This window comes from Bradyrhizobium sp. LeoB3 (genome assembly GCF_055456055.1).
This window is the reverse complement of record NZ_JBVBEF010000065.1, coordinates 1-45,585: the sequence shown is the minus strand read 5'-3', so window position 1 is coordinate 45,585 and position 45,585 is coordinate 1. Positions and strand designations below refer to the sequence as shown.

Annotated in this window: 35 protein-coding genes; 24 read left to right on the top strand and 11 right to left on the bottom strand. The window is 61.3% G+C overall.

Annotated elements, in window-relative coordinates:
• The 6 genes from ACZXDY_RS31370 to ACZXDY_RS31345 all read left to right on the top strand — a co-directional run.
• Positions 1-300: response regulator (locus tag ACZXDY_RS31370; protein ID WP_464348172.1), on the top strand; the 300-nt coding region annotated here is incomplete at its 5' end.
• Positions 301-519: 219 nt separating this feature from the next.
• The gene (locus ACZXDY_RS31365) at positions 520-1,719 is read left to right on the top strand and encodes an adenylate/guanylate cyclase domain-containing protein (RefSeq protein WP_464348171.1); all 1,200 of its coding nucleotides are present in this window, start codon (positions 520-522) and stop codon (positions 1,717-1,719) included.
• A gap of 69 nt (positions 1,720-1,788) precedes the next feature.
• A complete protein-coding gene (locus tag ACZXDY_RS31360; protein WP_464348170.1) occupies positions 1,789-2,496 on the top strand; it encodes an ABC transporter substrate-binding protein in 708 nt (235 codons plus the stop codon).
• Between the two features lie 307 nt (positions 2,497-2,803).
• Positions 2,804-2,980 carry a hypothetical protein gene (locus ACZXDY_RS31355; protein ID WP_165421322.1) on the top strand — a complete coding sequence of 59 codons (177 nt, stop codon included), beginning with the start codon at positions 2,804-2,806 and terminating at the stop codon, positions 2,978-2,980.
• 558 nt (positions 2,981-3,538) lie between these two features.
• A complete protein-coding gene (locus ACZXDY_RS31350) occupies positions 3,539-4,426 on the top strand; it encodes a hypothetical protein (RefSeq protein ID WP_464348169.1) in 888 nt (295 codons plus the stop codon).
• Entirely contained in the window at positions 4,423-9,285 is a 4,863-nt protein-coding gene (locus tag ACZXDY_RS31345; RefSeq protein WP_464348168.1) for a DUF4082 domain-containing protein, read from the top strand. The genes ACZXDY_RS31350 and ACZXDY_RS31345 overlap by 4 nt, the downstream gene beginning before the upstream one ends.
• A 9-nt stretch (positions 9,286-9,294) precedes the next feature.
• Here the strand turns inward: ACZXDY_RS31345 and ACZXDY_RS31340 are convergent, their stop codons facing one another.
• The 3 genes from ACZXDY_RS31340 to ACZXDY_RS31330 form a co-directional block, all read right to left on the bottom strand.
• On the bottom strand, positions 9,295-10,608 hold the full coding sequence (locus ACZXDY_RS31340) for a DUF5107 domain-containing protein (RefSeq protein ID WP_464348167.1): 1,314 nt from the start codon (positions 10,606-10,608) through the stop codon (positions 9,295-9,297).
• A 166-nt stretch (positions 10,609-10,774) separates the two neighbouring features.
• Complete coding sequence (locus ACZXDY_RS31335; RefSeq protein ID WP_464348166.1) at positions 10,775-14,110, bottom strand: adenylate/guanylate cyclase domain-containing protein; 3,336 nt, start codon at positions 14,108-14,110, stop codon at positions 10,775-10,777.
• Positions 14,111-14,506: 396 nt separating this feature from the next.
• On the bottom strand, positions 14,507-15,349 hold the full coding sequence (locus ACZXDY_RS31330) for an alpha/beta fold hydrolase (protein WP_028168490.1): 843 nt from the start codon (positions 15,347-15,349) through the stop codon (positions 14,507-14,509).
• A 300-nt stretch (positions 15,350-15,649) separates the two neighbouring features.
• On the opposite strand from ACZXDY_RS31330, the gene ACZXDY_RS31325 reads away from it, so the two are divergent.
• On the top strand, positions 15,650-17,260 hold the full coding sequence (locus tag ACZXDY_RS31325) for a B12-binding domain-containing radical SAM protein (RefSeq protein WP_464348165.1): 1,611 nt from the start codon (positions 15,650-15,652) through the stop codon (positions 17,258-17,260).
• Positions 17,261-17,702: 442 nt separating this feature from the next.
• Positions 17,703-18,995: a patatin-like phospholipase family protein gene (locus ACZXDY_RS31320; RefSeq protein ID WP_464348164.1), complete on the top strand. Its 1,293-nt coding sequence runs from the start codon at positions 17,703-17,705 to the stop codon at positions 18,993-18,995.
• 68 nt (positions 18,996-19,063) lie between these two features.
• On the opposite strand, the gene ACZXDY_RS31315 is transcribed toward ACZXDY_RS31320, so the two are convergent.
• The 3 genes from ACZXDY_RS31315 to ACZXDY_RS31305 form a co-directional block, all read right to left on the bottom strand.
• Complete coding sequence (locus tag ACZXDY_RS31315; RefSeq protein ID WP_464348163.1) at positions 19,064-22,423, bottom strand: AAA family ATPase; 3,360 nt, start codon at positions 22,421-22,423, stop codon at positions 19,064-19,066.
• A 187-nt stretch (positions 22,424-22,610) separates the two neighbouring features.
• Positions 22,611-22,736, bottom strand: a complete 126-nt coding sequence (locus tag ACZXDY_RS31310) for a hypothetical protein (RefSeq protein WP_433994565.1) — start codon at positions 22,734-22,736, stop codon at positions 22,611-22,613.
• A gap of 13 nt (positions 22,737-22,749) precedes the next feature.
• On the bottom strand, positions 22,750-23,079 hold the full coding sequence (locus ACZXDY_RS31305) for a hypothetical protein (RefSeq protein WP_464348162.1): 330 nt from the start codon (positions 23,077-23,079) through the stop codon (positions 22,750-22,752).
• A 1,202-nt stretch (positions 23,080-24,281) separates the two neighbouring features.
• Here ACZXDY_RS31305 and ACZXDY_RS31300 point away from each other — a divergent pair.
• The 6 genes from ACZXDY_RS31300 (at position 24,282) to ACZXDY_RS31275 (ending at position 31,312) form a co-directional block, all read left to right on the top strand.
• Positions 24,282-25,379: a helix-turn-helix domain-containing protein gene (locus ACZXDY_RS31300; RefSeq protein WP_464348161.1), complete on the top strand. Its 1,098-nt coding sequence runs from the start codon at positions 24,282-24,284 to the stop codon at positions 25,377-25,379.
• A gap of 92 nt (positions 25,380-25,471) precedes the next feature.
• Positions 25,472-28,843, top strand: coding sequence for an autotransporter outer membrane beta-barrel domain-containing protein (locus ACZXDY_RS31295; RefSeq protein ID WP_464348160.1), 3,372 nt, complete (start codon positions 25,472-25,474; stop codon positions 28,841-28,843).
• Positions 28,844-28,966: 123 nt separating this feature from the next.
• Positions 28,967-29,323 (top strand): Mth938-like domain-containing protein, encoded by a 357-nt coding sequence (locus ACZXDY_RS31290; RefSeq protein WP_130226548.1) that lies wholly within the window; start codon positions 28,967-28,969, stop codon positions 29,321-29,323.
• A 381-nt stretch (positions 29,324-29,704) separates the two neighbouring features.
• Complete coding sequence (locus ACZXDY_RS31285; RefSeq protein ID WP_464348159.1) at positions 29,705-30,034, top strand: hypothetical protein; 330 nt, start codon at positions 29,705-29,707, stop codon at positions 30,032-30,034.
• 205 nt (positions 30,035-30,239) lie between these two features.
• Positions 30,240-30,530: a hypothetical protein gene (locus ACZXDY_RS31280; RefSeq protein ID WP_464348158.1), complete on the top strand. Its 291-nt coding sequence runs from the start codon at positions 30,240-30,242 to the stop codon at positions 30,528-30,530.
• Between the two features lie 392 nt (positions 30,531-30,922).
• Positions 30,923-31,312 (top strand): nuclear transport factor 2 family protein, encoded by a 390-nt coding sequence (locus ACZXDY_RS31275; protein WP_208829418.1) that lies wholly within the window; start codon positions 30,923-30,925, stop codon positions 31,310-31,312.
• A 111-nt stretch (positions 31,313-31,423) separates the two neighbouring features.
• Here the strand turns inward: ACZXDY_RS31275 and ACZXDY_RS31270 are convergent, their stop codons facing one another.
• Positions 31,424-32,221 carry an N-formylglutamate amidohydrolase gene (locus tag ACZXDY_RS31270; protein WP_464348157.1) on the bottom strand — a complete coding sequence of 266 codons (798 nt, stop codon included), beginning with the start codon at positions 32,219-32,221 and terminating at the stop codon, positions 31,424-31,426.
• A 103-nt stretch (positions 32,222-32,324) separates the two neighbouring features.
• On the opposite strand from ACZXDY_RS31270, the gene ACZXDY_RS31265 reads away from it, so the two are divergent.
• The 3 genes from ACZXDY_RS31265 to ACZXDY_RS31255 are packed head-to-tail and all read left to right on the top strand — an operon-like array spanning position 32,325 to position 34,461.
• The gene (locus tag ACZXDY_RS31265; protein WP_464348156.1) at positions 32,325-33,221 is read left to right on the top strand and encodes a transglutaminase family protein; all 897 of its coding nucleotides are present in this window, start codon (positions 32,325-32,327) and stop codon (positions 33,219-33,221) included.
• Positions 33,221-34,030, top strand: coding sequence for a transglutaminase-like domain-containing protein (locus tag ACZXDY_RS31260; protein WP_464348175.1), 810 nt, complete (start codon positions 33,221-33,223; stop codon positions 34,028-34,030). Before ACZXDY_RS31265 ends, ACZXDY_RS31260 begins: the two co-directional genes overlap by 1 nt.
• A 32-nt stretch (positions 34,031-34,062) precedes the next feature.
• A complete protein-coding gene (locus ACZXDY_RS31255) occupies positions 34,063-34,461 on the top strand; it encodes a gamma-glutamylcyclotransferase family protein (RefSeq protein ID WP_464348155.1) in 399 nt (132 codons plus the stop codon).
• Between the two features lie 6 nt (positions 34,462-34,467).
• Here the strand turns inward: ACZXDY_RS31255 and ACZXDY_RS31250 are convergent, their stop codons facing one another.
• A complete protein-coding gene (locus ACZXDY_RS31250; RefSeq protein WP_464348154.1) occupies positions 34,468-35,022 on the bottom strand; it encodes a chlorite dismutase family protein in 555 nt (184 codons plus the stop codon).
• A 169-nt stretch (positions 35,023-35,191) separates the two neighbouring features.
• Between ACZXDY_RS31250 and dnaG the strand changes: the two genes are divergently transcribed.
• Positions 35,192-37,183, top strand: coding sequence for a DNA primase (dnaG, locus tag ACZXDY_RS31245; protein ID WP_464348153.1), 1,992 nt, complete (start codon positions 35,192-35,194; stop codon positions 37,181-37,183).
• Between the two features lie 356 nt (positions 37,184-37,539).
• A complete protein-coding gene (gene rpoD, locus ACZXDY_RS31240) occupies positions 37,540-39,672 on the top strand; it encodes an RNA polymerase sigma factor RpoD (protein ID WP_028168456.1) in 2,133 nt (710 codons plus the stop codon).
• A gap of 128 nt (positions 39,673-39,800) precedes the next feature.
• Here the strand turns inward: rpoD and ACZXDY_RS31235 are convergent, their stop codons facing one another.
• Positions 39,801-40,604: a DUF5677 domain-containing protein gene (locus ACZXDY_RS31235; RefSeq protein ID WP_464348174.1), complete on the bottom strand. Its 804-nt coding sequence runs from the start codon at positions 40,602-40,604 to the stop codon at positions 39,801-39,803.
• A 515-nt stretch (positions 40,605-41,119) separates the two neighbouring features.
• On the opposite strand from ACZXDY_RS31235, the gene ACZXDY_RS31230 reads away from it, so the two are divergent.
• From ACZXDY_RS31230 to ACZXDY_RS31220, 3 genes are read left to right on the top strand one after another with little or no spacing between them, the layout of a single operon-like run.
• Positions 41,120-41,491 carry a DCC1-like thiol-disulfide oxidoreductase family protein gene (locus ACZXDY_RS31230; RefSeq protein ID WP_464348173.1) on the top strand — a complete coding sequence of 124 codons (372 nt, stop codon included), beginning with the start codon at positions 41,120-41,122 and terminating at the stop codon, positions 41,489-41,491.
• Complete coding sequence (locus ACZXDY_RS31225; RefSeq protein WP_464348152.1) at positions 41,492-41,758, top strand: DUF4160 domain-containing protein; 267 nt, start codon at positions 41,492-41,494, stop codon at positions 41,756-41,758.
• Positions 41,751-42,017: a DUF2442 domain-containing protein gene (locus ACZXDY_RS31220; protein ID WP_130226539.1), complete on the top strand. Its 267-nt coding sequence runs from the start codon at positions 41,751-41,753 to the stop codon at positions 42,015-42,017. The genes ACZXDY_RS31225 and ACZXDY_RS31220 overlap by 8 nt, the downstream gene beginning before the upstream one ends.
• Positions 42,018-42,139: 122 nt before the next feature.
• Here ACZXDY_RS31220 and ACZXDY_RS31215 read toward each other — a convergent pair whose 3' ends face one another.
• Positions 42,140-42,376: a hypothetical protein gene (locus tag ACZXDY_RS31215; protein ID WP_028168455.1), complete on the bottom strand. Its 237-nt coding sequence runs from the start codon at positions 42,374-42,376 to the stop codon at positions 42,140-42,142.
• Between the two features lie 722 nt (positions 42,377-43,098).
• On the opposite strand from ACZXDY_RS31215, the gene ACZXDY_RS31210 reads away from it, so the two are divergent.
• A complete protein-coding gene (locus ACZXDY_RS31210) occupies positions 43,099-43,563 on the top strand; it encodes a hypothetical protein (protein WP_464348151.1) in 465 nt (154 codons plus the stop codon).
• Positions 43,564-43,681: 118 nt separating this feature from the next.
• Here the strand turns inward: ACZXDY_RS31210 and ACZXDY_RS31205 are convergent, their stop codons facing one another.
• Entirely contained in the window at positions 43,682-44,050 is a 369-nt protein-coding gene (locus ACZXDY_RS31205; RefSeq protein WP_464348150.1) for a hypothetical protein, read from the bottom strand.
• A 224-nt stretch (positions 44,051-44,274) separates the two neighbouring features.
• Here ACZXDY_RS31205 and ACZXDY_RS31200 point away from each other — a divergent pair, with 224 nt between their 5' ends.
• Entirely contained in the window at positions 44,275-45,081 is an 807-nt protein-coding gene (locus ACZXDY_RS31200; RefSeq protein WP_464348149.1) for a lytic murein transglycosylase, read from the top strand.
• The last annotated feature ends 504 nt before the right edge of the window (positions 45,082-45,585 follow it).

The window sequence follows — 45,585 nt, the reverse complement described above, 5'->3', positions numbered from 1 at the left end:
ACCAGCTCGGGCTATCAGGTTCGTTGCGCTCGGAATGGCGCGGAAGCCCTTTGGATGCTCCAGAGCGAGGAATTTGACCTCCTGCTAAGTGACATCGTGATGCCAAACGGGATCAACGGCATAGAGGTTGCCCGCGAAGCGAGGCGATTGAACAAGCGCATCAAGGTCCTGCTGGCCTCGGGCTACGCGGGCGACGCGCTGGACCGCCATCAGGCGGTAGGCGAATTTCCGATTATCGACAAACCGTTCCGCATGTCAGAATTGGCGGCGCGCTTGCGGTCAATCCTGCACGAAGCTTGAGTTGCTCTCGCGCCGTTGCTTCCGGATCGGCAACGGTCCGCTACGGGGGCAGAACCGGCGCTTCTGCGCTACGCCTGCGGCCTCCCGCGCCGGACAGGGCGGCAACTCCCCAACAACCCGACGCGCGCAAGCAAATTGCGGCGGACTTCGTTGACGCCGCCGGGCGGGGATACGACATATCCTCTACTGTCGATCCAGGTCACCACCGAGGAACAAGCTATGAACCCGCCGCCAAACATTGATCCCGGCACCGCGTATTCCGACGACGACGTTGTGCGCTGGCTGACCAACGACACGCGCGATGAGCGCTTCATCGATAATATTTTCGCCGAGATGTGTATGCACCTTCAGCGCGCGGGCATTCCCGTCAAGCGAGCGTCGCTTCATATCCTGATCCACCATCCTCAGTGGCTCGGCGCCCGGATGATGTGGGTCGACGGAATGCGTGAGGCCAAGATTGAGAGAGTCGATTACGATGTCATAGGGCGATCCGAATACATCGGCAGTCCGGCAAACGAAATTCGCGATGGTGCCCTCGAGGTACGCGAAAATCTCGAACGTGATCCTTCGCTCGGCCGTAAGCACGCCATCTATGATGAGATGCGGGCCAAAGGCCTGACCGACTATGTGGCCTGGCCGCTGTATCATACGCTCGGCAAACGGCACATCGTGACCTTCGCAACCGACCGGGTCGGAGGTTTCGACGACGCGCATATCGCCAGCCTCCTAAAACTGTTACCGATTCTGGCGCTGGTCAGCGAAATTCGTGTCAAGAACCGGCTGGCGCGAACGCTGCTTGAAACCTATGTCGGGTCGCACGCCGGCGAACTGATTTTGGCCGGCGCCACCAGGCGCGGCAGCGGGACGACGGTACGCGCCGCCATCATGATCTGCGATCTGCGTGATTTCACCAGGATCTCCGATAACTGGCCGCGCGATGATGTCATCGATCTTCTGAACGGGTATTTTGACGCGATGTCGGAGCCGATTGCGCGACATGGCGGGGAAATACTGAAATTCATCGGCGACGGTCTGCTCGCCATCTTTCCGCTCAGCCAGCCGTCGGCCTGCGCAAATCTGTTGCACGCCGTCTCCGAAGCCCGTCAGGCGGTGATTGCCCTGAACGAAAAGAATGGCGAAACCGGTCGTGAACCGCTGAATTACGGTATCGGCGTCCATGTCGGCGACGTCATGTACGGCAATATCGGGTCGCGTACCCGCCTCGACTTCACCGTTATCGGTCCCGCGGTTAACATGGCGTCGCGTCTCGAAACCCTGACCAAACAATTGGGTCGAAAGGTGCTGCTGTCCCGCGCGTTCGCCGACTTCGTCAAAAGCGATTTCGATCTCGAACGTGTCGGCGAGTATCCGGTGCGAGGCTTCAGCGAGCCAATCGAGCTGTTTGCCTATCATGGCTGAATACAGAGCTATCGCCAGGCGCAAGTCGGTCCGCCTGCCCTTGAGTTTAGCGCAGCAAAGGTCATAGCCGTGTCAACCTTGAGAGTGGGAGCAGCGCTTCCCGATCCGCCATTCGAGTTCTTGACGAGCGATGGCCCGGCGGGATTCGACATTGCGCTGGTGCAGCGCATCGCCGGGATGCTCGGCCGCGAATGGCGGCTGGTCCCGTACACGGGCTCCGATTTCAACGGCATCTTCGCCGGTCTGGATGCCGGCAGATACGACTGCGTCGCCTCTGGCACCACCATCACGCCGGGGCGGGAGGCAAAGGCCGATTTCTGCACGCCCTATGCGATTTCAGGCCAGTCACTTGTCGTCGATGTCATCCGCAATCCGGGTGTACATGGCATCGCCGATCTCAAAGGTCTGGTCGTCGGAGTGCAGCAGGGGAATACCAGCCAGCCAGTTGCTGAGAAACTGGTCGCGGAGAATCGTGCTGCGCGGGTGCGCGTCTATGCTTATCACGAGATCGAGCAAGCGCTCGACGATCTGACAAGCGGAGGCTGCGACGCCTTCATGAAACTCGCACCCGTCACGGCTTGGTTCGTGCGCGGCCGGCCGAGGCTTGGGGTCGTTCAGACCGGCATCACTGTCGAGCGCCTTGGCATCTGTGTCCGCAAAGGAGACATCGCGCTGCGCGATGCGATTGGCGGTGCGCAGGCCGCGCTTGCGGCCGACGGCACATTGGCCTCGCTGGTCAAACAGTGGCTTGGAGCCGGGGCGATGCTGCCATCATGAATATCGCCACATGCTCTCCGCTCGGCCGAGGCTCCCCGCGTGTGCACGGCATAGGCGTCATGAACGTCGCGATCCACTGGAACTGGTGAGCTAGTTCACAATGCCCGAGATCATTGAGTGTTAGATAGGTTTCATGCGGAGCCTGACTATGCGCGCCATCATCGTATTTGCTATTCTTTTCGTCATCGTGGCTGCAACGCACCACGGTGCTTATCGACCGTATCCAACTGCTCCAATGCCTGCAGTCAATGTTCCTTGACCGGACTAGCCTGGGTTCGTAAAACATGGCTCTTGAAGAGGAGTTGTAATGGCGAAGAAAAAGAAAGCCACGCGCGTGTTATGGTCGAAGGACGACCTGAAGACGCTCAAGACCATGGCGAAAGAGAAGCGTGGTCGAGACAAAATCGCAAAGTCTCTCAAGAGGTCACCCGCAGCGGTGACCGTGAAAGCGTCTGCCCTCGGCATTTCACTGAGCACCAAGTAGCTTGACACTCCTGCTTGCGAGGCTCGCGATGGGAAATGCTTGGCCGATTCCGTCTCCGCGCGGTTCGGCCCATATCTTTAGATAGATAGCTTCATCGCGTCGAGGCAAGGCGTTCGCGTTAGCGCGCATCCGCCTTGCCTCCGCAATGCGCGTCGCTTCGGTCGCAACCAGCACGATCTGGATTCCGCATGCGAGACCCGTCACGCGTGACGGTGTTGTCTCGCGCGTCGAGCGGATCGGCCGGCATCGAACTGATTAATCCAAAAGACGCACTGGTTCGCGCAGCAATGAGTTGCGCGACCATGCAGCGCATGCCGCCAAGCAGGCGGCGCTATGCAATTCGCATGCGGGCGCTTTGCCTGCTCCATTCAGGCGCAAATTGAATATCTCCTGATTTGAAATCCATTTGTGCCGAGAAGAGAAGTTCGGCTGGATTCAACCCATTAGAAAATCACGACTATCCACTGTCAGTTTGACGAACATCGACATCGGGTTGTTCAGCAAGGCTGGGGTGCGACAGAACAGCAAATTGAATTAAACGGAGATTAATATTTTAATTTGAGGGAATTAAATATTTTAGGGCGGTGTCATTGCATGAGGTCGTTATACGAAGATTTTGGTCTGGGCCGCATCGCTCTCGGAGTGCAGACGTGGCCACGTACGGTTCTGCGAAGGAATGTCCGAGTTTCAGCTTCAGACGAAGACGAGTCGCTGTCGCTGCTCGCCGCGCGGAATTTGCAGGAAGGTCTGGGTTTGAGCGCCTCAGGTGCCGCGGCGTCGGCATCCGCTGCAACATTGGACGCCGGATTTGCAGCGTTGACGACAGAAGTCCGAACGCCAGCCTCCGCGGCGGCCGAACCAGCGCCGCCAAATCCTGTGGTCATCCTTGGTCACGTGCCTTCGACTGCGACCCCCAACATTTTCGGATCTTCCACACCTCCAGCAGTCGCGCAGGTTTGCGGCTGCGGCTACTTCATTGCTCCAACACAATTGCTCGATCAGAGAGCAGCCAATGCGGCGTCGGCGCAGTTGCACGGCAGCCGCGTGTCTGGCGGAGCAGATTTCGTGTTGACCGGCCGCGCCGGGGTCATGGGCGCCTCGACCAGTGTCTCCATGTCCTTGGAGAACGTTGCGCCGCTCGCAAATTGGAATGCACTACCAGGCGGAGGGGCGAACTGGCGCACGCTGCCGGGAGGCGGCGAGACTGGTATCGGTACGGGGAAAGGTGAAATCGGAATTCTATCAGGCTCGGTGACGACTGCAGAGCTTTCTCCTGCGGCGCGGCAGGCCAACACAAGTACGTCGCCCAACGCACTCGCGGCCGCCGCGACTTCCACGAACCCAATCGTGCTCGAGAACCAGAAGACGGGAAATCCGCAAAGCGAATGGGATATCGAGGGTGCTGGCAGCTCGAATATCGAAGGTTTGCCACCGATATCAGCGTGAATCGTGGCAACCAGATCGATTTCAAGATCAATACGGATTCATCGAACTATCGGATCGACATCTACCGCCTCGGCTATTACGGCGGCATGGGTGCGCGAAAGGTCCACACCATCCAACACACCGGTGTGCAGAACCAGCCAGCGCCGCTGCGTGACGACACGACCGGCCTGGTCGATGCCGGCAACTGGTCTGTTTCGGCTTCCTGGGAGGTTCCTGAGGATGCCGTGTCAGGCGTCTACATCGCAAAGCTCGTACGCGAGGACGGCGTTGAGGGCGCCAATCACATCCCGTTCATCGTCAGGGATGACAGCAGCACCAGCGACGTCATCTTTCAGACCTCTGACACGACCTGGCAGGCCTATAACGGCTGGGGCGGAGCGAATTTCTATGGCGGCAACGGCCCTGCCACAGGTCAAGGTGCGGGACGCGCCTACGCGGTGAGCTACAACCGGCCGATTGCCACCCGCGGCAGCGTTGGAAGCTTTGCAGGTCCGCAGGACTATCTGTTCGGCGCTGAATACGCGGCGATCTACTGGCTGGAGCAGAACGGCTACGACGTCTCCTACATGTCGGGCATTGACGCGGACCGTTACGGCAGTCTGCTTCTCAATCACAAGCTCTATCTGGACGTTGGTCACGACGAGTATTGGTCGGGGCAACAGCGCGCCAATGTCGAGGCGGCCCGCGATGCCGGTGTCAATCTGGCGTTCTGGAGCGGCAACGAGATGTATTGGCGCACGCGCTGGGGCAACAGCATCAGCAGCGACGGCACGGCCTACCGCACCTTGATCTCCTACAAGGAAACCTGGTCACCGGACGCATCGATCGATCCAAGCGACGAGTGGACCGGGACGTTCCGTGATCCCCGCCTCAGCCCGCCGGCGCTCGGCGGAGGAAGCCCGGAAAATGCATTGATCGGACAGATGTTCCAGGTCGATGACGTCGGCCAAGGCAGCGGCCTGCAGGCAATCACAATTCCCTACGACGCCAATCTGCGCTTCTGGCGCTACACCAGCGTTGCGAATCTTCAGCCGGGGCAGACAGCGACGCTGACCAGGAACTATCTCGGCTATGAGTGGGACGAAGCGGTCGACAATGGATTCGATCCCGCGGGCCTGGTCCGGCTCTCGTCGACGACGGTTCCGGTCAACAGCTACTTACTCGATTACGGCAACACGACGGGAAGCGCCATCTCGACCCATAACCTGACGCTCTACCGCGCGGCAAGCAAGGCATTGGTCTTCGCCGCCGGAACGGTCTACTGGGCGTGGGGTTTGAGCGACAATCACGACCTGACGCCAACGCCCACTGACTCGCGCGTGCAACAGTCGATGGTCAACCTGTTCGCCGACATGGGTATTCAGCCGGGAACGCTGCAGCCGGATTTGGTCGCCTCCACCGGCTCCACGGATCAGACCGCGCCGACCTCGAGCGTCAACGCGCTGGCAAACATCAGAGCCGGAGACGTGGTCACGATTTTCGGCACGGCATCGGATGTCGGCGGCGGCGTGATCGCCGGCGTGGAAGTATCGACGGACGGGGGCTTGAGCTGGCATCCGGCGATTGGTGACGAGACATGGTCCTATAGCTGGTCTCCGCAGGTCGCCGGGACCTACACCATCATGTCGCGCGCGGTGGACGACAGCATCAATCTCGAAACGCCTTCCGTGGGTCGCACGGTGACCGTCGCGGCTACGACTTACGTCTCGCTGTTTCCGGGCTCGGCTACCCCCGACACCGTCAACACCACCGATGCAAGCGCCGTCGAACTGGGCGTGAGATTCCAGACGTCGGTTGCCGGCACCGTGAGCGGCATCCGCTTCTACAAGGGCAGCCAGGATACCGGCACCCACACCGGCCAGCTCTGGAGCAGCACCGGCACCTTGCTGGCAACGGCCACATTCACAAACGAAACCGCCAGCGGCTGGCAGAGCGTGACCTTCTCCAACCCGATTTCGCTGACGCCCGGAGCCACCTACATCGCCTCCTATCATACGGATGTGGGCCATTACTCCGCCAGCGTGAACTACTTCTTGAGCAATGTGACGAGCGGTCCGCTGACCGCTCTCGGGAGTGGCAATGGCGTCTACACCTACAGCAGCAATATCGCGTTCCCGACGAGCACGTTCGCGGCGACGAATTTCTGGGTTGACGTCATGTTCAATCCTTCGGTCACCAACAGCGCGCCGATAGCCGCCAATGACGACGGACCGATTGCGACCCGCGATTTGGCCCTGACGATCGCGGCGTCGTCCCTGACCGGGAACGACAGTGATCCCGATGGGGATGCGGTCAGCGTCATCGCCGTGAGTGCAGCAACGCACGGCGCCGTCGTGCTCAACGCGCAGCCCAATCCGCAGAACAACACCATCACCTTTACACCCGATGCCGGCTACACCGGTCCGGCGAGCTTCACCTACACGATCTCCGATGGGCGCGGCGGTACGGCATCGGCCACCGTCAGCTTCACCGTGGCACCGCCAGGACAGGCTCCCGTCAGCCTGTTCAGCGCGTCAAGCACACCGGCTTTGACCGACCTCAATGACGGATCCCAGATCCAAGTCGGGATGAAGTTCACGTCCTCGGTCGCCGGGCAGATCACGGCGCTCAGATTCTATCGCAGCGCGAGCGACACCGGCATCAACACCCTCGATCTCTGGTCGTCAACAGGCACTCGTCTCGCCACCGCCACCTTTACCAACACCTCAGCCAGCGGTTGGCAGACCGTCACGCTGTCATCAGCGGTTTCGATCGCCGCCAACACCACCTATGTTGCTTCCTATCACACCACCGGCGCCTATGTTGCGACCAACAACTACTTCACCGCGGCCGTTACCAACGGTCCTTTGACCGCGCTGTCCAGCGTCGCTGCCGGCGGCAATGGTGTCTACTCCTATGGCGGTACCAGCACCTCCGGCATCTTCCCGACCAGCTCCTACAACGCCGCCAACTATTGGGTCGATGTCGTGTTTGCGCCGTCCGGCGGCGCCAGCAATCAGCCGCCGGTTGCCAACAACGACAGCGGCTACAACGCCACGCAGAATACGGCTCTGACCATTGCCGCATCGGCCCTGCTTGCCAATGACGCCGATCCGAATGGCGACCCGCTGACCATCACCGGTGTGAGCGGCGCCGTCAACGGCACCGTCAGCTTCAACGCCCAGACCAATGTCATCACCTTCACGCCGACCGCCGGCTACACCGGGCCCGCGTCCTTCAGCTACGCGATCGCCGACGGGCAGGGTGGCACGGCCACTGCAACGGTCGGTCTGACAGTGAATCCGGTAGCCAACCAGCCGCCGGTTGCCAACAACGACAGCGGCTACAACGCCGCGCAGAATACGGCTCTGACCATTGCCGCATCGGCCCTGCTTGCCAATGACACCGATCCGAATGGCGACCCGCTGACCATCACGGGTGTGAGCGGCGCCGTCAACGGCACCGTCAGCTTCAACGCCCAGACCAATGTCATAACCTTCACGCCGAACGCCGGCTACACCGGGCTCGCGTCCTTCAGCTACGCCATCTCCGATGGGCGCGGCGGCACCGCGACTGCAACAGCCAATTTGACAGTGATCGCGCCGTCGGTGAGCTTGTTCTCAGGCTCCGACACACCAGCGATTCTCGCCGATTCCGACACGGCCCAGGTCAATCTGGGGGTGCAGTTCACGTCCTCTGCGGCCGGCACCATCAACGGCATCAAATATTACAAAAGCGCCGGTGACACCGGCACCCACACAGGTTCGTTGTGGAGCAGCACCGGCACGCTGCTGGCGACCGCCACGTTCACGAACGAGACCAGCAGTGGATGGCAGACGGTGACCTTCAGCAATCCCGTCTCGATCACCGCCGGAACCACCTATGTGGCAAGCTTTCACAGCAACGGCCGCTACGCGTCGACCAGCAACTACTTCACGTCTTCACGTGTCAATGGCCCGCTCACCGCATCCGGCAGCAATAACGGCGTCTACACCTATGGCGCGGACAACCTGTTCCCGACCAGCACCTTCGGTGCCACCAACTACTGGGTGGACGTGCTGTTCAGTCCGGCGAGCGGCGCCGCCAATCAGGCGCCGGTCGCGGCCAACGACTCCGGCTTCAGCGCCACTCAGAACTCGCCGATCTCGATTGCAGCCTCCGCGTTGCTTGCCAACGACAGCGATCCGGATGGCGATGCGCTGACGATCACGGGCGTCAGCAACGGCGTCAACGGCACCGCAAGCTTCAACGCCCAGACCAACACCACCACCTTCACACCCAACCCCGGCTATACGGGACCGGCGTCGTTCAGTTACGCCGTCTCCGACGGCCAGGGCGGGACAGCGACCGCATCCGCGTCCCTGACCGTCAACCCAGCATCCGCGAGCATCATAAGCCTGTTCGGCTCCAATCCGACACCGAGCGTGGTGTCAGTCAATGATCCGCAGTCGGTGGAGCTCGGGTTCAAATTCCAATCGTCCAGCGCCGGCGACATCACCGGGTTGCGCTTCTACAAGGGCCCATCGAATACCGGCACCCATACCGCGAATATCTGGAGCAGCACCGGCACCCTGCTTGCCACCGCCACCTTCACCAATGAGACGGCCAGCGGCTGGCAGCAGGTCAACTTCGCTGCGCCGGTCACGATCACTGCAGGGACAACGTATGTTGCGTCCTATCACACCTCAGGAAACTACTCCGCCGATCCCGGCATGTTCAGCTCGGCGGTCAGCAACGGGCCGCTGACCGCACCATCATCGGCTTCGATCGGAGGCAATGGCGTGTATGCGTATGGATCGGGCAGCCTGTTCCCGACCAGCACCTACAATGCGACCAGTTACGGCGTCGATGTGCTGTTCCGTCCACAACTCGCGGCATGAGGAAAGAAATCAATTCATTGTTGCCTCGGCTGCGATCAGTTCTTTTCCATCCGTGGTCCTGATCGTCAGCTTCACCTGTTCGCCGCTGCTGCCGTCAGGGATCGTTGCCGAAATGCGATTTCCATGTTTCGGATCGGCCTTCACGATGTCGTCGAACAGTGCCGTGTCGCCGCGTTTCAACGTTACGCGGAGCGGGGCGGCCGGTTCGATGCTGAAGAACTGAACCGTGACGCTAGACCCCTTGGCCGAAAGATTGATCAGGATATTCTCGTTCGCATGCGTCACGTTGCGCATGCCGACCGTCGGACTGTAGGTTTCCGGAATCGAGACTTCACCCAGCGCGGGAAAGTCAGCGCTATGGAAAAATTGGTCTGACACGCCTGCCCATAGTTCGACATACGGTCGCCACTCATTCGGCTCCTCGCGGGGATCGGTTTCGCCAGTGAACGAGGGAAATCCCCACGTCCACATTTTCAAGCCCGGCGTCAGCCTGTTGTCCGCGATGCGGATAATTCCCTCTTCGTTGTCATGGTTGATCACGCCCCAGAAATTCCCGCCCTGCATATCGGGCGCCGCGTAGGCGATGCCCATCGTCGGCCAGTTCTTGAAGAAGCGCAGGTTTTCGAAGCGCCGCCTGCCCATCCCCGCGCTCTCGTCGCCATCTGCCAGATTGGCCGACCAGGCGGGCGTGCGATAAGTTCGGATCGGCGCGATGATTTCGGCGCCGGCGGTCGCTTTAGGGTTTTTCGGATCCGATCCCGGAGCGAGCGTCGTGCATGTCCAGTACTCGTACCGGATCGCCTTGTCGTGCCGATTTTTGAGCACCACGCGCGTATCGAGCGCGGTCCGGTCGGCTTTCAGTGTGACATAGTATGTGGCTTCGATCCCGGTTGAACTCCTGAATTTGCCAGGTCGCGCGGAATAGTCGAAATTGTCTTTAAGCGACATCGCGAGCGTCACTTCGCCCGTGCTCTCCTTGACCACCTCAAAGGCCCACGGCTTCAGCCACGTCTTGCCGTGCTCGGCATCCGGGAATGTCGGGAAGATGCCGCCATACACCATCAGCCAGTCGTAGTAGAAATTTCCGGCCTTGATCCCGTAGGGTACGCCGACATCCGTGCGATAGAGTTGTTCGTGGCCAGTCGGCTTGTAGATGATGGAAATAATGCGCCCGCCGAATTCGGGCACGAGTGTTACCTTCAGATATCGATTCTCGAGCACGCGCGCCCTGAACGTGCGGTCGACGATCATGTTCTTGTCGAGCGACCCGCTGAGAAATCCGTCCTCCGCATCGGTCGCATACTTGACGGTACTCCACGTCATCGCCGTCTCTCTGAGAGACACGCTATCTGGCACCGGCGAGGCCGCACGCACGACGTGAAACGCACAGAGCGCCGAAAGTGCTGCTATTCCGAAACAAGAAAGAGCACGCAAGGGAACCCCGACCGGCATCTACGTCGCCTTTGAATGAGCCGAAATGGCAGGCTGACTAATGCGCATGCTCGAGCAGCCCTTCGGCTTCCTTGATTTCGGGGAGATCTTGCCACCCCGCGTCGAATTCAGCGAGGACGGGAGCGAGCACCGAGGATACCGCCTCGGGCCGGCCATTTGTATTGTGCAGGCGCGCAAGTCCAAGTGCGCTGCGTAGCTCGAACGTCCTTGCCTGTTGGTGTCGGGCGATTTCCAGGGCTCTGTTGAAGGCATCTTCGGCACTGGAGAGGTTCGCAGCGTCATGACGCAACAACAGCTCACCTTGGACGCGATGCAGTTCGGCATCAAGCCAATGCTGGCCGGATTGTTGCGCCCACCCGATCAATTCCCTCACGGTTTCCAACCCGGCCTCGGGTTGGCCCGCCTCTGCATCCGCCACGGCAACATGCATTCCCCAAAACGGCTCACAGAGGTAGCAGTCATTCTCGTGCAGCAACGTCCAGCCTCGGCGCATTTCCGTGAGCCCAACCATTCGCTCGCCCGCCCGCCACTTTGCCAGGCCGTTCAGGTAGGTGCCCGCGGCCACATACAACGGCATCGTATGGTCGCGCGCCAGACCCAAGGCCAGGATCGTCTCTGTTTGCTCCAACATGCCCCCGCATAGCCCGTCGAAAACCGCCCGATGAACGAGCGCATTGGCTTGAGCAAGCGCTCGCTTTTCTCCTGAGCCACTCACTGCTTCTGCAGCGAGCCGGCGCGCGCGATCGATCGCTCCAAGCGGCCAAAGCACCAGGGCAAGAAACCTCATGATAACGAACGGCAGATCGAGCGCGGACGCCCTGAACGTCGCGGGATCCGGCTCGGCACCATAGATCGCGAGTGCCTGCTCAAGATGCGTTCGCGCGTTCAAGTACTCGCCGGCGAACCAGCAGGTCACCCCGCTGGTCCAGTGTGCGACAATGGTGGCTATCGGCGACTCCGGTCGCCGGTCGGCGACACCAATGATTGCATCCGCCAACTCCCGCATCGGCGCGATCTCGCCGTGAGTGAGGCATGCATTGAACAAGCCCGAATGGATCGGCGCGAGTTCGACCGGATCATTGGTATCAGCCGCGAACTGTCGGGCGCGCGTCCAAGCGGCCACCGTCTCGGGAGCGCTGTGCCCGAGGCTGCCTCGCAACGCGCGGCCATATGCGATTTGAAGATGGAGCCTGCTCAGCATCCGATCAGGCTCTTGAGGCAGTTCATCGGCAATGGCAACGGCCTTGCCCAGATGTGCAATCGCCTCGGAATAGGCCGAGCGTTTCAGCGCCTGCTGGCCAGCCTTTCGCCACCACTCAAGGGCTGTCCCGCTCAACCCCGCTTGGGTGAAGTGATATGCCACGACTTCCGGCTCGGTCTCGGCCATGCCCGGAAACTGATCGCGAAGGACATCGCCAATATGCTTATGCAGCAGTTGCCGGCGGCTCTTGAGCAAGCTCTCGTAAGCCGCTTCCTGGACCAGTGCATGCTTGAAGCTGTAGCTCGCGTCGGGTGGCGTCCCGCGGCGCGACAGAAGTTCGGCCTGTTCGAGCTGCGCCAGCGCCGCGCTCAGCGTCAGCTCATCCCGCCCCGCTACACATCGCAGCAGCGTGTATGAGAAGTCGCGGCCAATGGCTGCGCCGATCTGTGCAACCTCTTTGACCGGCGCCAGCCGGTCAAGCCGCGCCATGAGCGAGTCGTGCAGCGTCGCGGGAATGGCGAGCGGCGGTAGCGGATTATCGATGCGATAGCGCCCGGCTTCTTCCACGAGCAGCCCGGACTCCAGCACCATCTTGGTCAATTCCTCAACGAAGAGCGGGATGCCATCCGTCTTGTTGATGATCTGGGTCATCATTTCGCACGGCACCTGTCGGCCGACAGCCACCTGCTCGACCAGTGCGCGCGTGTCCTGCCGGTCAAGCCGATCGAGCCGCAGCAGGCTGACATTGGCAAGGCCCGCCCAAGGCGGCTCGAACTCGGGCCGAAATGTCATGAGCACGAGGATCGGCAGTCCTCTGATCCGATCGACCGCGAGGTCGTACAGTTCGAGCGTCGTGGCATCAGCCCAATGCATATCCTCGCAGACAATCAGCACAGGTTGCTGCCGTGCCAGGCCCTCAAGCTGGTCGAGGAGCGCGGCGAATGTCTGTCGCCGTTGCTGCGCTGGAGTGAGGCCGAGCGGCGGATAGCGCTCGCCGGTTGCGATGGAAAGAAGCGCGGCAATAAGCGGCGTCACGCTCGCCACCTGCCGTGTTCCGAGCGCCAGCATAGCCTCAAGCTTGTCGAGCGTTTGCCCGGGCGTGTCTTGTGACGTGATGCCGGCCGCGCGCTCGAGCTGAGCGATGAAGGGATGAAGCGCACTGTTGGTATGGTAAGGCGAGCACTGATAGCGCACCCGGCGGTGCGAGCCCAGCGCAAGGCTCTCGGCCAGCGTCGCCACAAGGCGCGATTTGCCGATTCCGGCCTCGCCGGAAATCAACACCACTTGACCCTGGCCCTGCCACGCCAGTTGCTGGCGCGAGAGCACGAATTCGATTTCTGCCTTGCGGCCGACAAAGCCGATCGAGCGCGCGGTGCGCACCGCCTCGAAGCGGCTCTCCGATGCGGCTGCACCTTCGACCGCCCAGACCGCGATCGGATCGGAGATACCCTTCACCTCGCGGTCGCCGACATTGCGAAAAGTGAAGAGGTCACCGAGCAGCCGGCGCGTTGAAGCGGACACCACAACCACTCCCGGCTCCGCCAGGCTCTGGAGCCGGGCAGCGAGATTCGGTGTATCGCCGACCATCGCCTGCTCCTCCGACGCACCTCCGCTGATGAGGTCGCCGACCACGACGAGCCCGGTCGAGATCGCGATCCGCACGTCGACCCGTTCTTCGACGCGCGTTTCGAGCTTTCCCATTGCGGCGGTGATGTCGAGGCCGGCTCGCACTGCGCGCTCCGCGTCATCCTCGTGTGCGCGGGGATAGCCGAAATAGGCGAGGATTCCATCGCCAACAAACCTGGCGATCATGCCGTCATAGGCGGCGATGACCCTCGCGCAGGCAGCCCGGTAGGCTCTGATCACCTCCCACATGTCCTCGGGATCGAGGCGTGCCGAGAGCGCGGTCGAGCCCACCAGGTCGCAGAACATAACGGTGAGATGGCGTCTCTCGGCGCCATGCTGACGCGCGGACTCGGTGATGAGTTCGGCTTGATCGAGTTCGGCAATCGCACGGAGCATTTTACGGCGATGGCCGAGCAGGACTCCGAGCCTGTCGAAGTCCTCATCCTTCAGATCGGGAAGAATGCCAATATCGATCCCATTCTCGGCAAAACGCTTCGCGTATTGCCCAAGCCCAAGCTTATCAAGCCAGTCTGCAATCTGCTGCATTGGCACCACCCACCGTCTGGTTGGCGGTTAGCCGAGCTGAATTACCATGCTCCGACCACGATCTGCCTGCCGACTGATCCCGTCAAGTTTGATAGGAACGAAATGTGAGATCGCTGACAATAGGACCGAATTTTCTCTTGCCGAGGTAGAAAGAAAAACTGCCAGCGCGCCCCAGGTGAGGGAGGAGGCCGGTCAGCGGGCTCAATCATATCTGTTAGTAGGTCTCGGCCCATTGGCTAAAGGTTCATGAGCGCAGGTGTGCTGAATGGGCGAACCTGAATCGGCTATGCGCAGCATCGTCGCGACCTTTCGAGAATTGGAGGGAACCTCCAGCTCAGTCCAATATCGTTGGAATGGACCGTCCCACCTCGGCGCCTGCGATCGGCGCCACCGCCATCAGGTCTTCGCAATGAACTCCTCAAGGTCATCAAAGAACCGCTGCTCAAACCCCAGCATGCGATGGGGGTGATGGCCGCACTGTTTATATTGGACCACTTCAAGATGGGGGTTGGTCGCCAGCAGACTGCCGGCGTGTTCATCCGAAAATGCTCCTCCGAACCGTTCTTCGCCTCGGACGAGCTTTGCCGGGCACAGGAACGGTCGCTCGGTCGATATCGATGACAACGCCTCTTTCAAGCAGTCATCACGGAGACAACGCGGGTCGAGGCGCTGTATCGCGGAAGCATGGCTGAGCAAATGCCGAGCCGATATGTGGTCCTTGACCACACCTCCCAAGCGGTCTGGCCCATTCGAAAGAAACTCGACATAGGTTGTGAACGGCGGAGGCTCCTGCTGCCATTTCGTCAGCCGCAACAGCAAGAGTGAGAACAACTTCGAGAATATCGAATTGCTCCATTCCTCCAGACGCCCCAGGAACCACGGCGGGTCCTCAAGGAACACGGCTCGGATGTTCGGATTGGTTTGGCTGAGCACACCGGCCACGCATGCGCCCAGCGAATGCCCAACGACGATTGCCGGACGACCAATGGCCGCCAGAGCAGTCTCGGCATCGGAAACATAACCCGCAAGGTTGTAGTTCGGCGCGCGATCAGAGTAGCCGTGACCGCGAAAATCGAGCGTCCAAACGCAATATCGATTGGTCAATCGTTGCTTGGTTTCATCCCACGTATCGCGACTTACGCTTGCCCCATGCAGAAACAGGACAGGCACCGCATCCATCGGGCCATCGACTGATGCGGCAAGTCGTACATCGCCGTTCGCCAAGGTAAGGTCGGTCATGCATTATGCTCCGCGATGCGGATCGTGGACGGCAGATTGCCGCAGGAGAGTGCGAGTTCCAAAATTGGGTCTCAAGAGCTGCTGTATCATTCCTGCGCGAACACAAAAATCGCTCAATTGCGTGCCATTTCTGCCACGTCCTTGGAAAAAGGACCGTACCAATTGCTGGCTCCGGAGCTGGTTGTTGCACCCGTAAGAATCATCAGCTTAGCTCTAGTACGCCCCTGCCGGGGTTAGGTTCGTTTCGTAAGGGAATGGACCGAGACATGGGCTATCTTAGGACACGCCATCTTAGGACACATGGACACGCAGCCCCCGTGCAACGTCCTTATGCTCTATCCGCGCTTCGTTGCGGACTCGTTCTGGAGCTTTGGCGAATCCTGCAAGTTGATGGGCGTTCGCCGCCCCGCAGCTCCCCTAGGCCTGATTTCCGTCGCCGCGATGTTGCCGGTCCACTGGACGGTGCGCCTGGTCGACTGCAATACGGCATCGCTCACGGACGATGATCTTGCCTGGGCTGACGTCGTCTTCACGGGCGGCATGTTGCCGCAACAGGCTGACACGCTGCGGCTGATCGAGCTTTGTCGCTCACAGGACAAGCCGGTGGCCGTCGGTGGCCCCGACCCGACGTCCAGTCCGCACATCTATGCCGCAGCCGACTTTCAGGTGCTCGGCGAGGCCGAGGGTGTTATTGGCGAGTTCATTGCGGCTTGGGAGAGCGGTGCCCGGTCGGGTGTGTTCACAGCGCCCAAGTTCCAGGCCGACGTCACCAAGACGCCGGTGCCGCGCTTCGACCTGCTCAATTTTGAAGACTATCTTTATCTCGGTGTGCAGTATTCGCGCGGGTGCCCCTTCACCTGCGAGTTTTGCGATATCATCGAACTGTACGGACGGGTGCCGCGGACCAAGACGACCCCGCAGATGCTTGCCGAGCTCGATGCGCTCTACGAGATGGGATATCGCGGCCATCTCGACTTCGTCGACGATAACTTCATCGGCAACAAGAAGTCGCTCAAGCTGTTTCTTCCGGAACTCGCGGCCTGGCAACGCGCGCACGATTATCCGTTCGAGTTCTCGACGGAAGCCTCGATTAATCTGGCCGATGATCGGGAACTCCTGGAGATGATGGCCGCGGCCAACTTCTTCGGCATTTTTGTCGGCATCGAAAGCCCGGACCCGGCGACGCTGGCCGCGACCAAGAAGAAACAGAACACAAGGCGCGATATCGCGGAGAGCATTCACAGGATATACGGCGCCGGGATGCTCGTCACCGCGGGCTTCATCGTGGGCTTCGATAGCGAGAAAGTCTCGATCGCGGACGCCATGGTCGACTTCATCGAGGAGGCCGCCATCCCCGTCTGCATGGTTGGCCTGCTCTATGCCTTGCCGAACACGCAGCTCACGCGTCGTCTTGCCCGCGAGGGGCGGCTGCACCCCAATCACGATATGGGGCCAACCATTGGCGGCGATCAGTGCACCGACGGCATCAATTTCGATCCGACGCGCCCGTTGCGCGACATCCTGATGGACTACAGACAGATTTTGGAGAGCGTCTATCATCCTGCCGCATATGCCAGCCGTGTCGACCGGTTGATGACGATGCTCGACCGTTCGAAGCAACGTCAGGAACTGCCCGTCGGTGACGTCCGTGCCAAGGTGCGGGCGCTGGAGACCGTGCATCGCGTGGTCACCGCCATTCCCGAAGCGCACGATCCGTTTTGGCGAACCTTCCTCAACAGCGCCAAGCGAGACTCGTCCTCGGCGCGGATCGCGGTGGCCATGATTGCGGCCTACGCGCATCTTGGGCCTTTTTCGCGCCAGGTCATCAGCGCCATCGATCGTCGTCTGGCCATTTTGGATGGGCCACCAAATTCGACGGCTAACATCGCGATGGCTGCGAACAGAGCCTAACGCCAACGGGAAATGGCGTGATATTTTCGAATGACACGTTCTAGTTTTGGTTGTGTCAAGCGAAAAACGCAGGTAGTTTTACCAGAACATTTTGTAGCGGGTTCACCAGACATTGAGGTGCCCATCTGTTTCAGTTTCGAGCCAACAGCGGAAGCCGCTATTGGATTATAGGTACTGCGTACTACGATAAATATCTTGCGTGAACCGGTTCACAGATGGATGGGCCAGAGCGCGATACGCTAATCGCGGCTCCTGCCCGACGTGCGCCAGTGCGATCAGCATATTCGAGAAAGCGTCGAACATCGACGTCCCCCGCTCCGTCGCACACATTGGTGTTTCGCAATTCTGGATCTATGAGCCTATCCAAGAACGACTAGTCTTTTCACGCAATTCAGGAATTTGATCGGAGAATAGCCACACGATAAATTAGATGGAGGAACCAATGGTGAAGAGAGCGATAGCGCTCGGCGGTGGCGGTCCGGCAGCAGGGCTGCACATTGGGGTTCTGGAAGCTCTTGCCGACGCAGATATAACCTTTGATGTGTGGGCATTGTCCTGCATCGGCGCTTGGGTTGGGATCGTCTATAATCAGTTTGATCGAGTTGCGAATAAAGATAGGGCGGAAAAGACCTATCAATTCTTCAAGAATGGCGTGTTTCGGGACGATGAAAGCTATAGGCGCTTTCCCATAAACACCGTGTTCGGTCCGGATTGGGAGAGCATTGGCAAGGCGGTGACCAACTTCGTCACAGATCCCAATACCTACAAGGATTTATGGAGCCCATCCAGCATCATGAATGCCTACAGGGAGTCCATGTCGCTCTGGTTCGATCGACAGCCTGGCACGGACGGCGGAAAGAAGCTCGCGAACCTGGACAGCGGAGACATCAACGGATGGATTCTCAATCAGGTGCTGGCACCTAATCCTTTCGTTCGTTATCTCACGTCCATGATGTATCTGTCCCATGTCACTGGCCTTTCCAGGATCAACTATCCGCACAGCCAGTTCATGAAGAGCATCAATTTCGAGGCGCTGAAAAAGCCTGGAACGCCATGCATATTTCACAACGCCTGGAATCTTGACGCGCATAAGCTCGCGTTGTTTTCCAACCGTCCAATGACCCAGAAAGCCGACGAGAAGGAGTACAAGGGGCCTATCAGCGCATCCAGCCTATGTGCGTGTTCGGCCCTCCCGTTCGTCGAAGAAACCGTACGGATCGACGGAGTTACATACTGCGAAGGAGCGCTCGTCGATACGGTCAACTTCGAGAGCTTGCTCGAGGAGCACGATAAGCCAGACGATCCTCTGCACGAAATATGGGTGAGCAGGATCGTCGATGCCAAGCAAGTCCGCAAACCGCAAAACCTTCACGATGCCCTGGCAAATCTCTGTCAATTGTTCGCAGCGACCGTTGGCGAAGATGACGTCAGGCTGTTCAAATACCACGTGCGGTACGACCCACCAAAATCCGGGAACAAGAAGTGGGAAGGCACCCTCGTCGAGATTCGGGTGCCGGGGCACATCAGCTTCAAATGGAATCACAGCAACCTGGATATGGGGCGAAAGTTGGGGAAGGTTGCTACGGAACAAGCAATCAAAGCATACAACAAACACCAAGGACTTCCGGCGCATGCCGGGCCACATTTCATAAATGAGGATCCGAAGAAGAACGACCCGCAGGGGTGGGGGGAGGTGCTAGATACGTATCATGATTTTCAAAAGCGAGCGGCTTAACGCCACGGTAAAGCAGCTTCACGGCCGACTTTCAGAGCCAGGCCACGATATCTGCAGTTCAAGCAGAATTACCGCAGTCGGTCGAGCAATGCCTTTGCTTGCCTGAGATCCTGCGTATCAAGGCCCTCGGTGAACCAGGCGTAGATGGGCGCGAGCAGCTCGAGCGCTTTCTCGCGCCTGCCCTGATCGATCCACAGGGCGGCAAGGTCTACGGCAACTCGAAGTTCGAGGGCCTTGGCGTGCTGGCTCCTTGCAATTGTCAGCGCGTGATCGAGCATTGATTGCGCCTCGGTGCCTGCTTCCGGCACGCCATGGAAGAGCAACACGCGCGCTTTCAGTCGATACAGTTCGGCCTCAAATATCCGTTCGCTGTTACGGCTTGTTGTCGCGAGACCCTGTTCGATAAGCTCCAGCGCAGCTTCGCGTTGATGGCTCGACAACAAGGCCGGACACAGCAGCACGTATAGCGCTGTGATGCCGAGCTGATAGCCCGCGCTGCGATGTTCTTTCATCGCAGTCTGGATTTCCGCGAGCGCGGCGGACGAAGGATCAAGAAAGGTGGCGCTTATCCCGCGGACGGCGCGCGCCAATCCTCGCCATTGCCGGAATCCATGTTCCTCCGACAAGGCGAGACAGCGTTCGGCATAGCGGTGTGCAGTCAGGAACTCGCCCCGAAGAGCGTGGAGAATGGACGCATAATAACATCCATAGGCCTGCGAATGGGGATGATTGATGGCGTCGGCACGCTGAATGGCTGCATTCAGGCGTGCGAGTGCCGTATCGGCGCGGCCCAGCAGCCAGAGTGCCCATGACATCAGAGCAAGGTCGGCGACGCCCGCATCCTGGCCGGCGGCACGTGCCGCCAATCTGTCCTGCTCGCTGCTCGTCTCGAACGCTTCGAAGGCCCGTTCGATCACGTCGTGGGCGCCCGTGAGATGTCCCATGAACAGACGAATCATCCCTTGCCCGCGCATCGCGTTGAGCAATGTCGGTCGATCGCCGCGCGCCTCCGCGAGATTGAGCAGCGCCGAGATCATTTCCTCGGCGGCCGGCAACTCACCACGCATGACGCTCGCGGTGGTCAACCAAAACATGATTTGTAGTTCCTCGGGGGGATCTCCGAGGCGCTGGCACAACTCGCGCGCACGGGCGAAGGTCGCCACCGCATGTGGCGAAGTCGGCCCTTCGGTGGCGATCAGGCATGGTCCCAGCGCGAATTGGAAATCAAGCTCCCGCCTGTCCTTCGGTGCGCCGTCGGCGGAATGGGCCAAGACCTCGATGCCTTTGCGCAAGTGCGCGATGGCTTCGAGGTTGGCGGAGCGCATGGCCGCCTTCTTGCCTGCCTGGAGCCAGTATTCTCCTGCCTTTTCGAACAGTCCCGCCTCCGTAAGGTGGAGTGCGAGCGTCTCGGGTTGAGTCTCCACGATTTCCGGGAACCGTTGCTCGAAGACGTCTGCGATGGTGGCATGTAGTGCCGCGCGTCGGCTCTTCAGAAGTCCCGCTTCGGCAGCGTCCCGCACCAGCGCATGCTTGAAGCTGTAGACCGCGCGAGGTATCTCGCCTCGGCAGAATATCAACTCCGCCCGAACCAACTGGGCAAGCGCCTCCTCGAGCCTCTGCCTTGGCAACCCGGTAACGGCCCTCAGCAGTTCGTAAGAGAATTCGCGCCCCAAAACTGCTCCGATCTGAGCCACGTCCTTCACCGGGGCCAATCGATCGAGTCTGGCCATCAGCGATGCGTTCAATGTCGTTGGAATCGCCATCGAGGGTAGCGGACGGCTGAGCATGTAATGGTCGTCCCGCTCCTGCAACAGCCCGGTTTCGAGCACGGCCTTGGTCAGTTCCTCGACGAACAGGGGCACGCCATCGGTCCGGGAGAGGATTTGGTCCATGACCTCCTCCGGGAGCGTCTTGCCGGCCGTGATGCGCTCGACCAATACCGCCCCGTTGCGTCGGTTCAGCCGTGTGAGCGAGACCGTCGTCACATGCGCATGACCAGGCCAGGGCGGCGTGAACTCCGGTCTGGCGGTGATCAGCAGCAGCACGCGAAGTCGCGGCATCCTTTCCAGTGTAACCGCAAGCAACTCGAGCGAAGTCGGGTCCGCCCAATGGGCATCCTCAAAGAGGACAAACACTGGCTGCCGCGCCGCCAATGCGTCGAGCTGAGCCAGGAGCGCCGCCAGCGTCATCTCCTTGCGCTTCTGCGGGCTCAGCTCGGGCAGGCGGTAGCGGCCGCTGAGCGGCAGCGACAGCAGGTTGGCCAGAGCCGGCACCACACGGTCTGCGTCTGCGCCAGACCGCAAGAGCAGAGCTTCAAGCTTGGCAAACTTCTCCGTCGGCGTCTCGCCTCGCTCGAACCGGGCAGCACGTTCGAGGTTGGCGATGAATGGATACAGCGCACTGTTGGCGTGGTGCGCCGAGCAGAAATGGCGCACCGTAATGTGTGGTTCGGTCCGGAGCCGCTCTTGAAGCGCCAGCGCGATGTGCGACTTACCGATACCCGGCTCTCCAGTTAGAACCACCACGCAGCCTTCGCCTGACGCGGCGTGCTGCCAGCGCCGCAACAGCAGCTCAATCTCCTCGTCACGCCCGATGAGTGGCGTCAATCGAGTCTTGCGCTGCGCCTCGAAGCGGCTTTGCACTCGGCTTATCCCGAGCACCTGCCAGGCAGGTACTGGCTCCGCCCATCCCTTGAGCGCGATCGAGCCGAGATCGCGATATTCGAAATATCCGGCGGTGAGCTGGTGCGTACTCTCGGAAATCAGCACCGTACCGGGTTCGGCGAACTGCTGCAGGCGAGCAGCCAGGTTCGGTGTCTCACCAATGACCGCCTGCTCCTTGGCGGCACCTTCGCCGGTCAGATCGCCCACGACGACCATGCCGGTGGCGATGCCAACGCGGACCTGCAGCTTGGTGCCGATGTCTGTCTGCAGGTTGGCCACGGCATCGACCAGCGCCAGCCCCGCGCGTGTCGCTTGTTCGGCATCGTCCTCGTGCGCCTGGGGATAGCCGAAATAGGCCAGCACGCCATCTCCCATGTACCGCGCGATGACGCCCTCATTCCGGGTGATCACCTCCGCGATGCAGTCGTGATAGGCGCTGATGACCGAGCGCAAGTCCTCCGGATCCAGTCGGGCCGAAAGTGCCGACGAATCCACCAGATCGCAAAACATGACCGTGAGTTGACGCCGCTCGGCGCTGTCCCGCGGCGCCGGTTTGACGCCCGTTCGGGCCGCTACAGGGACTTCATTCTTAAGTTCTGCAATCGCGCGCAGAATCTTGCGCCGGTGGCCCAGCAGGACGCCGAGATCCTTGAGGTCCTGCTCCGTGAGATCGCCGACGACCGAGAGGTCGATCGCGTTCTCGGCGAAACGCTGGGCGTACTCTCCCAAGCCGATCGATGCTAGCCACTCTGCAATACCCGTCATGGCATACCTATGGCCTCTGCTATGAGAATAGCACATCGGAGAAGGCTGCGAAGGCACATCTGTCGACGGAAGCCCCGATCACCGGACTTCTCGGCCAGTTTAACGCAGTGGCCTGGGCGAATGGTGGACCTGCAAAGCGATGTCTGTGAGGGCAACAGGCGAGATTGAGGTCGCCGCCGCTCCGCAACTACTTCAGGAGGCGCGGCGGCAGCACAGTGTCGCGGTGGTAGAGCGTGCCGATATGCCAGGGACACGCGATCGCGTCATAGTCCGGCGTGAAGCCGTGTCCGGACCATGGCGACTGGCGGCGCAACTATCCGTACGGATCACCTTCGCCGAGGCGGCAAGCCTCGATGCCAGATGGTCCCATTGTCGAACTGAATGAGCATGCCATCCGGAGAATAAACCGCGCCTTCGTTGAAGGCATCAATCCAGATCCGGCTCGCCGGCGAAAACAAGTCTGGCCATGCGCGTGCAGGCACGCCTGACTCGGTCAGAAGATTCAAGTCATACCCGTTCTGCGTGACATGGCCAGGCAGACTTCCCCGACACTTGTCGACGCACGTATAGATGCCGGTCAGATTAATCGATTGAGCCGATGCGCTGGGAGCCGCGAGCGCGGCCAGCACGCCGATAACCAGTGATAGACGTTTCATAGGATTCTCCCTTCGTTCGAATGGATGGGCGGACGTGGAAGGGGCTGTCAATTTCGCGCCTTTAGCCTTTCCTGCTCTCTAAATTCATCCTCCCCAAACTCAGACGGTTCGTGTGCGTTTGATTTCTTAGCCGCGGGCGCTGTTGGAAGAGCGCCCGCACATTGAAAGGTCGGGCCGACGACTGCCCTTCATGTGCTTGGATGGTTTCCTGTTGGGAAAATTGCTCGAAGCGCCCTGCACGCGCTATGCACTTTCGGCAGGTTGCCGTTTCGTCGCGCACAGAGCGTCGCACCGGCCGCTTCGTGATAACGCCCAAGGTCGGCTGGGAAGCGGCGATCGGTTTCGACCATCGCTTCGCCGGCTCTCTCCCTGGCGGGATATCGCCGGCAGCGGACCAAGCGCGCTGCAACTGAAGGGGGATTTCGCGTTTCGGAGTTTGTCACGCGCAACTCGACCTCGGACATTCGGGCCAACACGCTCACCGGACTCACTCCCCCGTTCGTGGTCGCCGGTTTTCCCCCTGTAAGCAACTACTCCTTCACGATCTCGAACCTGTCGATACGCGCGCGAGCTTCCTGGGCGCGGGACCTCTCATCGGCGTCGAAGGCTCGGTCCGGTTCGCCGGAAACTGGTCGTTCGATTATCTCGGCGATGTCGCCGTGCTGTTCGGCGGGCAGGAGCAGGTCCTGACGGCGACGAATCTTTATGTGTTCACGCCTTCCTTTCTCACCCCGGCCGGCCTCACGAACACGCTCTCCACCTCGAGAGATCGACTGTTCGCGGGCGTGCTGACGCCGACATCCAGGTGGGCATCTGCTATTGGCTGACGCAGAACCTCAAGCTCGGCGCCAGCTACCGGCTCGATGCGCTCATCAACGTGTTCAACGAATCCGGTGCGTCCGGCAACAGTCTCACACCTGACGCTACACGCATGGCCCGCGCGTCACCCTCATGGGCCAGTTCGACGCGCTGTAAATGCAAGGGGACTCCTAGAGCTTCGGTTCTGATGGAATCAGAACCGAAGCTCTAGATTCTTGTTTTGACGCGTTTTCTTCACGCGAACCGGTGTCCACTTCGCTCGAAAACGCTCTAGCCCCACGGACCCGAAGATGCGCAAAGGAAATGGAAGCTGGCGGATGAGGTGCCTCTGGCGCCGATCGCGCCGCAGATATAGAACGGACGACACGATGTAGAGATTTGACATGAGGAACAGGGACGTGCCACGGGGCGCTGAAGCGCGGCCAAACGAGATCATCATTTCCGCCTCACGCCTCGATCGTTCGGCCCTCGGCTTTTCCGCCATGCGCGATCTGACGGCAGAGCTGACGGACCTTTTTCTGCTAGGTGCGGCGGAGGAGTTCGGCAACGTCACAACAACGGCCCATCTTGGTCAGGCGCTTCTGGTCGACGGGCGCGTCAGCTCTCTCTTGTATGATCGGACGTCAGGACATGTGAGGCGCGGCAGCGCTGATCATTACCAATTGCAATTCCATCTCCAAGGCCAGACCCACGCGGAAACGGAAAGGCGCGTCTTCACCGTCCGTCCGGGAGACGTCGGCCTCATCGACATGACGCATGTCGGCCGCTACTGGACGACGGCTCCCGTGAATGGCGGCTTCGCTCACTCGCTGGTCCTGATCGTGCCGCGACGCCTTTTGGCGCCCATGTTGAGCGAGCCCGACGCCGCCGGCGGGACCGTCCTTCCGGCGGGCTCGCCGCAGGCCCGGCTTGTCGGCGGGCTTCTGCTCTCGCTCTGGCGACGGGCCCGGTTCATGACGCTCGAAGAGGGCGCGGCCGAGGTTCGAGCCGCATTGCCGCTGATCGCGCAGGCATTCGGTGCGCGCGCCGAGTTCGCGGACGAAGGGCGGCATCCGCGCAACGCGAAGATCCTGCAGGAGGTGCTCTCGCATGTGGAGCATCATATCGATGATGGCGCTCTCGATGTCGCCGCGATCTGTGCGCGGTTCAACGTTTCGCGCTCGGCCCTCTATCGCGCGCTCGAGGCGGAGGGCGGGCTGGTCAGGCTCATCCAGCGGCGGCGGCTGCTGCATGCCTTTTCGCTGCTCTCCTCGCCGGGTCTGCGCCAGCGCCGCATCATCGATGTGGCCGTCGAATGCGGCTTCTCCAGCGATGCCGCCTTCGTGCGCGCCTTCCAACGCAGCTTTGGCCTGACACCCGGCGACGTGCGCGATGCGGCCGACCCTGCGAGGCGTCATTTTGCGAGCCTCGACCTCAGTTGGGCCGGCATGCGGAGGACGGAGCTGCTGGGGTGGATCTCCCAGTTGGGTCGCAGTGACTGAAGCGCCCAGGCGCTGGGACGCTCGATCAATGATGCCCCCTTCCTTGCCGCTAGAAAGGATTCTCTGCGTCGATCGACACAAGGGAATTGGTGATGAGTGCGTTTGGGCTGGGGCGGGTTGGGGTCGGTAGCTTTCGCGCGCGCGTGTTGCAGCGATCAGCCCTGTCCTGCGGTGCGGCATTACCTTTTCTCGTCGTCCTTGGAGGCCCCGTATCGGCGGATGACTTCGTCGGAGCGCCAGGCACGCCGGGCGGCGGAGCTGGTGGGACGCCAACCGTCATCATAGATGGCGCCGGCATTATCAGCGGGACCAACAGCTATGCCGGGGGCGCCGGCGGCGTGGGCGCGGTCGGTTCGAATGGATTCCCCGTTGGAGGCGCTGGGGGTGCCGGCGGCATCGGCGGGACGGGAGGCATTCTCTCGCAGCCGACCCCTTCCAGCATCACCAATCAGGCCGTGATGAATGGCGGTGCCGGCGGGGCCGGCGGGACAGGAGGCACGGGGGCGCTCCCGGGCGCGGGCGGCAATGGTGGGGGTGGCGGCCTCGGCATGTGGCTCGACACCGGAATTGCCCTCACCAACGGCATGTCTGTCACCGGTGGCGCCGGGGGCGCGGGCGGAGCCGGAGCGAACGGCTCCGCAACAGGATCAAAGGGCGGGAATGGCGGTGCCGGCGGCAACGGCATCGTGGTCGATGCCAACAATATGCTGCTCAACTCGAGCACCATTACGGGAGGCGCCGGCGGAGCCGGAGCTAGGGGCGGCAATTCAGGCATATCGCGTGGCGCCAACGGAGGGAACGGCGGCGCCGGCGGCGCGGGCGTCACGCTGGGAGCGCTGGAAGGCTCGGCAAATGCGACGCTCGTGAATGCTGGCCGGATCGCCGGCGGAGCGGGGGGCAATGGCGGCAATACGGGCGCGGATGGCGGCACCTCGCCGGGAGGTGGCTTTGGTGGAGCAGGCGGCGCTGGAGGAACGGGCGTTCTCATGGCCGGAGGCAACAGCCTCACCAATTCCGGCTCCATCGAAGGGGGTGCCGGAGGGCAGGGGGGCCTCGGCACCACACTCAATGGCGCGACATTGCCTCAGGGCGACGGCATCCGGGTGAACGGGAGCGGCGCCTCGATCACCAACGGTGTCGGCGGCCTCATCCGCGGGGGAGCCGGCATCAACGCCAGCATCGGTACCGGCACCATCGCCATCGAGAACCACGGCACCATAGAGGGAACAGGTCCCCTCGGCATGGCGATAACCCAGCAAGGCAACGGCACATCTACTCTCATCAATACCGGCACCATCAACGGAAATGTGGAGCTGAGCGGCTACGACATCACGCTGAAGATCGGCACGACCTCCATCATCAACGGCACGGTGTCTGCCGGCCTCCTGTCCGGTCCCGGTCCGAAAAGGCTGGAATTGTTCGGCGCGGGCACTGGCCGATACGACGGCAGTTATGTGGGCTTCAATGCGCTCGTGGTGGATGGCGGAACCTGGATCGTCTCCGGCAACAACGCCTTCAACAGCGCCACCGTGAGAGGCGGCACGCTCTCCGTCGCCGCCAACGAAAACCTTGGCGCCCCATCCGGCGGGATAACGCTGAACGGCGGCACGCTGCAGGTGACGGGAACGGCATTCACCTCCACGAACCGCACCATCAATCTGGGCGCCAATGGCGGCGGCTTCGATATTGCGGATACGGCGAATACCTTCACCATCGCCCAGGTGCTTTCGGGCACCGGCAGCCTCACAAAGTCCGGTGCCGGCACGCTCGTCCTCACGGGCGCGAACAGCTATTCCGGCGGCACCACGGTGTCATCAGGCACGCTGGTTCTGGGCAGCTCGACGGCGGCGGGAACCGGCGCGGTCAACGTGCTGTTCGGCGGCCTGCTGAAGGGCAGCGGCACCATTGGCGCTCTGTCGGTGGGCAGCGGTGGCATGGTGGCGCCGGGCAACTCGCCCGGCACCCTCACGGTGAACGGCGCCGTGAGCTTCAATGCCGGCTCCATCTATCAGGTGGATGTGACGCCCCAGGGCCAGCACGATCTCATCATGTCGAGCGGGGCGGTGAGCATCAACACTGGCGCCGGCGTTCAGGTGCTCGCCGTGCCCGGCACCTACGGCCCCAACACCACCTATGCCATCCTCAGCACCTCCGGAGCAGTGAGCGGCACCTTCGGCTCGGTGTCCTCCAACTTCGCCTTCCTCACCCCGACCCTCAGTTATGACGCCCGGAACGTCTATCTGACGCTGGTCTATGACGACGGAAGCAATGCTGGGGGAGGTAATGGCGGCGGCGCCGGTGGTGGTGGCGGTGGCGGCTCCAGCCCGCGCTTCGCTTCCTATGCGACCACGGCCAACGAGTTGGCCGTGGCCAATGCTGCCCAGGCGCTGGGGATCGGCAACACGCTGTTCAACGCCATCGTCACCTTGCCGGTCTCCGGCGTGCCCGGTGTGTTCAATGCGCTGTCCGGCGAGGTCTATCCCTCGGCCATGTCCGTTCTCCAGGACGAGAGCCTGATCCTGCGCCGGGCGGTGCTGCACCGGGCCCGGGCGGCGGCGCCCGCTGCCGCGCCGCTCGCCTATGCCGCCAAAGCCCGGTCCGGCACCGACGTCATCGAGCCGCCGGGTACGCCCAGCGCCTTCTGGGCCCAAGGCTTCGGCACCTGGGGCCGGATCGACGGCAACGGCAATGCCGCCACCATCTCCGGCGATGTCTCCGGCATCATCGTCGGCTATGACCGCACCTTCTCCAGCGGCACAGGCGACTGGCGCCTCGGCTTCGCCGCCGGCTACTCCTCGTCCAACTACCACGTGGATGCGCGCGCCTCGTTCTTCTCCAGCGACAATGCCCATGTGGCGCTCTATGGCGGAACGAGCGTCGGGGCGTTGGGGGTGCGGTTCGGCGGGGCCTATAGCTGGGCGGACATCAGCGCGGACCGCAGCGTGGTCTTCCCCGGCTTCCATAATGCGCTGTCCGCCGACACCTCGGCGCGCACGGGCCAGGTGTTCGGCGAGGTGGGCTATGGGCTCTCCTCCGCGAGCGTGAACCTTGAGCCGTTCGCTGGGCTGGCCTACGTCAACGTGGATCTCAGCGGTCTCACCGAGATCGGCGGCCCCTCCGCGCTGACCGGCTACGGCGGCAGCGAGGGCGTGACCTATTCCACCCTTGGTGCCCGCATCAGCGTGCCCTTCCTCCTCGGCCCCATCCCCACGGCCTTCAAGGGCACGCTCGCCTGGCAGCACGCCTTCGGCGACACCACGCCGGAGGCGCTATTCGCCTTCGGCCCCGGCACGACGCCCTTCGCCATCTCCGGGGTGGCCATCGCCAGCGATGCGGCGCTCATCGAGGCGGGCCTCGACATGGCGCTCGGCGCCAACACCTCGCTCTCGATCTTCTATGCCGGCCAGCTTGCCGAGACCGACACCAACAACATGGTCAAGGGACGCTTCTCGCTGAGGTTCTGAGAGACCGATCTGGGACCCGCGTGCGACATCGCAAGTACCCACGCACTGCTTGATACAATCAGGTAGAATAAGGCTCGTCTGCCGGGTCGGGGCCTCGTGTCGAGATCATGAGGAGGTCAGTCCATGAAGATCGAACGCACTACATTCGGCACCATCACGATTGACGGAGAGACCTATGAACACGACGTGATCATTCGTCTGTCCGGCGAAGTGGCAAGGCGGAAGAAGAAGCTGTCGAAGAAGTACTACGGCACCTCGCATGTCCTCTCGAAGGACGAAGCGAAGTTCGTCTTCGAGAAGGGATGTGAGCAGCTCATTCTGGGATCGGGCCAGTTCGGCAATGTGCATCTATCGCCGGAAGCTGAGGCGTATTTTGCGAGAAAGGGCTGCACGGTCCTGCTGCAGCCGACGCCCAAGGCGATTGACACGTTCAACAGCTCGCATGCGAAGAAGATCGGCCTTTTTCACGTGACCTGCTGAATCGCGCCAGGCCGCGACCGCGCTGCGGATGAGCATAAGTCCGAGAGCGCATCGATTCACCCCCGTACGTCCCGACCGGCGGCGGAAACGATCATCGCCTGCGTCCGCAGGTCCTGATCAATGTCCGCATCGACGTGAGCGGAGCCGACCCCGAGAGTCGGCTTGGGGTCAAAGCGCGACTTGGCGTGGAGGACGGCTCCTGGCGTAAACCGGACATCTGGTCGGACCCGCGAGTCTGAGAAGGGCCACGAGCCGACATCGTCCTTCCGAGCGCTACTGGTAAAGCCAACGGTGTTTTAGGCCGAGTTTTCATCCTGAAATTGTCAATGTCTTTACGGGGCTTCTGGTAGCAATCTGGCAGTAAGCGAAGAAGCGCAAACCATGATGAATATGTTTGCCGGTCCTGCTGCTATCACGACCACACTGTTCGGCATCGTTGCCCTTGTTACGGTTGGCATCGGCACCTACTGGCTCTTCAATAAACAGGCAAGGTTGAAACATATTGTCGAACTGAGAAAGAAGCTCGATGAGCTTAAGCCCTCTGATCCTGAATACGGCGCGGTTAGGGCGCTTTACACTTCGATGGTCATAGATGCGGAGCGCCGGGGCTTTCTCCGTTCCGACTCTGAGTCAAGCGACCATAGCGGGAGCGGTCATCACAGCGACGGTGATCACGTTGGTGATTCCGGTGCAGGTGGAGATCACCACTGATCGTAAACACCTATATTGAGTTTATTGTCTGTGGGGTTCTCATACGTGCGATAGACAGCACCTTCTACGAAATCACCACGTCAGATCAAATAGTTCTAGCGAAGATCAGATCGGCCTACAATGACGTCCGTGTTGCACCTGGTCCGGTCGCTTCAGCGCCCATTCGCTAAGTGCCATGCAAAGGCAGCGGACATGGGCACCAATCATGAGCTATGCGTCGAGGATCATTCTTCACCTGCCACTATCGAACGAAGACCTATTGGGCGCTTTCGTCGAGCAGTGCCTTCGCGATAAAGTTGCTCTTATTGCAGTCGTCGGAGAAGGCGCGGCGCGGATAGAGGATATCATCGACGAACTCGTGGTGGGCGACGCGTCGGATGACACGCGCTTTGTTACCACCACCTCGCACTCGAATGAGTCGGTGGAGGAGGTTTTGGAGTTCGCTGGTTGGTGGAACGACGAGCGAGATCGGCCCGTCCAAATAGTAAAATTATAGTCCGCAAGGATATCCGCTATGGGTCTTGGCTGTGTGAAAACGCCAAGGCGCTTGATGGCGATAGAAGAAATTGTTCGTCCGAGACTGTCTTAGCCCTCAAACTCGCAAGCGCACTCAACGTTAAGAACGACCTGAAGGATGTAATTCCCGTCGCGTTTCGATATTTCGCGTTTTTACACAGCCAGGGTCAAAATGCGACCCGGCGGCGAGAACAGCTTTTGGCGCAAACCGGGACATCAGCGTCAAATCCCGAAGCGGCAACGGGCCTTGTCCGGACATTGGGGCTCGCTCACGCCCCTTCCGCATCCCCGCCATAAACGAGGCAGAGCATACGGGTCGAGAGGAGCGGATGGACGCCGCAATGGAGATGAGCCAACATAAGGGAGAAGCCAGTGACCAGATCAAATGCGATGATTATTCGCAAAGCCTACGAGGACTTCGCACAGGGAAACGTCCCTGCGGTCTTTGCAGCCTTCGATCCGGGCATTACTTGGCATGTTCCCGGCCATAGTCCGCTGTCAGGCGACTACACCGGGCACGATCAGGTCGGGAGCTTCTTTCAACGCACGATGGAGCTTTCCGGGAACGTGTTTAGCATTGACGTGCACAACGTATTGGCCGATGGCGATGTCGTGGTTGCGTTGGCCACCGTGAATGCACAAAGAAGCGGGGTATCCGAGTCATTTCCAGAGGTGCATGTCTGGAAAATGAGGGATGGGAAGGCGGTCGAATTCCGTGAGTATCAAGGTGACGAGCAGCGAGAGGATCGCTTCTGGTCCTGAGACTCATTTCGGTCCGCCTTTTGGTCATGAAGTCAGCGAGGCGAAATTCCGCGGCGACCCCGCGCATGTCTGCTTTATCCGCCAAGCAGGCACCGTTGGTTTGGATGCGCGCTAGATCAGCTTCTCCGCGCTTAGCGTCGCTTCGATCTCGGCAAGGATCCGCGCCAGCCTGTCGGCCCATGCCTTCTGTCCGGCCTGATCGGTGATCAGGTCCTGGCGGATCTCTAGTCCCGTGTTCATGAGGCCGCGCCTCTCGCCATGGACCGGGATCGTGTAGTCGGTCTCGTCGCTGACCGCATAGGGCTCGTTGTTGCCGACCACGAGGTCGCCTTCGCTGCGCAGACGCCTCAGCAGCAGCGGCGGCAGCACGGTGTCGCGGTGATAGAGCGTGCCGATATGCCAGGGACGCGCGATGCCGGCATAAACCGGTGTGAAGCTGTGCATGGACAGCAGCACCGTCGGCTTGCCCGCGTGCAGCCGCTGGTCGATGATCTCGCCGATCCGCCTGTGATAGGGATCGAAGATCGCCTGCCGCCGCGCCTGCGCGGCTTCGCGCGTCAAACCCTCATTGCCGGGGATCGTGGTGGCTTCGCTGATCAGCGGAATCGAGGCTGCGACATGCGGGGGGCGGTTGCAGTCGATCACGAGCCGCGAATAGCGCTGCGCGATCAGATGCGCGTCGAGCTGCGTCGCAAGCTGCTCGGCGACTTCGGCGATCCCGATGTCCCAGGCGATGTGCCGCGTCAGCTCGTCTTCGGAGAGGCCGAGATTGCCGAGCACGCGCGGGATCAGCCGCCCATAATGGTCGCAGGTGAAGAGGAACGGCGAGCCGCCTTCGGCATTATGTTCGTGGACCGGCGGGGTATTTTCGTCCGTGAGCAGGAACGTCGCGCCGGTCGTGGTGTCCAAGATTTTATCCTCAACTTTGCCTATCGAGGTGGCACGCCGATCTTAAAAATGAGCAGCGCCCACTATAGATTAGACGGCCGAAAGTCACGATGATTGCCGCACGATGCCGCTACTCAAGATTCGTCACAAGACCGTATATCGCTACACCCATCCGGTGGCGTTCGGCGAGCACCGCATCATGCTGAGCCCGCGCGACAGCCATGACCTGCGCGTGGTCGAGAGCGATCTCAGAATCGAGCCGCAGCCGATGTCGCTGCGTTGGATCCACGATGTGTTCGGCAACAGTGTGGCGATCGCGGCTTTCGATGAGCGGGCGGACACGCTGTCCTTCACCTCGACCACCACCGTCGACCATAATCCGGCCGAGGAGTTCGCGCTGACGCCGGACGACCCCGCTTATTTCTATCCATTCCTCTATGACGAGGAGGAATTTCCGGATTTGCTGCAATATATCAGGCCGCAATATGCCGATCCGGACGGCGAGCTTTCGGCCTGGGCGCGGCAGTTCCTCGATGCCGAAGCGCCGACGCCGACGTTCAAGATCCTCAGCGGCATGACCCATGGCATCCGTGAAAGCTTTAATTATCGCAAGCGCCACGAGCAGGGCACGCAACATCCGCTCGATACGCTGCAGACGGCGTCCGGCTCCTGCCGCGACTATGCGCTTTTCATGATCGAGGCGCTGCGGCGCCTTGGCATCGCCGCGCGGTTCGTGTCCGGCTATCTGTCGACACCTTCGGACAGCTTCCATGTCGGCGGCGGCTCGACCCATGCCTGGGTGCAGGTCTATCTGCCGAGCGCGGGCTGGATCGAGTTCGATCCGACCAACGGCATCGTCGGCACGCGCGATTTGATCCGCGTCGCCGTCGCCCGCGATCCGCGCCAGGCGATCCCGCTGCACGGCGTCTATCTGGGCGCGGCGGACGCCTTCGTGAACATGGAAGTTGCGATCGCAGTCGAGCCGGTCGGCGAGGAGGAGAGGGAGAGCGAGCTGGCATGATCGAGATCAAGGTCGGCTTCGAGATTGCCTATGCGGCCGCGCAGCCGACGCCGATGGTGATGATGCTCTCGATCCATCCCTCGCGCTTCCAGGACATCGTCGGCACCGAGACAATCATAGCCGAGCCCGATGTGCCGATCGGCTTCTATCGCGACAGTTTCGGCAATGTCTGCGGCCGCCTGGTGGCGCCGGCCGGCGGCGTGACCTTGCGCGGCCACGCGCTGGTGCGCGATTCCGGCCTGCCAGACATCGTCAACCCGGACGCGCAGCAGATTGCGATCGAGCAACTGCCGGACGAGATGCTGCTCTATCTGATGCCGAGCCGCTACTGCGAGGCCGACAAGCTCACCGACATCGCCTGGTCGCTGTTCGGTAACACGCCGCCCGGCTGGGCGCGGGTGCAGGCGATCGTGGAGTTCGTGCACAACCACGTCACCTTTGGCTATCAGCATGCTCATCACATGAAGTCGGCGCATGATGTCTACGAGCAGCGCACCGGCGTCTGCCGCGACTTTGCCCATCTCGCGCTCACCTTCTGCCGCTGCATGGGCATCCCCGCGCGCTACTGCACCGGCTATATGGGCGACATCGGCGTGCCGCCCGACCCCGCGCCGATGGATTTCTCCGGCTGGTTCCAGGCCTATCTCTCGGGGGAGTGGTACACCTTCGATGCCCGCCACAACGTGCCGCGCATCGGCCGCATTTTGATGGGCACCGGCCGCGACGCCGCCGACGTCGCGCTGACCACGAGCTTCGGCTGCATGACGCTGAGCAAGTTCATCGTGATCAGCGAAGAGGTGGCGGCTTGATCCGGCTGCGGGCGGCAGGATAACAAGCGGCCATGATCTCCGACCGTCTTTTCGTCTATGGCACCTTGATGCGCGGCTTCGACCATCCGATGGCGCGGCTGCTCTCGGGCAATGCCGATTTCATCAGTGAGGCGCGCTGCCAGGGCCGGCTCTACCGGGTGGCGCATTATCCCGCGCTCGAGCTCTCCGATGATCCCGCCGACATCGTGCACGGCGAATTGTTTCGCCTGCGTGTCCCGGACGAGCTGCTGCGCGAGTTCGACATGTATGAAGCCTGCGGCGAGGGTTTTCCGCAGCCGACCGAATATGTCCGCCAGATGCTGCCGCTCACCTTGGCCGACGGCACCGCGGCCGAGGCGTGGACCTATGTCTACAACTGGCCGGTCGCGCGGCTGCCGCGCATCGCCTCGGGCCGGTTCCTGGAGCTGTAAGCTGCTTCACTCCTCGCGCACGAGGCGGATGTCGACCTCGCGCTCGACATAGCTCCATTCTTCGGTTGCGCGCAGCATCGCCACCATTTCGTCGAACAGCGCGGTGTGCTCGGGGGCGAATTCGAACCACGTGAGGAAATCGAAGGGCTCGCCGAGGTCGCGGCTGTGGAAGAGCTGCCGCGCGATCGCGGGCAGATATTTCAACGTGCCAGCGATGTGGTGCGACTTGTCCTCGAAGATCTCGCGCCGCTCTTCCGGGGTCAGGTTCCACCACGCCACCGTCTTCCGGATCGGGATCAGCGCCGCGCAGCTCGCCTCGCGCCGGCCGAGTTCGGCCTGCTGCGCGTCGAGCTGATCCTTCTCCGCGCGGTTCGTATAGCGGAGATAGCTGATGACGCCGGCGAGCCGCCAGGCCGTGGTCGATGGCAACAGCGGCAGCGCGATCGCCTCGCTTGCAATGATCGACAGCGCCGGCACGCGCGGCAATGTCTCGCCCTTCACCTTGGAGATCGAGGTGACGCGCCAGCCGCCGCTCTGTCCGCCTCTAAATGTCGTAAACATGCCACTATCCAACAGCGGAACCGGGCGGGGTGCAAGATGCCATTACCACCGAGGGCTCCAACGGAGCCCTGAGCGGCCTGTGAATACCGGGCGAATCGCCACAATCCTGATACTTTGAGCCCGCGCTCACTATATCGGTGACCCCTCACGCTGGCCCCAAATCCGCCCCATGCGCTTCACCTCGCAATTCCTCGATGAGCTGCGCGCCCGGCTTCCGGTCTCGGAAGTCGTGGGCAAGCGCGTGCGGCTGAAGAAGGCGGGCAAGGAGTGGAAGGGGCTGTCGCCGTTCCAGCAGGAGAAGACGCCGTCGTTCACGGTCAACGACCAGAAGGGCTTTTATCACGACTTTTCCTCGGGCAAGCACGGCAACATCTTCGACTTCGTGATGGAGACCGAGGGCGTCTCCTTCCCCGAAGCGGTCGAGCGGCTGGCCTCGATGGCCGGCATGCCGCTGCCGGCGGCAACGCCCGATGCCGCCCGCCACGAGCAGCGCCGCAAGACGCTGCATGACGTCATGGAACTCGCGGCAAAATTCTTCGCCGATACGCTGGCCTCGCGGAACGGGGCAAAGGCGCGCGGCTATCTCGCCGACCGCGCGATCTCGCCGGCGACGCAATTGCAGTTCCGCCTGGGCTATGCGCCGCCCGACCGGTTCGGGCTGAAGGAATTCCTGGGCTCCCAGGGCATTTCGACCGAGGACATGGTCGAGGCGGGGCTTTTGGTCGCCGGCGACGGCATCCCCGTGCCTTACGACCGCTTCCGCGACCGCGTGATGTTTCCGATCACCGATCTGCGCGGCCGCGTGATCGCCTTCGGCGGCCGCGCGCTGGAGAAGGACGTCCCCGCAAAGTACCTGAATTCGCCGGAAACCCCGCTCTTCCACAAGGGCGACAATCTCTACAATCTCGCCACCGCCCGCCAAGCCGCGCACGACGGCGCTGCCCTGATCGTGGTCGAAGGCTATGTCGACGTCATCGCCATGGTCACCTCGGGTTTTGCCGGCGCGGTGGCGCCGCTCGGCACTGCGCTCACCGAGAACCAGCTCGCGCTGCTCTGGAAGATGGCGGACGAGCCGATCCTCTGTTTTGACGGCGACCGTGCCGGCCAGAAGGCGGCCTATCGCGCCGCCGATCTGGCGCTGCCGCATCTGAAGCCCGGCAAGAGCCTGCGTTTCGCGCTGCTGCCGGAAGGCCAGGACCCCGACGACCTCGCCCGCTCGGGCGGGCGCGGCGCGATCGAGGAGGTGATCTCGGCCGCCCGCGGCCTTGCCGAGGTGCTCTGGTCGCGCGAGATCGAGGGCGGCAATTTTGCAACGCCCGAGCGCCGCGCCGCCCTTGAGGCCCGGATCGGCGAGCTCACCAATGCCGTCCGCGACGAGGTGGTCCGCCGCTACTACCGGCAGGATTTTGCCGAGCGCCTGCAGCGCAATTTTGCTCCCGCGGCCGCACGTGGCGGCTATGGCCGCGGCCCGTTCCGCTCAGCCAAAGGCGGCGAATCACCCCGCCGTTTTGCGCCCCGCGCCCCGGGTGGCAGCCGATTCGGCCCGCCAGCAGGCGCGGCCCCGGGGCTGCTCCCCGGCCCCTACCAGGCCGCGAGCCCGCAGCTCGCCAATAGCCCGATCATGCACGGCCAGCGCAGCGCGCTGTCCCGCCGGGAATCCTTGATCCTGCAGACCCTGATCAACCATCCCTGGCTATTGCACGAGCATCTGGAGGAGGTCGCGGCTCTCGAGCTCGCCCACCCTGAGGCCCACAAGCTCCGTGCCGGCATCATCGCCGCCTTCGCCAACGATCACCACCATTCTCCCGACGAGGAGGAGCAGGCCGAAAAAATGCGGGCCGACCTCGAGGCGGGCGGATTTTCACAAATCCTTCAAAGGGTTGAGCGGGCGATCACGACCCAGGCGGTGTGGGGCGTCAAGGTCGGCGCGGCACGCGAGGATGTTCTTTCCACCTGGCGGCAACTCGTTGCCTTGCATCAGAAAACACATGCATTACTTAGGGAAAGGAAGGACGCCGAGCAGGCTTTGGCCGAGGATTCCAGCGAGGCGAACTTGGCGTGGCTGCGGGACATCCAGGCACGAATGGCAGAAGCCGAAGGCACCGAGGCCCTGATCGAGGGATTTGGTGAGCTGTCGGGCCGGTTCCAGCGCAGCGTATGATGAAAGAATCATGCGGACGGTTCGGGCCGGACCCGCAAAAAGACTCGCCAAACCCATGGTTTGGCTGCAAAAACAGGGTTAAGCGAAACTTAATAGGCACACCCTTATTTGGTGTGCAGACCGTCAGGGCGGACTAAAGCGGAATTATGGGGTGGCGACATGTTGCGCCGCCCTTTCCGTATCATGAGCATGGTCGGGGAGGACGTAACGGTTTTCCTGATCCTGCTCAAGCGAAGAGATTGAGTGCGAATGCTTCTTACCAAAAGGAAGCTGTCGCACTCGTGACGTCAGTGGATCATGAGAGGCGCGCGTCGCAACGCCGGCCTCACGTGAAGCGCGTTTCGGGAGCTTGATGAATGGCCACCAAGGCAAAGACGCTGCAGGTTAAGGACAAGGAAAAAGACGACAAGGCAGCGGATGCCCCCGAGAAGGAACAGGCGGATGCGCCGTCGCCCTTGCTTGACCTCTCGGATGCTGCCGTCAAGAAGATGATCAAGCAGGCCAAGAAGCGCGGCTTCGTGACCTTCGATCAGCTCAACGAAGTGCTTCCCTCCGACACAACCTCGCCGGAGCAGATCGAGGACATCATGTCGATGCTCTCGGACATGGGCATCAACGTCACCGAGGCCGACGACGTCGACGGCGAGGAAGAGGACAAGGACACCGACGACGAGACCGACAACGAGCTTGTCGAGGTCACGCAGAAGGCCGTCACCGAGGTCAAGAAATCCGAGCCGGGCGAGCGCACGGACGATCCCGTGCGCATGTATCTGCGCGAGATGGGCACTGTGGAGCTGCTCTCGCGCGAGGGCGAAATCGCCATCGCCAAGCGCATCGAGGCCGGCCGCGAGGCGATGATCGCAGGCCTGTGTGAAAGCCCGCTGACCTTCCAGGCCATCATCATCTGGCGCGACGAGCTGAACGAAGGCAAGATCTTCCTTCGCGACATCATCGATCTCGAAGCAACCTATGCCGGCCCTGACGCCAAGGGCGCCATGAACACGGCGATGATCGCGGGGCCGGTCGCCGACGGCGCGTCCGCCGCCGAGGGCGAAGGCGAGACCGGGCAGGCCGCGCCCGCCCATGTCGCACCGCCTGCCGCACCGCCGTCGCCGACCCCGTTCCGATCAGCGCCCGCTGGCGGCGAGCCTGAGGGCGAGGAGAAGGATCCGGGCGAGGCCGCCGCCGAAGCCGACATGGACGACGACGAGTTCGAGAACCAGATGTCGCTCGCGGCGATCGAGGCCGAGTTGAAGCCGAGGGTGGTCGAGACCTTCGACAAGATCGCGTCCGAATACAAGAAGCTGCGGCGCCTGCAGGAGCAGGACATCGCCAACCAGCTCCAGAGCGAGTCGCTCTCGCCCTCGCAGGAGCGCAAGTACAAGAAGCTGAAGGACGAGATCATCGTCGAGGTGAAGTCGCTGCGCCTGAACCAGGCCCGCATCGATTCGCTGGTCGAGCAGCTTTACGACATCAACAAGCGGCTGGTCTCGTTCGAGAGCCGGATGATGCGGCTTGCCGACAGCCATGGCGTTGCGCGTGAGGATTTCCTGCGCAACTACCAGGGCTCCGAGCTCGATCCGCGCTGGCTCAACCGTGTCTCGAAACTCTCCGCCAAGGGCTGGAAGAATTTCGTCCACCACGAGAAGGACCGCATCAAGGATCTGCGCCACGACATCCAGCAGCTTGCAGCGCTCACCGGCCTTGAGATCGGCGAGTTCCGCAAGATCGTGCACGGTGTGCAGAAGGGCGAGCGCGAGGCACGCCAGGCCAAGAAGGAGATGGTGGAAGCCAACCTTCGCCTCGTGATCTCGATCGCGAAGAAATACACCAACCGCGGCCTGCAGTTCCTCGACCTAATCCAGGAAGGCAACATCGGCCTGATGAAGGCGGTTGACAAGTTCGAGTATCGCCGCGGCTACAAGTTCTCGACCTACGCCACCTGGTGGATCCGGCAGGCGATCACCCGCAGCATCGCGGATCAAGCCCGCACCATCCGCATCCCCGTGCACATGATCGAAACCATCAACAAGATCGTGCGCACCTCGCGCCAGATGCTGAACGAGATCGGCCGCGAACCGACCCCGGAAGAGCTTGCCGAAAAGCTCGGCATGCCCTTGGAGAAGGTGCGCAAGGTCCTGAAGATCGCGAAAGAGCCGTTGTCGCTCGAGACGCCCGTCGGCGACGAAGAGGATTCGCACCTCGGCGATTTCATCGAGGACAAGAACGCGATCCTCCCGATCGACGCCGCGATCCAGTCGAACCTGCGCGAGACGACGACTCGGGTTTTGGCCTCGCTCACCCCGCGCGAAGAACGCGTGCTCCGCATGCGCTTCGGCATCGGCATGAACACCGATCACACGCTGGAAGAAGTCGGCCAGCAGTTCTCGGTGACCAGAGAGCGCATCCGCCAGATCGAAGCCAAAGCGCTGCGGAAGTTGAAGCATCCGTCAAGGAGCCGCAAGCTGCGGAGCTTCTTGGATAACTGACGCACCAACACAGGTGTCATGCCCGGGCTTGACCCGGGCATCCGCGAAAACGGCGGGCGAAAGCCCGCCGTTTTTATTGAATAATCGCGCGCAGGTGCCTCCGTGCTCTGCCACTGCGTCCTTTGGACTTATGGTCTTATGATGAAACGCTTCACTTTCGCTGGCAAAACGGCTGCGCGGGCTTTCATCTTTGGAAACAGGTCTTCCAATTCAGAGCCATGCGGTACTGCGCTCTCCATAGCTATGTGTCGGGTTGCGAAACAGAATAGAGATATGTCCCATCTCGAAACCTCTGAAATGTTTCGCAAAGAAAGAATACCTTGCATGATCGTAGAGGAGATCAGGCACGTTAGCATCAAGACAAATACTTTAAGATTCTCATCATTGTCGTGCGTAAGTGAGAATCCAGTACTGTTGTCGATCCATGTGCTGGCGATGTGGCGTGACCCCGAGTGGACAAAAGAACTTAGGTATTCGTACAGAACTTCGAATAGCTCCCTATCTTCCGAAAACCTCGAGGTTGAAATGTATTCGTAGAAACTGCGCGTTCGAGGGATTTGCTTCCCCGACCTTCGGTTGACTAGGGTGTGTCTCTTTGTCTTTCCGTCTTTTATCAGCACTTCATATACTCCGGAACTCAGTCCGAAGTCAGAGTCTAGGAGGTATTTGGCGTTTCGTTTGCTGCGTGTTGCGTAGACCAACTTGCAATAGATCTCGTACAAAGACCTGACTAAAACGAGCGCTTCTTCGCTGGTCGTATATTTTTGTGAGCGAAAGATCGCCCTTACAATTCTGTACGTGCGGACTAATAGGTACGCGCAAACGAACCGTTGAACGTCCACAGTGTGGTGTCCCGAGTTGACGTTCCGCTCAATGAAATTTCCAAAAATATAGAAGGCATTTCTTAGAGGATCGTCTTTCTCTGCCCCCATCTCTTCATAGTCTGACAGCTTATAAACGTTATCACGGCCTTCTTGATCGAGCGTATCGTATTCCAGTCCTGCTCGTTGGATTTCCTCTTTTTCATCCTTTGTCGGGCGCTTGTACCCTCCTTTTGATACCATAAAGCCTGTTTTGTCGAAGATGTAGTCGAACGTTGAGGTGTGTTCGCTCGCAGCATGGTCGCAATCATGAGCGCACGAAACTCTGCGTCTGAATAGCAGTAGCTCCAATAGAAAAGGCGATCGCCGTCTCTAGGCGGTCTACGCATCGCTTCGAAGAAACTTTGCTCTACCTGCTCAGTAAGCTCCGACAGATTTGGACTGTCAGGCGTTCTTGATCTTCGTTTCGTTGAACGGTTCATATCCCCGGCTCTCCATTTCGGATGAGGCTAGCCGCGCGTTCGTTCCAAAGGTCAATTTGTAGACCTTCATCTGTTAATATCACCGACGTCATGCCAATCGGCGACGTCCTCCTATTCCAGCAACTGAAGGTCAACTTACTGACCATGCCGTCCCAATATATCGTCTGGTACAACATGCGCTGCCCCGTTTGCTACAATGGTATCGACTGGCAGCGCAACAAGCTCCTCGCCGCGGTTCGCGTCGGCACCATCTGCTTCAAGGACATCAACGAACAACCGGATGCGCTCGCGTCCTACGCCGCAACCGTTGACGACGTGCGCCGCCGCCTGCATGCGACCGACGAAGCCGGCCGCCTGATCGTCGGTGCCGACGTCGCGATCTGGTGGCTGACACCCGGCGAGGGGAAGCTCGCGACGCTGCTCGGCAATCGCGTCATGCTGCCGGTGACGCGGCTTGCGTACGACCGGTTCACGGATATGCTGTTCGCCTGGAACAAGCGGAAGGGGCGCTGGTGAATGCCGACGATTGCCTACTTTTACGGAATAACGATCCGAATGTTCTTCGTTGATCATCCCCCGCCGCATTTTCTAGCTTCATATAGCGGGCATGAGGCGAATGTCTCTATCGAGACCGGCGAGGTTATCGAAGGGCACTTGCCTGGCAATGCGGCGCGGCTCGTCAAGCAATGGACGCTGGTACATCGGGGTGAATTAGAGGATAATTGGCGGCGAGCGCGCGCCAATCAGCCGCTCGTCAAGATTGTGGGTCTCGACGATGATTAAGGTCGCAAAGATCAGGTACCTCGGAAGCTACCGCTTGCGTGTGTCGTTCAGCGACGGCATGGCGGGGGAGTATGATTTTACGCCCATCGTTCAGCGCGGTGGGCCGATGGTCGAGCCGTTGCGCGATCCGGCATTCTTCGGACGGGTCTTCCTGGAGGATGGCGCGCCAACCTGGCCGAATGGTTACGATGCCGCACCGGGCTGGCTGCGGCGTGAGATCGAGGCCGGCGGGACGTTGGTACGCGACGTCGCCGCCTGATTTGCCTTCGCCGTCGAGCGCGAAACCGGACGTATGATTGGCCAGCCATCCACGAAACGGCGGACGAAGGCCCGCCGGTTTTGTCTCCCGAATACGCTATACGAAGGACGCCGGACGACAGCCTACTTCTTCTTCACCCCGACCCGCTCGATTTTCTTGATCGCGAGCGGCGGACGGCCGGATTTCTCGGCGATCTCGCGATCCTGCTCGAGGATGTAGCCACGCGCCGGTTCGTCGCCGTCGAGGCCACCAAGCAACTCGGCGGGCACGCGCCGGTTGGAGCGTTGCGAGCCGTCTTCATAGAAGACATTGAAAAAGGCGAACTCGCCTTTGGGATTGGTGCCGGGTTTCTTGGCCATGGCGGCTTGTCGTCGATCACGATGCGCCTGTCAAAGAAATAACGTGCGTTCGAGTGATTGGCTGCCCTGCGCAGAGAACGGCGCGCGTTCGTGCTGTTAACTGCGGTCTGGAGCTCTCTGCCGATGTCGCAACTGCCTACTATGGCTGCGGGATGGTCGGTGCAGCGGCATAGTCGGCAGCGCGGCATTTCTGCGTTGCAGCCTCGTACCGCGCCTGCTTCACTCGTTCGAACGGGGTGGACTAGGATCCACAATGGTTTTCGACGCGCCGCCAGGCGCAGGCTGCATCGGCGGCGGGGTGCCGCCTTGCGGGCTTTCAGCGGGCGCGCCACCCGATTCAGTGTCAAGCGGTCCGGTCCGCCCCTGCGGCTGTTGCTGTCCCTTGTTATCGGGCAAAACCGTGCGGCCTGTACTCCAGGGGGAGTCGCCTGATTTTTTCTCGTCACTCTGAGGCTGGGCTGCGGCGATTGAACCCCAGATGCCAACGCACAGCACCGTAAGAAGAATGCGCATGGACGCTCCTTCGCCAGCTTTCGGCTGGGCTATTGGGGTGGGTGCCCGAAGGCGGGGGATTCGACGCCCGACGAACCCATTGGTTCCTGGATCGTGCTTCTGCAGTAACCACGTTCCGAGATTCCTCACGAAAACCTGCCGCGGTTACCAACTGTCAGGGATTACGGCCTTTGCTCCTCGTCACATCAGCATGGTGACGAGAGATGGTTATGCCTGTCGGACGATACATCGCCTGGGTTGGCGCATCGCTTCTTGCGTTGCTGTACATCGCTGACTGGTGCTCGCCACAATCCTTAACAGTGGAGGCGGGTGAGCCGGTCGAGCGGCCGGCCATCCGGATCGCGTCGGTGGAGCGGCCGCCCGAGCTTGTCGTCATGGACACCAGCCTGCCCACCATTGTGCCACCGCCGACGCTGGCCGAATCGGTGCCGCCAAGCGAACCGCCTCCGGTGCGTGCGCTCGCCGCAGCGCCGCCGCCTCCGCCGGCGGTCGAGGTCGAGAAAAAGACCAAGAAGGTCGTCAAACGGCAGGCGCCGAAGGTCGCGGCGGTGCAGCCGCCACTACCGCTGGCTCCAGCGGCCAGCCCAACGCCGCCGCCCGCTCAGGGGATCAAGCTGTCCTTCGCGGATATCATTTCCGGGCAACTGGTGAAGGATCTTTTCAACCTGCATTGAGGTGCAGGCTTATCCTGCGAGCCTCGTAGCCCGGGTGGAGCGCGCAACCCGGGGCGGCTGCATCAACACTTATCGGCGGTCCCCGGGTTACGCTGGCGCTGCACCCGGGCTACGCGCTCTAGCTGCCGGACGCCGCCTTGCCCTGCGTTGGAGCCATCGCAGCGACGCTCTGCGCCACGAGTTGGCCGCGGCCGCGCCGCGGGCCGCTGTCGATCTGCTGGCCCATCGCCATGATCGCCGTGCCCATCGCGCTCGAGCCCAGCGTGACGATGAAGCCGAACAACAGCAGCCCGAGCGCAACGCCGGGCGTATCGTCAGCCAGGATCAGGTCACGCAGATGGCCGGGATTGAGCAGCAGCAGGCCGCCGACGAGCAGCACCGCAACCGAGACACCTGCGGCGAGGTTGATCGCGAGCAGCCGAAACAGCGGCGCTCCGAAAACAAGGGATTGGCGCGGCGAGCGCGTCTCTTCCTGCAAATCGTTCATGATGAAATCCTATCGCATTTTCCAAGCGACAGGGACGGCGGCTCAGCCGACAAACCGGCGAATTGAAAAGCCGGAGCCCGGTGCTCACCCATAACCGGCACGGCCCCAGCTTCGTTCCTAAATCCGCAGGCCGCTTCGCCATTTGCGCCGGTCTTTTGACGTGCCTGACTTTCCCGGGCATGATCATCGCTCCCGCCCGCTGCTCTCTCCTGAAGGAATCCGATATGCCGAGGCTTGTTCTGGCCGTCCTACTGCTTGCGCTGTTTGCTTCCGGCCCGGCCAGGGCTGCCCGCTGCGGCGGGGACTTCCACGCGTTCATCGGCAGCTTTTCGCAGGAAGCGGCCGCGGCCGGCATCTCGCAAAGCGTGATCTCGCAGGCGCTCGACGGCGTGCAGCAGGATGTGGGCGTGCTTGCCTTCGACCGGCGCCAGCGCGGCACGTTCCGCAAGAGCTTCGAGCAATATGTCGCGACCCGCGTCGGGCCCGGGCGGATCAACACGGGACGCGCAATGCTGCAGCGTCATGCGGCGCTGCTATCGAGCATCGAACAGAAGTACGGCGTGCCGCGTCAGATACTGGTCGCGATCTGGGGCTTGGAGACCGATTTCGGCAAGGGCGACATGGGCAAGCTGCCGGTCTTCCGCGTGCTCGCCACCCTCGCGCATGATTGCCGCCGTACCGAATTGTTTCAGGGCGAACTGCTTTCGGCGCTGCAGATCGTGCAGCGCGGCGATCTCCGCCTCAACGACATGATCGGCGCCTATGCCGGCGAGATCGGCCAGACGCAATTCCTGCCGTCGTCCTATATCAAATACGGCGTCGATTTCGACGGCAACGGCCACGTCGATCTGCGCCATAGCGTGCCCGACGTGCTCGCCTCCACCGCGAACCTCCTGCACACCAACGGCTTCAAGATGGGCGCGTCCTACGAGGAAGGCAGCGCCAATTTCGAAGCGATGCGCGAATGGAACAGGGCTGTCGTGTACCGCAAAACCATCGCCTATTTCGCCGATCGGCTGATGGGCCGATGACGCTCGCTCACCACCCCCATCACTCGTCATTCCGGGGCGCGCCGCTTGGCGCAAACCCGGAATCCATGGGGCCGCAAGCGCAAGCGATGAAATGGATTCTCCGATGTGCAATTGCACCTCATAGCTCGATGCAATCGCATCGCCCCGGAATGAATGAGAGACGCATTGCGCAATCCTCTCCTCCGTCATGGCCGGGCTTGTCCCGGCCATCCACGTTCTCCCGCCGTGCACCGAGGCAAAGACGTGGATGCCCGGGACCCGGCTACGCCGAGGCTTCGCCGGGCACTCTAATGTCGGTCCGGCGAAGCGATAGCGAAGACGGGCAAGCCCCGGGCATGACGCCGTCGTATCATTCGCGCGATTTTCCTTAATCCAATCAACGTGATTTGGCCCGTCCACCCCAGCCGCAAAAAACATTCCGCTTCCGCCGTCGGGCAAATCAGTGATTTAACTCCGCGCGTCTCACGCGAATGAGGGGCGGGTCGCGATCGTCACGAACGTTGC

Bases quoted from the DNA above. Each gene is read 5' to 3' on its own strand.
- ACZXDY_RS31365 (WP_464348171.1), top strand. From the start codon at position 520: ATGAACCCGCCGCCAAACATTGATCCCGGCACCGCGTATTCCGACGAC.
- ACZXDY_RS31355 (WP_165421322.1), top strand. From the start codon at position 2,804: ATGGCGAAGAAAAAGAAAGCCACGCGCGTGTTATGGTCGAAGGACGAC.
- ACZXDY_RS31340 (WP_464348167.1), bottom strand. From the start codon at position 10,608: ATGACGTGGAGTACCGTCAAGTATGCGACCGATGCGGAGGACGGATTT.
- ACZXDY_RS31335 (WP_464348166.1), bottom strand. From the start codon at position 14,110: ATGCAGCAGATTGCAGACTGGCTTGATAAGCTTGGGCTTGGGCAATAC.
- ACZXDY_RS31330 (WP_028168490.1), bottom strand. From the start codon at position 15,349: ATGACCGACCTTACCTTGGCGAACGGCGATGTACGACTTGCCGCATCA.
- ACZXDY_RS31325 (WP_464348165.1), top strand. From the start codon at position 15,650: ATGGACACGCAGCCCCCGTGCAACGTCCTTATGCTCTATCCGCGCTTC.
- ACZXDY_RS31320 (WP_464348164.1), top strand. From the start codon at position 17,703: ATGGTGAAGAGAGCGATAGCGCTCGGCGGTGGCGGTCCGGCAGCAGGG.
- ACZXDY_RS31315 (WP_464348163.1), bottom strand. From the start codon at position 22,423: ATGACGGGTATTGCAGAGTGGCTAGCATCGATCGGCTTGGGAGAGTAC.
- ACZXDY_RS31305 (WP_464348162.1), bottom strand. From the start codon at position 23,079: ATGAAACGTCTATCACTGGTTATCGGCGTGCTGGCCGCGCTCGCGGCT.
- ACZXDY_RS31300 (WP_464348161.1), top strand. From the start codon at position 24,282: ATGAGGAACAGGGACGTGCCACGGGGCGCTGAAGCGCGGCCAAACGAG.
- ACZXDY_RS31295 (WP_464348160.1), top strand. From the start codon at position 25,472: ATGAGTGCGTTTGGGCTGGGGCGGGTTGGGGTCGGTAGCTTTCGCGCG.
- ACZXDY_RS31290 (WP_130226548.1), top strand. From the start codon at position 28,967: ATGAAGATCGAACGCACTACATTCGGCACCATCACGATTGACGGAGAG.
- ACZXDY_RS31285 (WP_464348159.1), top strand. From the start codon at position 29,705: ATGATGAATATGTTTGCCGGTCCTGCTGCTATCACGACCACACTGTTC.
- ACZXDY_RS31280 (WP_464348158.1), top strand. From the start codon at position 30,240: ATGAGCTATGCGTCGAGGATCATTCTTCACCTGCCACTATCGAACGAA.
- ACZXDY_RS31265 (WP_464348156.1), top strand. From the start codon at position 32,325: ATGCCGCTACTCAAGATTCGTCACAAGACCGTATATCGCTACACCCAT.
- ACZXDY_RS31255 (WP_464348155.1), top strand. From the start codon at position 34,063: ATGATCTCCGACCGTCTTTTCGTCTATGGCACCTTGATGCGCGGCTTC.
- ACZXDY_RS31250 (WP_464348154.1), bottom strand. From the start codon at position 35,022: ATGTTTACGACATTTAGAGGCGGACAGAGCGGCGGCTGGCGCGTCACC.
- dnaG (WP_464348153.1), top strand. From the start codon at position 35,192: ATGCGCTTCACCTCGCAATTCCTCGATGAGCTGCGCGCCCGGCTTCCG.
- rpoD (WP_028168456.1), top strand. From the start codon at position 37,540: ATGGCCACCAAGGCAAAGACGCTGCAGGTTAAGGACAAGGAAAAAGAC.
- ACZXDY_RS31235 (WP_464348174.1), bottom strand. From the start codon at position 40,604: ATGGGGGCAGAGAAAGACGATCCTCTAAGAAATGCCTTCTATATTTTT.
- ACZXDY_RS31230 (WP_464348173.1), top strand. From the start codon at position 41,120: ATGCCGTCCCAATATATCGTCTGGTACAACATGCGCTGCCCCGTTTGC.
- ACZXDY_RS31225 (WP_464348152.1), top strand. From the start codon at position 41,492: ATGCCGACGATTGCCTACTTTTACGGAATAACGATCCGAATGTTCTTC.
- ACZXDY_RS31220 (WP_130226539.1), top strand. From the start codon at position 41,751: ATGATTAAGGTCGCAAAGATCAGGTACCTCGGAAGCTACCGCTTGCGT.
- ACZXDY_RS31215 (WP_028168455.1), bottom strand. From the start codon at position 42,376: ATGGCCAAGAAACCCGGCACCAATCCCAAAGGCGAGTTCGCCTTTTTC.
- ACZXDY_RS31210 (WP_464348151.1), top strand. From the start codon at position 43,099: ATGCCTGTCGGACGATACATCGCCTGGGTTGGCGCATCGCTTCTTGCG.
- ACZXDY_RS31205 (WP_464348150.1), bottom strand. From the start codon at position 44,050: ATGAACGATTTGCAGGAAGAGACGCGCTCGCCGCGCCAATCCCTTGTT.
- ACZXDY_RS31200 (WP_464348149.1), top strand. From the start codon at position 44,275: ATGCCGAGGCTTGTTCTGGCCGTCCTACTGCTTGCGCTGTTTGCTTCC.